This window comes from Komagataeibacter diospyri (assembly GCF_006538165.1).
Lineage (GTDB): Bacteria > Pseudomonadota > Alphaproteobacteria > Acetobacterales > Acetobacteraceae > Komagataeibacter > Komagataeibacter diospyri.
The window spans coordinates 1-52,367 of the sequence record NZ_BDLU01000049.1 but is presented as its reverse complement, the minus strand read 5'-3'; the positions used below and the strand labels follow the sequence as shown (position 1 = coordinate 52,367).

The 52,367-nt window shown below is 62.4% G+C and carries 45 protein-coding genes, 1 tRNA gene, 1 pseudogene and 2 riboswitches; of the genes and pseudogenes, 26 read left to right on the top strand and 21 right to left on the bottom strand.

The window, feature by feature from the left end; translation table 11 throughout:
• Positions 1-117: pseudogene (locus tag MSKU9_RS18110) on the top strand (IS5/IS1182 family transposase); the annotation flags it as partial.
• A gap of 83 nt (positions 118-200) precedes the next feature.
• Here MSKU9_RS18110 and MSKU9_RS10985 read toward each other — a convergent pair.
• The 3 genes from MSKU9_RS10985 to MSKU9_RS10975 all read right to left on the bottom strand — a co-directional run bounded on the left by MSKU9_RS10985 (position 201) and on the right by MSKU9_RS10975 (position 4,003).
• The gene (locus tag MSKU9_RS10985; RefSeq protein WP_141261493.1) at positions 201-1,289 is read right to left on the bottom strand and encodes an oxidoreductase; all 1,089 of its coding nucleotides are present in this window, start codon (positions 1,287-1,289) and stop codon (positions 201-203) included.
• A gap of 224 nt (positions 1,290-1,513) precedes the next feature.
• Positions 1,514-3,286, bottom strand: coding sequence for a porin family protein (locus MSKU9_RS10980; protein WP_193557688.1), 1,773 nt, complete (start codon positions 3,284-3,286; stop codon positions 1,514-1,516).
• 444 nt (positions 3,287-3,730) lie between these two features.
• Positions 3,731-4,003: a hypothetical protein gene (locus tag MSKU9_RS10975; RefSeq protein WP_141261492.1), complete on the bottom strand. Its 273-nt coding sequence runs from the start codon at positions 4,001-4,003 to the stop codon at positions 3,731-3,733.
• Positions 4,004-4,095: 92 nt separating this feature from the next.
• On the opposite strand from MSKU9_RS10975, the gene MSKU9_RS10970 reads away from it, so the two are divergent.
• Entirely contained in the window at positions 4,096-4,611 is a 516-nt protein-coding gene (locus tag MSKU9_RS10970) for a DUF2721 domain-containing protein (protein WP_141261491.1), read from the top strand.
• Positions 4,612-4,619: 8 nt separating this feature from the next.
• Here the strand turns inward: MSKU9_RS10970 and MSKU9_RS10965 are convergent, their stop codons facing one another.
• The 5 genes from MSKU9_RS10965 to MSKU9_RS10945 form a co-directional block, all read right to left on the bottom strand.
• Positions 4,620-5,585 (bottom strand): ABC transporter substrate-binding protein, encoded by a 966-nt coding sequence (locus MSKU9_RS10965; protein ID WP_141261490.1) that lies wholly within the window; start codon positions 5,583-5,585, stop codon positions 4,620-4,622.
• 65 nt (positions 5,586-5,650) lie between these two features.
• Positions 5,651-5,747: riboswitch (TPP riboswitch) on the bottom strand.
• 63 nt (positions 5,748-5,810) lie between these two features.
• Positions 5,811-7,025 carry a cytochrome b gene (locus MSKU9_RS10960; RefSeq protein WP_141261489.1) on the bottom strand — a complete coding sequence of 405 codons (1,215 nt, stop codon included), beginning with the start codon at positions 7,023-7,025 and terminating at the stop codon, positions 5,811-5,813.
• A 211-nt stretch (positions 7,026-7,236) separates the two neighbouring features.
• Positions 7,237-7,313, bottom strand: a tRNA-Arg gene (locus MSKU9_RS10955).
• 69 nt (positions 7,314-7,382) lie between these two features.
• Complete coding sequence (locus MSKU9_RS10950; RefSeq protein WP_141261488.1) at positions 7,383-10,676, bottom strand: efflux RND transporter permease subunit; 3,294 nt, start codon at positions 10,674-10,676, stop codon at positions 7,383-7,385.
• A gap of 27 nt (positions 10,677-10,703) precedes the next feature.
• Positions 10,704-11,546, bottom strand: coding sequence for an SDR family NAD(P)-dependent oxidoreductase (locus tag MSKU9_RS10945; RefSeq protein ID WP_193557687.1), 843 nt, complete (start codon positions 11,544-11,546; stop codon positions 10,704-10,706).
• Between the two features lie 90 nt (positions 11,547-11,636).
• On the opposite strand from MSKU9_RS10945, the gene gmk reads away from it, so the two are divergent.
• The 7 genes from gmk to MSKU9_RS10910 all read left to right on the top strand — a co-directional run bounded on the left by gmk (position 11,637) and on the right by MSKU9_RS10910 (position 17,900).
• Positions 11,637-12,299, top strand: a complete 663-nt coding sequence (gene gmk, locus MSKU9_RS10940) for a guanylate kinase (protein WP_141261486.1) — start codon at positions 11,637-11,639, stop codon at positions 12,297-12,299.
• A 141-nt stretch (positions 12,300-12,440) separates the two neighbouring features.
• Positions 12,441-13,679, top strand: a complete 1,239-nt coding sequence (locus MSKU9_RS10935; RefSeq protein WP_141261485.1) for a multidrug effflux MFS transporter — start codon at positions 12,441-12,443, stop codon at positions 13,677-13,679.
• Between the two features lie 127 nt (positions 13,680-13,806).
• On the top strand, positions 13,807-14,592 hold the full coding sequence (locus MSKU9_RS10930; RefSeq protein WP_141261484.1) for an MlaE family ABC transporter permease: 786 nt from the start codon (positions 13,807-13,809) through the stop codon (positions 14,590-14,592).
• Positions 14,589-15,383, top strand: a complete 795-nt coding sequence (locus MSKU9_RS10925; protein WP_141261483.1) for an ABC transporter ATP-binding protein — start codon at positions 14,589-14,591, stop codon at positions 15,381-15,383. The genes MSKU9_RS10930 and MSKU9_RS10925 overlap by 4 nt, the downstream gene beginning before the upstream one ends.
• A gap of 192 nt (positions 15,384-15,575) precedes the next feature.
• Positions 15,576-16,982, top strand: coding sequence for a DNA repair protein RadA (radA, locus tag MSKU9_RS10920; protein ID WP_141261482.1), 1,407 nt, complete (start codon positions 15,576-15,578; stop codon positions 16,980-16,982).
• The gene (locus tag MSKU9_RS10915; RefSeq protein WP_141261481.1) at positions 16,979-17,605 is read left to right on the top strand and encodes an IMPACT family protein; all 627 of its coding nucleotides are present in this window, start codon (positions 16,979-16,981) and stop codon (positions 17,603-17,605) included. The genes radA and MSKU9_RS10915 overlap by 4 nt, the downstream gene beginning before the upstream one ends.
• Positions 17,606-17,663: 58 nt before the next feature.
• The gene (locus tag MSKU9_RS10910; RefSeq protein WP_141261480.1) at positions 17,664-17,900 is read left to right on the top strand and encodes a DUF3297 family protein; all 237 of its coding nucleotides are present in this window, start codon (positions 17,664-17,666) and stop codon (positions 17,898-17,900) included.
• Positions 17,901-18,059: 159 nt separating this feature from the next.
• Here MSKU9_RS10910 and MSKU9_RS10905 read toward each other — a convergent pair whose 3' ends face one another.
• From MSKU9_RS10905 to MSKU9_RS10870, 8 genes are all read right to left on the bottom strand, one after another.
• Positions 18,060-20,654, bottom strand: a complete 2,595-nt coding sequence (locus MSKU9_RS10905) for an MMPL family transporter (RefSeq protein WP_141261479.1) — start codon at positions 20,652-20,654, stop codon at positions 18,060-18,062.
• A 140-nt stretch (positions 20,655-20,794) separates the two neighbouring features.
• Positions 20,795-21,805 (bottom strand): lysylphosphatidylglycerol synthase domain-containing protein, encoded by a 1,011-nt coding sequence (locus MSKU9_RS10900; protein ID WP_141261478.1) that lies wholly within the window; start codon positions 21,803-21,805, stop codon positions 20,795-20,797.
• A gap of 79 nt (positions 21,806-21,884) precedes the next feature.
• Positions 21,885-22,370, bottom strand: a complete 486-nt coding sequence (gene ribH / locus MSKU9_RS10895) for a 6,7-dimethyl-8-ribityllumazine synthase (RefSeq protein ID WP_141261477.1) — start codon at positions 22,368-22,370, stop codon at positions 21,885-21,887.
• 146 nt (positions 22,371-22,516) lie between these two features.
• Positions 22,517-23,767 (bottom strand): 3,4-dihydroxy-2-butanone-4-phosphate synthase, encoded by a 1,251-nt coding sequence (gene ribB, locus MSKU9_RS10890; RefSeq protein ID WP_141261495.1) that lies wholly within the window; start codon positions 23,765-23,767, stop codon positions 22,517-22,519.
• Complete coding sequence (locus tag MSKU9_RS10885) at positions 23,767-24,384, bottom strand: riboflavin synthase (RefSeq protein WP_141261476.1); 618 nt, start codon at positions 24,382-24,384, stop codon at positions 23,767-23,769. Before MSKU9_RS10885 ends, ribB begins: the two co-directional genes overlap by 1 nt.
• A gap of 2 nt (positions 24,385-24,386) precedes the next feature.
• Positions 24,387-25,391 (bottom strand): bifunctional diaminohydroxyphosphoribosylaminopyrimidine deaminase/5-amino-6-(5-phosphoribosylamino)uracil reductase RibD, encoded by a 1,005-nt coding sequence (gene ribD / locus MSKU9_RS10880; RefSeq protein WP_141261475.1) that lies wholly within the window; start codon positions 25,389-25,391, stop codon positions 24,387-24,389.
• Between the two features lie 129 nt (positions 25,392-25,520).
• Positions 25,521-25,683: riboswitch (FMN riboswitch) on the bottom strand.
• A 107-nt stretch (positions 25,684-25,790) separates the two neighbouring features.
• Positions 25,791-26,681, bottom strand: coding sequence for an MIP/aquaporin family protein (locus tag MSKU9_RS10875; RefSeq protein WP_141261474.1), 891 nt, complete (start codon positions 26,679-26,681; stop codon positions 25,791-25,793).
• Between the two features lie 7 nt (positions 26,682-26,688).
• The gene (locus tag MSKU9_RS10870; protein WP_141261473.1) at positions 26,689-27,015 is read right to left on the bottom strand and encodes a hypothetical protein; all 327 of its coding nucleotides are present in this window, start codon (positions 27,013-27,015) and stop codon (positions 26,689-26,691) included.
• A gap of 9 nt (positions 27,016-27,024) precedes the next feature.
• Between MSKU9_RS10870 and MSKU9_RS10865 the strand changes: the two genes are divergently transcribed.
• Positions 27,025-28,818 carry a hypothetical protein gene (locus tag MSKU9_RS10865; protein ID WP_141261472.1) on the top strand — a complete coding sequence of 598 codons (1,794 nt, stop codon included), beginning with the start codon at positions 27,025-27,027 and terminating at the stop codon, positions 28,816-28,818.
• Here MSKU9_RS10865 and MSKU9_RS10860 read toward each other — a convergent pair.
• A complete protein-coding gene (locus MSKU9_RS10860) occupies positions 28,790-29,323 on the bottom strand; it encodes a hypothetical protein (RefSeq protein ID WP_141261494.1) in 534 nt (177 codons plus the stop codon). The two genes, MSKU9_RS10865 and MSKU9_RS10860, sit on opposite strands and share 29 nt — an antisense overlap.
• Before the next feature lie 292 nt (positions 29,324-29,615).
• On the opposite strand from MSKU9_RS10860, the gene MSKU9_RS10855 reads away from it, so the two are divergent.
• A complete protein-coding gene (locus MSKU9_RS10855; RefSeq protein ID WP_010513711.1) occupies positions 29,616-29,843 on the top strand; it encodes a DUF3126 family protein in 228 nt (75 codons plus the stop codon).
• 53 nt (positions 29,844-29,896) lie between these two features.
• On the opposite strand, the gene MSKU9_RS10850 is transcribed toward MSKU9_RS10855, so the two are convergent.
• Positions 29,897-30,520 carry a DUF2939 domain-containing protein gene (locus MSKU9_RS10850; protein WP_141261471.1) on the bottom strand — a complete coding sequence of 208 codons (624 nt, stop codon included), beginning with the start codon at positions 30,518-30,520 and terminating at the stop codon, positions 29,897-29,899.
• 197 nt (positions 30,521-30,717) lie between these two features.
• Here MSKU9_RS10850 and MSKU9_RS10845 point away from each other — a divergent pair, with 197 nt between their 5' ends.
• Genes MSKU9_RS10845 through pyk form a run of 4 tightly spaced genes read left to right on the top strand, consistent with a single transcriptional unit; the run spans position 30,718 to position 34,377 of the window.
• Positions 30,718-31,542, top strand: coding sequence for a HesA/MoeB/ThiF family protein (locus tag MSKU9_RS10845; RefSeq protein WP_141261470.1), 825 nt, complete (start codon positions 30,718-30,720; stop codon positions 31,540-31,542).
• The gene (locus MSKU9_RS10840) at positions 31,539-31,925 is read left to right on the top strand and encodes a DsrE/DsrF/DrsH-like family protein (RefSeq protein ID WP_141261469.1); all 387 of its coding nucleotides are present in this window, start codon (positions 31,539-31,541) and stop codon (positions 31,923-31,925) included. The genes MSKU9_RS10845 and MSKU9_RS10840 overlap by 4 nt, the downstream gene beginning before the upstream one ends.
• Before the next feature lie 14 nt (positions 31,926-31,939).
• A complete protein-coding gene (locus tag MSKU9_RS10835; protein WP_141261468.1) occupies positions 31,940-32,908 on the top strand; it encodes an SH3 domain-containing protein in 969 nt (322 codons plus the stop codon).
• A gap of 29 nt (positions 32,909-32,937) precedes the next feature.
• Complete coding sequence (gene pyk, locus MSKU9_RS10830; protein WP_162853812.1) at positions 32,938-34,377, top strand: pyruvate kinase; 1,440 nt, start codon at positions 32,938-32,940, stop codon at positions 34,375-34,377.
• 105 nt (positions 34,378-34,482) lie between these two features.
• Here the strand turns inward: pyk and MSKU9_RS10825 are convergent, their stop codons facing one another.
• Both MSKU9_RS10825 and MSKU9_RS10820 read right to left on the bottom strand, forming a co-directional pair.
• On the bottom strand, positions 34,483-35,385 hold the full coding sequence (locus MSKU9_RS10825) for a prephenate dehydrogenase/arogenate dehydrogenase family protein (RefSeq protein ID WP_141261466.1): 903 nt from the start codon (positions 35,383-35,385) through the stop codon (positions 34,483-34,485).
• Positions 35,386-35,424: 39 nt separating this feature from the next.
• The gene (locus tag MSKU9_RS10820; RefSeq protein ID WP_141261465.1) at positions 35,425-36,501 is read right to left on the bottom strand and encodes a lysylphosphatidylglycerol synthase domain-containing protein; all 1,077 of its coding nucleotides are present in this window, start codon (positions 36,499-36,501) and stop codon (positions 35,425-35,427) included.
• 194 nt (positions 36,502-36,695) lie between these two features.
• Here MSKU9_RS10820 and hpnA point away from each other — a divergent pair, with 194 nt between their 5' ends.
• The 9 genes from hpnA to MSKU9_RS10775 all read left to right on the top strand — a co-directional run bounded on the left by hpnA (position 36,696) and on the right by MSKU9_RS10775 (position 48,811).
• Entirely contained in the window at positions 36,696-37,691 is a 996-nt protein-coding gene (hpnA, locus tag MSKU9_RS10815) for a hopanoid-associated sugar epimerase (protein WP_010511505.1), read from the top strand.
• Positions 37,692-37,701: 10 nt separating this feature from the next.
• On the top strand, positions 37,702-38,934 hold the full coding sequence (locus tag MSKU9_RS10810; protein WP_141261464.1) for a glycosyltransferase: 1,233 nt from the start codon (positions 37,702-37,704) through the stop codon (positions 38,932-38,934).
• Positions 38,931-39,794, top strand: coding sequence for a squalene synthase HpnC (gene hpnC, locus MSKU9_RS10805; RefSeq protein WP_141261463.1), 864 nt, complete (start codon positions 38,931-38,933; stop codon positions 39,792-39,794). Before MSKU9_RS10810 ends, hpnC begins: the two co-directional genes overlap by 4 nt.
• A gap of 83 nt (positions 39,795-39,877) precedes the next feature.
• Positions 39,878-40,759 carry a presqualene diphosphate synthase HpnD gene (gene hpnD, locus MSKU9_RS10800; protein ID WP_141261462.1) on the top strand — a complete coding sequence of 294 codons (882 nt, stop codon included), beginning with the start codon at positions 39,878-39,880 and terminating at the stop codon, positions 40,757-40,759.
• A gap of 3 nt (positions 40,760-40,762) precedes the next feature.
• Entirely contained in the window at positions 40,763-42,076 is a 1,314-nt protein-coding gene (gene hpnE, locus MSKU9_RS10795) for a hydroxysqualene dehydroxylase HpnE (RefSeq protein ID WP_141261461.1), read from the top strand.
• Between the two features lie 52 nt (positions 42,077-42,128).
• A complete protein-coding gene (gene shc, locus MSKU9_RS10790; RefSeq protein WP_227002466.1) occupies positions 42,129-44,165 on the top strand; it encodes a squalene--hopene cyclase in 2,037 nt (678 codons plus the stop codon).
• Positions 44,166-44,184: 19 nt separating this feature from the next.
• Entirely contained in the window at positions 44,185-44,865 is a 681-nt protein-coding gene (locus MSKU9_RS10785) for a phosphorylase family protein (RefSeq protein ID WP_141261459.1), read from the top strand.
• A gap of 322 nt (positions 44,866-45,187) precedes the next feature.
• Positions 45,188-46,399 (top strand): acetate/propionate family kinase, encoded by a 1,212-nt coding sequence (locus MSKU9_RS10780; protein ID WP_141261458.1) that lies wholly within the window; start codon positions 45,188-45,190, stop codon positions 46,397-46,399.
• 42 nt (positions 46,400-46,441) lie between these two features.
• A complete protein-coding gene (locus MSKU9_RS10775; RefSeq protein WP_141261457.1) occupies positions 46,442-48,811 on the top strand; it encodes a phosphoketolase family protein in 2,370 nt (789 codons plus the stop codon).
• Between the two features lie 190 nt (positions 48,812-49,001).
• Here MSKU9_RS10775 and MSKU9_RS10765 read toward each other — a convergent pair whose 3' ends face one another.
• Complete coding sequence (locus MSKU9_RS10765) at positions 49,002-50,057, bottom strand: L,D-transpeptidase (protein WP_162515735.1); 1,056 nt, start codon at positions 50,055-50,057, stop codon at positions 49,002-49,004.
• Between the two features lie 217 nt (positions 50,058-50,274).
• On the opposite strand from MSKU9_RS10765, the gene rfbB reads away from it, so the two are divergent.
• Complete coding sequence (gene rfbB / locus MSKU9_RS10760; protein ID WP_141261455.1) at positions 50,275-51,330, top strand: dTDP-glucose 4,6-dehydratase; 1,056 nt, start codon at positions 50,275-50,277, stop codon at positions 51,328-51,330.
• On the top strand, positions 51,327-52,220 hold the full coding sequence (gene rfbA / locus MSKU9_RS10755; RefSeq protein ID WP_141261454.1) for a glucose-1-phosphate thymidylyltransferase RfbA: 894 nt from the start codon (positions 51,327-51,329) through the stop codon (positions 52,218-52,220). The genes rfbB and rfbA overlap by 4 nt, the downstream gene beginning before the upstream one ends.
• Positions 52,221-52,367: the final 147 nt, after the last annotated feature.

The window sequence follows — 52,367 nt, the reverse complement described above, 5'->3', positions numbered from 1 at the left end:
GAGAACTTCTTCTGCAAGCTCAAGGAGTTCAAGCGCATCGCCATGCGCAGCGAAAAAACAGACAGATCATTCGAAGCCATGATCTATCTCGTTGGCGCAATCATCAATTCAAGATAATTCCCAACAGGCCCCAGAAAGGCGGCGTTTTTCGAAGCTTTTTGCAAAAAGCTTCACCAGAAACGTCTTTCTGGTTTATCGCATCAGTGCTGCCATGCCTGATGCCAGTCCTGTTTTTCCTGTTCCGTCAGGGGGAGGGGAAGCGCCATCTGGCGCTGGCTGGACAGGATGCAGGTTTCCATAACCGCCATCAATGCCACGGCCTGTATGGGGGGGACGGGATTATGCCCCCGGCCCATGATAGCGTCGCGCAGCATGGCATAATAGATCCGCTGGTCGCCTGGCGGGACAGGTAGCGTGCGCGGCGTATCGGTTCCGTCAAATACCAGCATGCCATCAGGGTCATCGCCCCAGCCCGGATCACCGGGGCGCATTCCGGCACGAAGCTGGTTTTCCTGCTGGTCGGCATGATGTTTCAGGATCGTGCCACGTGTCCCATGCACGACAAAGCGCGGACCGGCCCGTGCCGCGAGCAGACTGCAATGCAGGCTGACCCGTCTTTTCCCATATATCAGCAGGACCTGTGCCCAGTCATCGCCACAGGCATTGTCACGCAGGCATGCCAGACTGGCCTGCACATGATCCGGCAGACCAAACAGTTGCAGGGCCTGATCGGCGATGTGTGGCCCAAGGTCGAACCACAGGCCACTGCCCGCTGCATCCGTTTCACGCCAGCGGTCACGTACCTGCGGACGGAATCGGTCCATGCGCGATTCCAGTTCGGTTACCCGTCCGACCAGCCCGGTCGCGATCAGGTTGCGGATACCAAGGAAATCGCTGTCCCATCGCCGGTTCTGGAAAACGGACAGGAACCGTTCCCGTGAATGGGCCATCTGTGCCACTGCGCGCGCCTGTTCCAGCGTGATGGTGAACGGCTTGTCCACCACCACATGCAACCCGGCACGTAACGCTGCAATGGCAAGATCGGCATGGGTCGTGTTCGGGGTGGCGATCACCACCATGTCCAGATCAGGCAGGGCAAACAGGGCATCGGGCGTCGCCGTGACCGCCACCTGTGGGCAGTCACGTAAAACCGCATCGCGCTGTCCTGAACAGACGGCGACAAGTTCAAGCCCCGGTGTTGCATTGATCAGGGGGGCGTGAAAGGTGCGCCCGGCAAAGCCATAGCCGACAAGGCCGACCCGTAATGGCCAGCGTGGTGGTGTGGACATATGTCTCCCTTCCCTATGGTTTCCCATGATGACGGAAACCGGCACATGGAGGGAAGCGTATCAGAAGCTGTTTCAAAACCGCCTGCCGATAAAAGTTTTTGGGTGCCGCCCTTTTTCAAAAAGGCGGCGTTCCCTGAAGCGTGTTGAAGACAGCTTCACCAAAACTTTCCTGGAATCAGCCAGATGTTTTTATGGGCAGTTTTGGTCCCGTGCAGCCCGCAGCATCAGAACAGAAGGATCATACCGCCTGATGCACTGTTGTCGCTTTCCTTGTACGGGCCATGGGCGGCCGAACTGGTATGGGCGTATTCAGCCACAAGGTTCAGCCAGTCCGTCATTTTATAGTAGGCCGCGCCCACTTCGGATTCATTGCGGCGGACAAGGTCGGGATTGCTCTCACCCGGTGCAAGGTAAAGGTTACTGACACCATAGCTTCCGACCAGTTTGAACTTCTTGGTGAAGTTATACATCATCTGGACATAGTAGCCTTCCGATGCACGCTTGCGTCCGTTGCTGGCCACACCGTCAAAGAACAGGCCGGTCGTGCCCAGGCCGCTGCCACGGTAGTAGTAGCCCACGAACTGCGCCGGACCATAGGTCAGCTTCGTGCCGATTTCGCCCGCTTCCGCCGTGACACCATGCTTCTGGCCCGGAATGACGGCAACATCCGCAGTACTGCTGGTGGTCATGTTATAAATGCCACCGTTTTCCTCAAGCAGTTGGGTGGAAACCGTTGTCGTCTTGCTGACGGTCAGGTTCTGCTGGTGCTGCGTCAGGAAGCTGGCCCAGATGCGGGCGCTCAGTCCACCGATCTTGAAGTCATAGGTCACCTTGCCCTGGATCATGGGCGAACTGTGCTGGGTGGAGCCTGCCGAATAGGCATTGCCGCTGGCGTCATCGCCAGAGAAATCAAACTCATCCAGCGGCTGCAGGATGCCAATCGTGCCCTGGAACCCCTTGATCGTGGGTGACTGGTACGAAATCTGCGGGATCCAGTCGGCATACACGTAACCGACACCGATGCGGCCCAGCGAGGTATTGCCCGGAGCCGAGTTGCTGCCGGTGGAACCGACACTCAGCAGGGTTGCGTCATCAAGGATGGCATCCCCGCCGAAGATGCCAAGGTCACGACCGATCTTGAACGTGCCCCATTTCTTGTTGCCCGCCGTCACGTAAACCTGACGAAAATCGATGCCGGCGGTGCCCAGACCCACCGGGCTGCCGCCGGTATTGGCATTCATGGCGCCGTTCTTGGCATTGTCGATGCCGGGATACATGCCCATGACGGCGGCAAGGTCGATGCCGTTCTGCGTGGTCGAGAGTTTGAGGATCAGGCCCGCAGGCAGCAGGCCGTTACGCAGCGCCGAGGAATCGAACCCGCTTGCCCCCGTCGAGACGCCACCGGCAACCGGCATGCCACCCGCCGGGCTGTTATAGGTATAGAACCCGTTGATGAAGCCCGACAGATTGATGTCGACTGGTCCCGCCTTGAAGGTCAGGCCCTTGCCGGGCACATATTTTTCCATGCGCACGAACGACAGTCCGCCGCCAAGACCCATGGAATGCTGGGCGGCCAGCCAGGTGGATTCTGCTGACGCCGCGCTGGCCTGGGCGCTGGCTGCTGCCTGCTGGGCCTGCGCCAGCACATAGTCGGGGTCCATGCCACCACCGCCAATGCCGATCTGGCCGGGGGGCTGGATCGGGTGGCCCATGGCGGTGCGCACCTGCTCGTGGGTGGATGTGGGAACGGCCATATGGCGCTGTGCGGGCACATACTGTGTTGCACGGCTGGAGGTGGATGCCGCTTCGCGCACATGCTGCATGTGATGGGCCAGAAGCCCCTTGTACTCGCCCTGTGTCAGGCTGCCCTTTGCCTTCAGGATGTCGAGAAGTTCACTATAATCGTCAGCCCGCGCCTCTTCGGGGCAGGCAAGGGACGCGCCCCCGCTTGCCATGACAACTACCGCGCCAATACGCGCCAATTTTCCTGCCGACATAGTATTAAACTCCCTGCCAGCATTCCTGTTGTATAAAACCCTGCGGGTCAATGGCCCCCATCAGGCGCAACGGACACCATCCAGCCACATGACGTGTATGTAATAACGCAGGGATTCTTCCCCCCGTTCTGGCTGCAGGCAGGACATGCATGTCCATATCCAGATGGATTCGTTAGCAAATCTTCCTTCTTTTTCATACAATGTTCAAAATATGGTCAGCAGGGGACACATGTGCGTTTCCCGACCGGATGCGTACGATATCGCAGCACGGCAGGAACAGCGGGACGGGGAAAGAACCGGAATCGGAACGTTCTGAAGGATGCATCAAACAATCGTGTGCGCATGTTTTTCTGTCGGATGGTCAGTAAAAAACAACACAGGTACGTTATGTGCATTCAGGAATACAGAATATATCATCACGAAGCCGTGTTTGTATTCTATTGGTTAATTAGTGACCGTGCCCCGTATGGCCTGTCCCGCATTCAGGATCGCGCGGGCCTGCCGCCATGCGGTTTCCAGCGCATCCACCATCGTGTCGTGGGGCGCGGTCCATTCCTGGGCATCCTGTCCGGGTATGCACAGGCGCGCACGCCACTGTCCCGTGCCGGTGGATGTGGGCTGCCGGTCAAGGTTGAGCGTCCAGTCCGCCGGAATGCGCGCCAGCACGCGCGCCAGCCGTTTTTCCGGTGTCAGCGGTGTTGCGTAATTATGTGACATGGAATCTCCTTACGTCTGCGCAATATCGACTCTGTCCTTGACGCGGGCGGGGATAAGCCCAAGAAACACAGGCTTTGCCCGTAGCCAAGGATATGCCTTTCGTGTCTGCCTTCCCCGGTCTTGTTCCCGATGCATCCGTTGATGGTGTCGCCCACCTGATCCAGACCGCACTGACGCCGGTTTTCATGCTGTCGGGGATCGGCACGTTGCTTAACATGTTCAATACACGACTGGCCCGTGTCAGTGACCATATCGAGACGGTACGCGACAAGCTGGAAAATGCCGATGACAAGAGCAGCGCGGATGCTGCGCTGCTGTTACGCCGGCTGACGCATCTGCATTACCGCACCCTGCTGCTGGATGCGTCCATCCTGTTCGCGGGTGTGGGTGGGGCATCGGCCTGTGGTTCGGCTTTTGCGCTGTTCATGGGCAGCGTGCGCGATGCGTCCATTGCGTGGTGGCTGGTACTCATGTTCGGTAACGCACTGGTCTGCACCGTCGTCGCGCTGGCCATGTTCCTTGGTGACAGCCTTGTTGCGTGGCATGGCCTGCGGGTCACGACCTTTCTGCCGCACAAGCAGGACATGCTGAACAATATTATTGACTGAGGTACGGGTCAGGGTGTCGTAACCTGACTGAACGGATCGATCGCGTACTGCTCCAGCGGGATGTCATGTGTCATCATGCCATGGGCATGCAGGAACGTGGCAAAGGCTGTATAGCGGGGCACGTTCAGCAGCGCCGGCTGCTTGCATATGCGCGGCAGGGTAGCCTGCCACGCCGCCCGGTTCAGCGGCGTATCGAATTCCGGGTGGTCATGGATTGTCTGCGCCAGCATGGCGTCAGGGTGGTTGATCAGGGTATTCGCCCCTTCCGCCAGCGCATCCATGAACTGGCGTATCCATGCATCATGCGCATGATCGCGACCGGCCAGGAAGATCAGTTCATCTGATATCGGCACGCCATGTTCCTCAGGGAAAAACGCCGAGACCTTCATACCCTTCTGCTGCAGGTCGATCAGTTCATATGTCCGCACTGCCCCGATCACGCCATCCACGGCATGACTTATGATGGCCTGTTCCAGCTGAAAATTGACATTGACCTGATGCACGTCACCCATGGCCAGCCCGGCTGAATGCAGCATGGTGTCCAGTGCCGCGTCATCCACCCCCGGCATGGATACGCCAATGGTTTTGCCCTTCAGGTCGGCGATGGAATGAACCCCTTCCCCCGTAATCAGGACATTCAGCGGGGTATCGATCAGCGTGCCCACCCGTACCAGCGGGATATTCTGGTCCGCCAGCATGCCAAGCTGCGTCTGGTAAGATACGGCAAGGTCTGCCTGTCCCGCCGCGACCAGGCGTGCGGGCGATCCGGGATCCGCGGGGGCGATCAGCTTCACATCCAGCCCGTGGCGGATGAATGCGCCGCTGTACTGGGCGGCCAGAAGGGCGGCGTGATCGGCGTTGAGGAACCAGTCCAGCACGACCGTGACCTGCTGGCTGGCGGCATGGGCGGGCAGGGCCAGCATCGTGCAGGCCAGAAATCCTGCTGCCCCAAGGGCACGTGTGAGGGTTTGCATGGATGTGATAGGCTCCCTTTCCCTGACATCCGTAATCTACGGCAGGCAGGGAACGGGTGCATATGTCCCGGGCGGGACAGTCTCCCTTCGCTGGCATGACCCAGATCAGGTTCAACGGGTATGATCTCAGCCCACGGATCATGGGCACCCCGGTCAGACAGGAAGAGTGTGGGCATGGCCCCACATCCGTCAAGTCACGGATGAAGGACCATGCCCGGTCACATGTCAGGCGTCGGACTGCTGCCGTTCACGCCGCGCGCAGAGCGGAAGCAGCACAAGGAAATAACCGAAATAATATAGTGCCGCGACCCGGCCCGCGATCATCCAGCCGCCTTCGGCATGGTGGCGGCCCACCAGTCCCATCAGTACGAACGATATGACCAGTCCCACCATGCCGATCCGGCAGGCCGGGCGGAAACGTGCCGAACGGATGGGCGAACGGTCCAGCCACGGCACCGCGAACAGGATCAGGATCGACCCCGCCGCCGCCAGCAGGCCGCCAAACTTGGACGGTACGGACTGCAGCAGGCCATAAAAGGGCAGGAAATACCATTCCGGCTCGATATCGGCAGGCGTGTGCATGGGATTTGCGGGACGGTAGTTTTCCGGTTCGGACAGAAGATCGGGCCACAGGAATGCAAGCGCCACGAACACCAGCGCGAACAGCACAAGACCCGTCAGGTCCTTGGTGGTATAATAGGGGTGGAAGGGCACGGTCTGGCGTTCGGGTACCGGCCTGCCATCGGGATTGTTCGGCCCGCTGACATGCAGTGCTGCCACATGGAAGGCGACGACAGCCACGATGGCGAACGCCATGAGGAAATGCAGCACGAAAAAACGGTGGATGAAAATATCCCCCAACTGGTCGCTGCCTTCCATGATGTGTTCAAGTGTTCCGCCAATGACCGGCACGGCGCCCACCGCCTTGCCCGCGACATCGGCCCCCCAGTAAGACATCTGACCCCATGGCAGCACATAACCCGCGAACGCCGTGACCATGACCATCAGCAGCAGCCCCAGCCCGGTCAGCCACAGGATTTCGCGCGGCTGCTTGTATGAACCGTAATACAGCCCCCGGAACAGGTGGATGTACAGGGCGGCCATGAACAGGCTGGCCCCGGTCATGTGCATCGCGCGCAGCATCCAGCCACCCGGTAGCTGGCGTTCGATCATCTCCACCGACATGAAGGCCCCGGCGGAGGTGGGGGTGTAGTTCATGGCCAGGAAAATGCCCGTGGCCAGCATCAGCACCAGCACCGCCGTCAGGATCGCCCCGAAATTCCACAGGGCGTTCAGGTTCCGGGGCATGCGGAAGTCGATATATTCCTGCCGGAAACCGCTTACGATCGGAAGCCTGCGGTCAATCCAGGACAGGATGCCGCCAGAGCGTCCGGAATGCGCATGTGGGGGAATGTTTTCGGGGAGACTGGGCCCGCTCATTCTTGTTTCCTGAATTCAGACGAAAGAAAAATCAGGTAACGGTGTAGCAGCCAGATGGGCGGCAGGCACCTCATCTTTTTGAATCAGGAACGATTTCATACCATGGTGTAGCGGTACGGTGGCACGTACAGCATCCGCATGCGGCAGTACACGCCTGCAGGCACAGACCAAAGGGACCGTGCCACAGCAGTAATCCTGATTTTCAAGGAAGTGGCGCACCCGAAAGGACTCGAACCTCTAACCCCCAGATTCGTAGTCTGGTGCTCTATCCAGTTGAGCTACGGGTGCGCTGTGAGGCGGCTTTTAACTGACCCAGCCGGACCCCGCAACCCCTTTTTTCAATTATCGAATATTTTTTTATCCCTTCGTGCGCGCCAGCAGCCTGCCCGTGGTCCGCCGGGTCCACAGGCGGATATGTTCCATGTAAAGATAGATGACCGGCGTGGTATAAAGCGTGAGCAGCTGGCTCATCATAAGGCCACCCACCACCGTAATGCCCAGCGGGCGGCGCATTTCCACACCGTAACCGCTATTGGTGATCAGTGGCACGGCCCCAAGGGCTGCTGCCAGCGTGGTCATGAGGATGGGACGAAATCGCTGGATGCACGCATCGCGAATGGCATGGCGGGCGTCCAGCCCCCGATCGCGTTCGGCATGCAATGCGAAATCCACGATCAGGATGGCGTTTTTCTTCACGATCCCCACCAGCAGGATCATCCCGATCATGGTGATGAGCGAAAACTCCTGCCCCAGCGCCCACAGTGCCAGCACGGCCCCGACCCCGGCCGAAGGCAGGGTGGACATGATGGTCAGCGGGTGAATGTAGCTTTCATACAGGATGCCCAGCGTCACATAGATCGTGACAAGGGCTGCGATGAAGATCAGCACCTCGTTGATGATGGCGGACTGGAACTGTGCCGCCTGTCCGGTAAAGCCGCCATGGATGGACTGCGGCATATGCAGCCGGACCATGGTGTCGGCAATGGTGGCGGCGGCGTCACTCAGCGCCATGCCGGGGGCAAGGTTGAAGGAAATGGCGGCGGATACGAACCCGCCCTTATGCGATACGGTAATGGCGGTGGGATGGGGTTCAAGCCGCGCCACGTTGGAGAGGGGCAGCATGGTTTCGGTGCTGGATGACACGGCGGACCCGTTTGACGCGCCCGTCCCCCCCGCCAGCCTGTTGGCGATCTGGTTGCGGAAGGACTGCTGGCTCAGCTGCGTGCTGGTGCTGGACTGCGTGGTGGTCGCCATGCGGGCGCGGACCGTATTGGACACCGTGCCGCCGCCGGGACTGCCCCCGGCGGTGGAAATGCGGAATGACTGCAGGATGTCGGGGGACGTGCGGTACTGGTCCGCGACTTCCATCACCACATGGTAGGTCGCAAGCGATGTGGAGATGTTTGATGCGATGCGCTGGCCAAATGCATCATACAGCGTGTTGCTGACCAGCTGCGGCGTAATCAGGTACCGTGCCGCAAGATCGCGGATGATGTCGGCATGGATGGCAGCCCCGTTGTTCATCACGTCCGTCGTGACATCACGCAGGGCGGGCGCCGTGCGCAGCGCCGATGTCAGCATGGGCACCCAGGTATAGAGGGCATCCGCATCATCACTGGTCAGCAGGTAGCGGTATGCCCCTTCCTTCTGCCGGCCGCCGCCGCCGCTTATGTCACCTGCCGAGAACAGGGACACGTCAAGCCCCGGAATATCGGCCAGCCGCCTGTGGATGCGTTCGATCATCTCATCGGGGCCATCATTGCGCCGGGTGCGGTCGATCATCTGGGCGAAGGCCTGTCCCTCGATATTGGTATCACCGGAAAAGGCGATGACTTCCTGCGCATCCTTGTCGGCGGACAGGGCGTTGCTTATGGCGCGGATCTTTTCCGTCATGGCGGGAAACGACGTGGTCTGGTCCGCGCGGAAGAAGCTCATGACCATGGCCACGTCTTCCTTGGGCAGGATTCCCTTGGGCATGAGCACGATCACCCCGATCATGATCGCAAGGCTCAGCGGCAGGGTCACGGCAGTCAGCACATGATGGCGCAGCGCCACATCCAGCGTGCGTTCGTAAAACCGCAGCAGGCGCAGGTACCCCGCTTCCATCCAGTCGCCCGCAGCGTGCGGCCAGCGCCGCCACCACGGCGCACCGGGGGAAGGGGGGGCATTATGGCTGACGTCCAGCAGCAGGCTGCACATCATCGGCGTCAGGCTCAGGGCAAGCACCAGCGAGACGGTGACGGTAATGGCCAGCGTCATGGAAAATTCGAAAAAGACCTTCCCCGGCGTTCCCCCCAGCAGCAGCAGCGGCAGGAATACCGCCACCAGCGAGATGGTGATCGACATGACGGTGAACCCGATTTCACGCGATCCCTGTAGCGACGCCTCCATCCGCCCCATGCCCGCTTCCATATGGCGGGCGATGTTTTCCAGCACCACGATGGCGTCATCCACCACGAAGCCGGTCGCAATGGTCAGCGCCATGAGGGACAGGATATCGAGCGAGAAATGGAACAGCGACATGATCGCCAGCGTTCCCGCCAGCGAAATGGGTACCGTAATGGCCGGGATCAGCGTGGAACGCGGCGTGCGCAGGAACACCAGCACAACCCCCACCACCAGCAGTACCGATGCCAGCAGCGTCCACTGCGTATCGGCCAGTGACGCGCGGATGGTGATGGAACGGTCCATGGCGGGGGTCAGCGTCACCCCCGCAGGCAGGGCGGCGCGCAGGGCGGGGAGACGGGCCTTGATGTCATCGGTTACGCGAATGACGTTGGCGCCCGCGCGCGGCAGGATGATGGCCATGGCGGCCCTGCGCCCGTTCAGGAAGCCGACCTTGCGTTCGTTTTCCACCCCGTTATGGACATAGGCCACGTCCTGCAGCCGCACGGGCCGGCTGTCACGGTAGCCGATGACAAGGTCACGGTACTGGGCTGCACTGCGTGCCTGGTCATTGGTGGCGAGGGTGTAGCGTGTGGTGTCGTTCTCGATCACGCCCTTTGGGGTATTGGCGTTGGCCGATGCCAGGGCGGATCGGATATCCTCGAACCCCAGCCCGTATTTGAACAGCGGCCACGGATTGATTTCCACCCTTACCGCCGGCGCGGAACTGCCCATGAGTTCGACCCACCCTACGCCCTGCACCTGTGACAGCAGGGGCTGCAGGCGTGTCTTGGCGATATCATACAGTTCCGACATCGGCTGCGTGTCCGATGTCAGGGCAAGGATCATGATCGGATTTTCGGAGGGGTTGGCCTTCCAGTATTCCGGCTGTGATTCCAGCGTTGCGGGCATGTCGGCACGGGCTGCGCGCAGGGCCGCCTCCACGTCATTGGCGGCGGAATCTATATTGGTCGACTCATTGAAGGTCAGCAGGATGAAGGCGCTGTCCTGACTGGAATCGGATTCAATCTCGCTTATGCCCGCAATCTGTCCCAGCCTGCGTTCCAGCGGGGTGGTGACGGAACTGGCCATCTGCTGGGGTGATGCACCCGGCTGGCTGGCTACGACGTAAATGACGGGTACTGCGATATCTGGCAGGTCGCCCACCGGCAGGACCCGGTAGGCAAAAAGACCCGAAAGGACGATGGCTGCCGCCAGCAGGGTGGTCGCGACCGGGCGCAGGATGAAAAGACGGCACAGGTTCACTGCCTGTTTCCAGGTAATGGATACATGTTATTCCTGATTTCTACTCGCGGCGGGGTTGCCTGTTTCCAGCCCTGTTTCCGCCATGGTGCCCGCCTGTCCCGCAGGCTGGCGATAATAATAATATTCCGCGACCCGCAGCGGCAGCAGGTCCATGAACCGTGACCCCGCCACCAGCCACCGTGGGAACGAAATGCGTCGCCTGCCGGCCGCAACCCCCGACAGGATGGTGCGCACGGCATCGCCCGTCTGGGTCAGGCCGGGCATGGGAAAATTGTTCTGCGTGGTCATGGGGGTGGCGACAAAGCCGCAGCACACGCTGGACATGACAATGCCCGCACGCTTCATGTTCGCCCCTGTCGCTACCATGAAACGGTCCACCGCCGCCTTTGAAGCGCAATAGGACGGTGTGCCGGGGAAGGAGACAAGCCCCGCCACCGATGACATGGCGCAGATGCGTCCCCGGACCCCGTCATTCGCCCGGGGCTGGGCGCGCATCACACGGATGGCGGGCAGCACCGTATTCAGTACGCCATCCATGTTGGTCGCGAACATGCGGCGGACCTGAGCATCCGGCTCGGTCGGGGCTTCGTCCCCGCCCTTGGTGGATGCGGTAATCCCCGCGCAGGCAAAGACCAGGTCCAGCGGCCCCGCGGTCGTGATCCATTCTTCCATGCCCGCCTGTTCCCGTACGTCCTGCACCCGTATACGGGCATCCGCGCCACGTGCGATGCAGGCCGTCGCCACGGCGCGCAGGTTGTCAGCATTGCGTCCACCCAGATGCAGCGTACGTCCCGGCCGGGCAAGGGCAAGGGCAAGGCCACGTCCGATCCCTGACGAGGCACCTGTAATCAATATCGAATCCTGTTTCATATTCGCAGAATACATACACCCTGTTAGAACTGCGCTACCCCGTTTACGCACCCGGCGCGCATTTATACCGCCACTGTCAAGGAGAGCTGCATGACCCAGACATCCACCCCCACCTGCACGTCCCCAGTCGCCCCGGTCCGGCGGCGTGGGGTATGTCTGGTCATTTCAGCGCCATCCGGGGCAGGTAAGTCAACCATTGCCAATGCATTGCGCGCGTCGGAACCACAGCTGCTGCATTCCGTGTCCGTCACTACCCGCCAGCCCCGTCCGGGCGAAAGTGACGGGATCCATTATCATTTCCGCAGCATGGAAGAATTTACCCGCATGGCGGAAGCGGGGGAAATGCTGGAATGGGCCACCGTGTTCGGTCGTGGGTATGGCACCCCCCGCGCGCCGGTGGAGCAGGCCCTGGCGGAAGGCCGCGACATGGTGTTCGATATCGACTGGCAGGGGCACCGCCAGATCCGCGCCGCCCTGCCGGGGGACGTCATCAGCCTGTTCGTCCTGCCGCCTTCGATCGCGGAACTGGAACGCAGGCTGCATGGCCGCGCATCCGATGAGGCGGATGAGATCGCACGCCGCATGCAGGCCGCGCGTGACGAGATCTCGCACTGGAATGAATTCGATCACGTCATCATCAATTCCGACCTTGACCTCGCGATAGCGGAAGCCCGGGCCGTGCTGGTGGCGGCACGGCTGGAACGCCACCGTCAGGTGGGGCTGGCGGACCTGGTGGCCAGCTTCGGAGTCTGATTGCAAAAACATGTACCGGATACCCTACCGGGACGCGCATGTGTTTCATGCGCCATGGTCGATGGACAAGCTGGCCGGAATTCGTGGATATGCGGGTGTCGCGGCATCCGCCGCCCTGTTCTCCTGACCGTCCGGATTCCCATGCCCACGCGTAGTGTTCCCGCCCCCGTCATGCCGTTCTGGATGATTGCCCTGCTGGGGTTGCTTACGGCCATCGGCCCGCTGGCGACCGACATGTACCTGCCTGCCTTTCCCATCATGGATGCGGAACTGGCGGGGGGCCATGCGGGGGCCAGCCAGGTCACGCTGGCGGCATGGTTTGCTGGGCTGGCGGTAGGGCAGTTCAGCCTTGGTCCCATTTCCGACCGTCTGGGCCGCAGGCTGCCCCTGCTGGGGGGGCTGGTGCTGTTTACGGCGGGATCTGCCGGATGCGCCATGGCCACGGGCTTCGACCTGTTCTGCCTGTGTCGTTTTGTCTCGGCGCTGGGCGGGGCGGCATGCGCGGTCCTGCCGCGCGCCATCGTGCGTGACATGGCGACGGGGGCTGCGGGCGCGCGCATCATGTCACAGCTTATGCTGGTGTTCGGTGTCATGCCCATTCTTGCACCGTCACTGGGCAGTCTGGTGCTGATGATGGGGCACTGGCGGTGGATTTTCATGATCGCGGTCATCTATGGCGTGCTGGGGCTGCTGACGGTGCTGGCGACCTTGCCCGACACCATGGCGGTGGAAAAGCGCATTGCCTTTTCCCTGACCGGCACGATCGCCCGTTATGCCGGTCTGGTGCGTGAACCGGTGTTCATGTCCAGCGCGCTGATAAACAGTTTTTCCTCGTTCGTCATGTTCGCCTACATCACCTCCGCACCCATGGTGTTTGAACACCTGCTTGGGTTCACGCCCACCCAGTTCGGGGTGTTTTTCGGCATGAATGCGGGGATCTTCATTGCCTGCGCGCAGTTGAACGGCTGCCTGGTCCACCGGATCGCGCTGTCGCGGCTGCTGGATGGCGGGATTGCGTGCAGCATAATGGCCGCGGTGGCATGTCTGGTACTGTCGCTTGCGGGTGTTGCTGGCCCTGCGCACCCTGTTCTGGTGTGCGTGCTGATCAGCTGCATTACCGGCTGTCTGGGTTTTGTGGGTCCAAACGCCACGGTGCTGGCCTTTACCCACCATGGCCATCAGGCGGGCAGTGCATCGGCGCTGATGGGCACCATCCAGTTTTCTCTTGCGGCTGGCAGCGGCTTCATCCTTGGGCACGTGCCCTTCCATTCCCCCGTGCCGCTGGCGGTGGTGGTCATGGCGGGCGTGGGCTGCATGGTGGCGTGCAACATGTGGCGTCATGCCTGCGACCGGCGGATGGACGCGTCCCACGCGCCCTGATCGCGCAGCGGGCGGTGGAGTGAATGCGCTTTCGCTTTGACGTGGGGGACCTGCCGCGCTACGGCAGGAACATGTCTGCTGAACCTGTTGTCCGGTCTGGCGATCACCCACATGCGCGGGAGGCGTTGTGAACGGCATTCTCGATTTCATTGCCGGGCTGGGCAGGGCCGTTCTGGATATTGTCCGCATGGCGGGACGCGTGGCGCTGTTTGCGGCCGTCGCCCTGTCGCATGTGGTCCGGCCCCCCTTCTACTGGCGTACGCTGTGGGGCACGTTGGTGGAAATCGGCTATTTCTCCCTGCCGGTCGTGGCGCTGACGGCGCTGTTTTCCGGTGGCGTGATCGCGCTCCAGTCCTATACCGGTTTTGCCCAGTACCATGCCCAGAACGCCATTGCCGGAATTGTCATCCTTGCGGTCACGCGTGAACTGGGGCCGGTGCTGGCGGGACTGATGGTGGCGGGGCGGGTCGGGGCCGCCATGTCGGCCGAAATCGGGACCATGCGGGTGACCGACCAGATCGATGCGCTCAGCACCCTGTCCACCAATCCCATCAAGTACCTGGTCACGCCACGGCTGGTGGCGGGTACGCTGGCGCTGCCGTTCCTTGTGCTGGTGGCCGACATACTGGGTGTGCTGGGCGGGTTTACCGTGTGCGTGATGAAGCTGGATTTCTCGGCTTCCGCCTATATCACGGCCACGATCGCCTCGCTCAAGGTCATGGACGTGACGGTGGGGCTGGTGAAGGCGGCCATATTCGGGTTCCTGATCGCGCTTATGGGCTGCTATCATGGCTATCACAGCCGGGGCGGGGCCGAAGGCGTAGGGGCGGCGACGACGGCGGCCGTGGTTGCGGCCTCGATCCTGCTGCTGACGTTCGATTACCTCCTGACAGACGTGTTCTTTTCCCAATGACAGACACAATACCCAAGATCCGCATTCGCGGCCTGAAAAAGGCGTTTGGCCCCAAGGTGGTGCTGGACGGGGTGGATCTGGATGTCATGGGCGGTACGTCGTTCGTGGTCATCGGTGGCTCGGGCACCGGCAAGTCGGTGCTGCTGCGCTGCATTCTGGGTCTGATCACGCCCGATGCGGGATCCATCGAGATTGATGGCGTCGATGTCACGACGCTTTCGCCCCGTCAGCGTGAACCCTACATGGCCCGCATCGGCATGCTGTTTCAGAACGGCGCGCTGTTTGACAGTCTGAGCGTGTGGGAAAACGTGACATTCGGCCTGATTGCGGCAGCGCGCGCGGGACACGGGCCGCGCATTACCCGGGCGCAGGCCCGCGAACGTGCGGGGGCGCTGCTGGAACAGGTGGGCATGGACCCCGCCGTGGGCGCGCTGTCGCCATCCGAACTGTCGGGCGGCATGCAGAAACGCGTGGGACTGGCGCGCGCGATCGCGGCCCGTCCTGAAATCCTGTTCTTTGATGAACCGACAACCGGCCTTGATCCCATCATGGGTGCGGTGATTGACGGGTTGATTGTTGATTGCGTGCGCAGGCTGGGATCGACTGCCATCGCCATTACGCACGACATGGCGTCCGCCCAGCGGATCGGGGATCAGGTTGGCATGCTGTATGAAGGCAGGATGATCTGGCAGGGATCGCCCTCCACCCTGTTCGACAGTGGCAACCCGGTGGTGGATCAGTTTACCCATGGCCGCCGTGAAGGGCCGATCAAGGTAGACGTGCGTAGCTAACTGATAAATAAAGATAAAAGTTTTTGAGTGCCGCCTTTTTTCAAAAAGGCGGCGTTCTTTTGAAGCTTTTTGAAAAAGCTTCACCAAAAACTTTTTCCCGTTTGGCCAGGGGGGCTTTTCATCCCCTCTGACTTTCGCGGCCGGTCGTTCCATATATGATATACACGATCTGTTCTTGCCCAAGGAGCCATCATGGCGCGTCGGCCCGCTAACCGTTTTGTCTGCCAGTCCTGTGGGGCGGTCTTTTCCAAGTGGTCGGGCCGGTGCGACGCCTGTGGCGCATGGAACAGCATTGTCGAGGAAACGGTTGAACCGACCGCAACCGGCGGCACCAACGCCCGCAGGCGCGCCGGTAGCCGCATCAACCTTGTCGGCCTTGCGGGCGATACCCCGCCGCCACCGCGCATCGAAACCCGCATCGGTGAACTGGACCGCGTGCTGGGTGGCGGGCTGGTCCCGGCCTCCGTCGTGCTGGTGGGCGGTGATCCGGGTATCGGCAAATCAACCTTGCTGCTGCAGGGGGCATGCGCGCTGGCACGCGCCGGACGCAAGGTCATGTACATATCGGGCGAAGAAGCAGTGGACCAGATCCGGCTGCGCGCGCGCAGGCTGGGGCTGGAAGCGCCGACGCTGGAACTGGCCGCCGCCATCAACGTGGCCGATATCGCCGCAACGCTGGATGCGGAAAAGGATCTGGCGCTGGTCGTGATCGACTCGATCCAGACCATGTGGATGGAAACGGTGGAAAGCGCGCCCGGCACCGTAAGTCAGGTCCGCGCCTGCGCGTTTGAACTCATCCGCCTGGCCAAGCAACGTGGCTTCAGCCTGATCCTTGTGGGGCACGTAACCAAGGAAGGCGCGCTGGCAGGCCCCCGCGTGCTGGAACATATGGTCGATGCGGTCATGTATTTTGAAGGCGATCGCGGGCATCAGTTCCGTATCCTGCGCGCGGCCAAGAACCGCTTCGGCGCAACCGACGAAATCGGCGTGTTCGCCATGACCGATCAGGGGCTGGAGGAAGTGCCCAATCCCTCCGCCCTGTTCCTGGCGGAACGGCGGGGACATATTGCGGGCTCCGCCGTGTTCGCGGGCATGGAGGGCACGCGCCCCGTGCTGCTGGAAGTGCAGGCCCTGCTGTCGCCCAAGGCGGGTGACGGCGGTGCGCGGCGCGCGGTCGTCGGGTGGGATACGGGGCGGTTGAACATGTTGCTGGCGGTGCTGGAAGCGCGATGCGGCATCAAGCTCAACGCCATGGATGTCCATCTCAATATCGCAGGCGGCCTGCGGGTGGGGGAACCTGCGGCCGACATGGCGGTGGCTGCCGCGCTTGTTTCCGCCGCTACCGGGCAGCCCACCAGCGCTGGTTCGGTCTATTTTGGCGAAGTCGGGCTGTCGGGCGAGATCCGTCAGGTCTCGCAGCCCGATACACGGCTGAAGGAAGCCCACAAGCTGGGATTCGAGCAGGCATTCCTGCCGCGCCGTATCGCACGCGGCAACCGCAAGCCTACGGCCCCGGACGGGCTGGGCATACAGGAAATCGGCCATCTGGGCGATCTGGTCAGCCTGTTTACGGGAGCCATGGAGGAGGCGGAGGCGTGAGTGCGCCCGAACGCTTCATGCTGCGCGAACCCGCGATGCTGGAGCGGGAGGTGAAGAAAAGCATTTTCCTTGCACAGGCAGCCCCCGTCTCAACCCCTGCGGACGCCATGGAATTCATTGCATCTGTCAGCGATCCCGACGCCACCCATAACTGCTGGGCTTACCTGATCGGCCAGACCTATCGCAGTGATGATGCGGGCGAACCCGGCGGCACGGCGGGCCGTCCCATCCTGCAGGTGATCGAGGGACAGGGTTTCGACCGCACCGTGGTCGTGGTCACGCGGTGGTTTGGGGGCACCAAGCTTGGCGCGGGCGGTCTGGTGCGGGCCTATGGCGGGACAGCCGCGGAATGCCTGCGTACGGCAGAACGCATACCGATCGTGGATATGGTGTCCCTGACGTTTGGCTGCGGTTTTTCCGAACATGCCCTGCTGCGTGCCCGGCTGGAAAGCATGGACTGCCAGATCGTGACAGAGGAATTCGGCGCGGACGGCGTGGGCATGCAGATAACCCTGCCCGCGATACGCGAAGCACAGGTCCGCACCCGCATTACCGACATCACCCGTGGGCAGGCGCTGATCCGTGCGGTGGAGGAAGACGCCACGCCGGGTGTTGGAGACTAGCGGTATTGCCGCTATGTCAGACAGCGTTTCACGTTCATCATACGGAAAAAGACCAGATATGACCGATACCCCGCCGGACCGTCTGTCCGTCAATCCCGCCAGCCCCTTTTACAACGAGTCCCTGCTTGATCGCGGCATTGGCGTGCGTTTCAAGGGCATCGAGAAAACCAATGTCGAGGAATACTGCATAAGCGAAGGCTGGGTGCGTCTGGCCGTGGGCCGCGGCACCGACCGTTTCGGCAACCCGATGGCCATGAAGGTCAAGGGGCCGGTCGAGGTCTGGTTCAAGTCCTGAACCCTGTTTGATAAGGAACAGAAGTTTTTGGGTGAAGCTTTTTGAAAAAAGGCGGCGCCCGGAAAACTTTTATTATTATCTAATAACAGCCCCGATCCGGGCCAGCATTAAAAAAGGCCGCATCCTTTCGGGTGCGGCCTTTTCTGTTTCCCCGCAGGGTCATTCCTCGTCGATCGGGCGCTTGGGCAGCAGGGCCGGCACGAAGATCAGCGTCGCCACCAGCGTGCAGGCCAGTGACAGCAGCAGCAGCCGGCCCATGCTGGCCGTGCCCGGATGGTGGGACGCCGCAAGTGACCCGAAGGCCGTGCCCGTTGTCAGCGCGGAAAACAGCACCGCGCGCGCCGTCGGGCTGGACAGGGGCAGCTTGATCCCCGCCCGCCAGTTCATGACGAAATAGATGTTGAACGACACGCCAACCCCCAGCAGCAGGGGAAGCGCGATAATGTTGGCGAAGTTCAGCTGCTCCGGCACTACAATGATCAGGATGACCGTCATCAGCGCCGACAGCAGCAGCGGCGCCAGCACCAGCGCCGTATCCAGCAGCTTGCGCAGGGCGACGGCGAGGATGATGGCGATCATCACGATGGCGGCGCCAGCAGCCGTGACAAAGGCATGCACCATGGTCGCCGCACTCTGTACGATGTCGATGGCGGAACCTGCCGCCATCGGGGCGACCTTCTGGATTTCACCCACATAGGTATGTAGCGCCCGGTTGCCCTTCATCTCCCTGGTCGGATGGACCTCGACCAGTGCACGGCCGTCAGGCAGCAGGTAGTCATGCGCCAGCTGCGCGGGCACATCGGCAATCGCAACCGGCTTCACCTGCAGCATGTCGCGCAGCATGTTCAGCTGCATGGGCAGGAAGCGCACCAGTGCTTCGTTGGTGGCCAGCACGCGCTGGTCATCTGCCTGCGACAGGTGTGCCAGCGCCGACTGGATGCGGCGCAGCGGGTCATCGGCGGGCAGCCTGTCCATCACGCCGCCCAGTGCGGCCGCCGTCTTGGCCGCCGCCGTGCGCAGCGCGCCTGCATCCGGCGCCGGTTTCGGGTTGGGCACCAGCAGGGTCGGCAGCATGATGTTCGCGGCATCCTGAATCAGGGGCAGCTTGGTCTTCTGGTCCGTGGGCACGAGTGACCCAAGCCATAGCGCGTCATGCACCATCGGCAGGTCCGACAGCCTGTCGGACATGGCGGCGGCCTGATTCAGGTCGGGCATCAGCACATCCACCGTATAGGGCGAATACTGCGGTTCCGACATCAGCATGCCCAGCGTGACCATGCCTTCCGATCTGGGGTTCTTGGTATGCAGCGGGTCAGCGTCGAATGTCAGACGGGGGACAAGGGCCACGCCCACCAGCGCGATCACCACGAAGGCCCCCAGGATCGGCTTGCGATGATGGCGGATCGCAACGTCAATCGGGCGGGCGAAGACAAACCCGATCTTGCCATGGCCGGAAGTCGGGTGGAACAGCCGCAGCAGGGCCGGCAGCAGCGTCAGCGTGCAGATGAAGGCGAACAGCATGCCGAAACCGGCAATCAGCCCAAGCTGGGCCACGCCGACAAAGGCAGTGGGGGTAAAGGCAAGGAACCCGGCCGATGTCGCCATGGCGGCGACAAGGATCTGGTGCCCGGTTTCATTGCCGGTCTGCTCAAGCGCGTCCAGCAGCCCCGGTGAGGAGCCATCGGGCAGCGCCTGTGCGCGGAACCGGACCGAGAACTGGATGGCGAAATCCACCGCAATGCCTACGAACAGGATGGCGAACGCGACCGAAATCAGGTTCAGCTTGCCCACCACGATTGCCGCGAACCCGGTGGTCAGCAGCAGCCCGGACACCAGTGTTATGATGATCGGCACGATGATGCGCCACGTATGCACCGCCAGGATCAGCCACAGCGTGACCAGCACAAGCGATCCCAGCAGGCCTGCCACCATGCCTTCGGCCACGGTTGCGAATTCCTCGTCCGCGATCTGGGTGTCGCCGGTAATGTGGACATGCGCCCGGCCGCTCTGGACAAACGGCAGGCTGCTGGCAGCGGCACGGATGGCGTCCGACGCGGCGCCGCCGGGCTGGAAGGAATCATAATCCAGCTTGGGCTGGGTTACGACAAACTGGTACTTGCCGCCAAGGTCGGCCAGATCGCCCGCCAGCAGTCGTTCCCATGACAGCGGTTCCGGCGTCCCTGATACCGAACGCTGCAATGTCGTGGCGAAACCGTCCAGCGCCGCATGGAAAGGGCCGAGGTCGGCCTGCCCCTGGCTTATGCCCATCGCAATCAGGTTCAGCGCGTTGAACAGCCCGCGCCCCGACGGGTCGGCGGCCAGTTCGCTCAGGAACGGCTGTGCGGTGATGGTGGTGTTGAGCACCCGTTCCAGCGCCCTGGGGTCAAGGAACATGAGGCCGTTGCGCACCAGATAGGGATCGGTCTGCGGCGTGGTGACGTAATTGAAATGGGCATGGTCGTCGCGCAGCCTTGCCGCCAGCGCCAGCGCGGTCTGCTGTGCCTCTTCCGGCAGGGCTGCGTCAATCACGGCGACAAGCTGGTCCTGTTTCTGTGGAAACAGCCGTCCCATCTCATCCGAGCGCTTTTTCCAGTCCAGCGAGGACGAGAACATTGTTCCCGTATCCGTGGTCACGCCCAGCAGCGCATAGCTGGCATAGGTCGCCCCCGCGATCAGGCAGGCGAATGCCAGTACCACCGCAATGGCACGACGGGAACAGAAAGCGACAAGGCGCCCAAGCGGTACCGATAGCATGACGAGTATTCAGCCCTTCAGAAACCTACGTCGTGCCGCATGAAGCGCGGCAGTCGGTGAAGAGGCCCGGTTTGGCCCATGATGCGGTCCCGATGCAAGGTGGTTCTTTGTCACACGATGTACCGCGCCGCACCCGGACATCATGACTGGCCGGGCTGGTGCATTTCCCGGCCAGTAGTCGGGGCGTCGCGGATCCAGCGTATTTCCATCACCTGCCATGCCACGAGCGAGGGCAGGCCCCACGCGATTTCCCTCAGACGCTTGATGAGCGACAGCGCAATGCCCACCTGCGGCGACAGCCCGAACAGGCCGCCGATGATGATATATCCCCCTTCCGACACGCCCAGCGCGCCGGGTACGGCAAAGCCCGCCGACTTCGCCGCCTGTCCTACGCTTTCGATCACAAAACTGTCAGCAAGCGAAAGCGGATGCCCCATGGCGGTCAGGACCAGGAAAACTTCGAACGTGCCAAGCGACCAGCCAAGCAGTTGCAGCCCCCCCGCGCGGAACGCGTTTTCATGCGTGCGGTACAGGGCGATGATTTCGCCGTGCAGGCCACGGATGTCATCCACCCCGTCCCATCCCAGATGGGCGGCGATGCGCACCAGCAGCTTTTCCACAAGAGAGATGGCACCCAGGTACTGGCTGCCAAAGAACACCGCCCCCAGCGCGACGGCAGCCCCCGCACTTTCCATCAGTTCGTCCGTCACATGCGAACGGTTGACCAGGCAGAACAGTACCCCAAGCCCGACCAGCGTGAAGGTGACCTGGCTGAGCAGTTCAATGGTCAGGTCACAGATCGTGGCGGCAGCGGCGCGCTTGATGCCGAGCTTTTCACGCCGGGCCATGAGGCGGGTGGTAATGACTTCTCCCCCAACCTGGGCCACTGGCAGCAGGTTGTTGATCCCTTCACGCGCGCAGCGCAGGGCGAAAAAGTCGGTAAAGGACAGGCGGGGACGTCCACACTGGGCCAGCAGGCGCCATGCCTGCGCCGAAACACAGACCTGGCTTGCATGGAAAACGATGATGGCAGGAATGCTCCACCCCCCGGCCGCGATCAGCCGGAGGATGTCATGCAGGCCAAAACGCCCCAGCATCCATATCGTCAGACCGATACCGAATGCCCCGGCAATGAAGGTAAGCTGCCGCATTCGCCATCCCTGTCCATATTCCCCCAAACAGGACCATTAAAAGGCTGTTTTCAGCCATTTAGTGGACTGTCAGCGTATCTTAGCAGCCTCTGATTTTCTGAAGCAATGCGATACTTTCGACACAGGCGGCCACGGCCTCGCGGCCCTTGTTGTGCACATCGTCACGCGAACGGACCACCGCCTGTTCGTCGGTGTAGGTGGTCAGTACGCCAAACGCGATCGGCACTTCGGTGTTCAGCGCTGCCTGCTGCAGGCCCACTGCGGTGCCCAGGCTTATGAATTCGAAATGCGCGGTATCGCCCTTGATCACGCAGCCAAGGCATACCACACCGTCGTACCGCCCGGTGCGCGCCAGCGCCTGTGCCAGCAACGGCAGTTCATACGCACCCGGCGCATACATGACATCATCCGCGCGCATTGAGATGTCGTGTTCCCCCAGCCATGCCAGTGCGCCATCACGCAGGCCATGGGTCACGTTTTCATTGAAGCGGCTGACCACGATGGCGATGCGCGGTGCGTGGGTGAATTCAAGCTGTACTGCAGTGGAGGGGATGTTGGTGCTCATATCCAGCGTTTTCCGTTTTTAGGTGCAGAGGGGTTTGAAAATAAAGTACTGATAAAAAACGATAAAAGTTTCCATCTGCCGCCTTTTTGAAAAAAGGCGGCAGCCTTTGAAGTTTTTTTGGGGAAAAGCCTCACCAAAAACTTTTTTCAGTGGGCGTCCGCTGTCGCGGGTTCACACAGGGCATGCCCCATCCGGGTGCGCTTGGCCTCCAGATAGGCCCGGTTGAAGGGATTGGGTTCCACTGCAAGGGAGATGCGTTCACGCACGTCAAAGCCATGCTTCTGCAGCGCGCGCACCTTGTCGGGATTGTTGGTCAGCAGGTCGAGCCGGTTGACCCCGAGCGCGCGCAGGATGTCGGATGCTGCCTGCCAGTCACGCGCATCGGTCTGGAAACCCAGCCGGTGGTTGGCGTCCACCGTATCCAGTCCATCATCCTGCAGCGCATAGGCGCGGATCTTGTTGGCCAGGCCGATGCCACGCCCTTCATGCCCGCGTACATAGACCAGTACACCGGATTCCGCGCGTCCGATCTGTTCCAGTGCGCCCTGCAACTGCGCGCCGCAATCGCACCGCAGCGATCCCAGCGCGTCGCCCGTCACGCATTCCGAATGCAGGCGCACCAGTGGCACGGCGCCAGCACGGTCTGGCTGGCCCTTGACCATGGCGACATGTTCGGTGCCATCGGGCGCGCGAAAGGCATGGATCATCATGTCCGGACCGCCAAAGCGGCCGGGCAGGTGGGCGCGGGCGACCTGTTCGATCGCGGGTTTGGCCTCTGCCGTGGTGTCAATCGGGTTGGCTTCCAGCCATTTCGCCAGTTCGGCGATGGACAGGATCTGCAACCCGTGGCGTTTGGCATACGGGCGCAGATCGTCCATGCGGGCCATGGTGCCGTCTTCGTTCATGATTTCGCAGATCACGGCTGCCGGGATCAGCCCGGCCATGCGGGCCAGGTCGACCGAGGCTTCGGTATGGCCGGGGCGTGCGACCGTGCCGCCGGGCACAGCGCGTAGCGGGAAGATATGACCGGGGGAGACCAGGTCCTCGGGCTTCGCATCGGGTGCTGCCGCCACAAGTACGGTTTCGGCGCGGTCGGCGGCCGAAATGCCGGTGGTGACACCTTCACGCGCCTCGATGGACACGGTGAAGGCCGTTCCGCGCGGACAGGTGTTGACCTGTGTCATCATGGGCAGGTTGAGCTGCGCGATGCGGTCGGGCGACATCGGCATGCATACCAGCCCGCGCGCATGGGTGACCATGAAGTTCATGGCCTGCGGCGTGACCAGTTCGGCGGCCATCACCAGATCGCCTTCGTTCTCGCGGTCCTCGTCATCCACAAGGATGATCATCCCGCCCCGGCGGATTGTGGCAACGGCCTGTGCCAGTGCCGGGGGCATCAACGATACTGACATACGCTCTCCACATATTTTGCGATGACATCGACTTCGATATTCACGGGATCCCCGGCGTTCAGGGTGCCAAGGGTCGTATGGTCCCATGTGTGGGGAATGATCATCAGCGCGATGCGGAACTCATCCGCGCGACAGCCATCTTCTCCCGGCGCGCCGACTTCGTTCAGCGTCAGGCTGATGCCGTCTATCGTGATCGATCCCTTTTCCACCAGATAGCGGCGCAGGCGCGCGGGCATGGTGAAGGTGATGTGGCGGGCTTCCCCCGTCTGTTTCACCGCGGCAAGCCGTCCCGTCCCATCCACATGGCCCTGCACGATATGGCCCGACAGGCGGGTGGTTGGTGTGACCGCGCGTTCAAGGTTGACGGTGTGTCCCGCCGCGATCCGGCCCAGCGCCGTGCGGTCCAGCGTTTCGGAGCTGATGAAGAACGTGGCCGTTCCCGCCGCGTCAAACGACGTGACCGTCAGGCACACGCCATTAACGGCAATGCTTTCACCCAATGTCAGGTCCGCAATGCCCGTGGCCACGGTTATGTCCAGATCCCGGTCCAGCCGACGCGCGGCGGTGATGCGGCCCTGATGTTCGATAATGCCGGAAAACATGCTTACTCCTTCACGGCGGCCAGTTCGGGAAACAGGCGCAGCGGTGTCACGTCGCCTTCCCGTATGCGTATGCTGTATTGGTCCGTGCCATCGGTGCAGGCGGTAATGGCCAGCCAGTCATGCCACAGGTCACGGGCCTCGATTTCCGCCAGCAGCCGGGGGCCTGCTTCCACCATCGCCCATGTCACGCCCGCCATGCCCAGCATGTCGGGCAGTGCGGCAATGTCGGTGCACACCTGCACCGCAAAACCACGTACGCGCGCGGCCTGAAGGTAAGCCTCGTCCACTTCCCCCGTCCGGGTGCAGATGGCAAGGACACGCGGTGCGCGGTCGGGGTGATCGGCCACCCGGCGTACGTTCAGGCCGGGGTTGTCGGCGCGGATGGTGCCCCCGGTGGTAATCACCGCATCCGTTGCGCGGCGCAGGCGGTGCGCAAGGTCAAGGGACGCGGCGGAAGTAAAGGTGGTGCGGCCTGCGGGTGGCAGCATGGACCCCGTGGCGTCCAGCGCCTGCTTGACCGTGATCCACGGCTGGCCCGTGCGCATGAAATGGGCGAACGGGGCCAGAAGGCTGCGACATATGGCCTGTATTTCAGCCTGTGGCCCGGTGGAGCGGAGGACATGCACCTGGCGGTCATGCTGGCGCAGGTAGTCCGCCCCACCGCCTTCAACATGGGGATTGGGGTCGCGCACACCGATCCAGACATCACGCACCGGCGTCGCCAGCAGTGCCTGTGAACACGGGCCGGTGCGACCGGTATGGTTGCATGGTTCCAGTGTCACGACCGCCGTACGGGTACGATCCAGCAGCCCGCGTTCGCGGCACAGGTTTATGGCCTGTATTTCAGCATGGGGGGTGCCGGCGCGGTGGTGGCCGCCAACGGCAAGGATCGTGCCCGCATCATCCAGCAGGGCGCAGCCCACCGGCGGGTTGGGGGCGGTTGCACCCACGTGACGCGCGGCTTCATCTACCGCTGCGCGGAAGGCATGCGCGACGGCGGCTGGCATGTCTGGGCCTGAGTGGGGTGTGAAACCCTGTGGCAACGCGTCCAAAACACAGTACTCCATCCATCCGGACGGACCCAGGGCGCGTAAAACCATCTGCCTGCCTTCACGGATGGAAGGCAGGACCATAGTTTCCGTTCTCTCTCATCCGGACTGTAACCGTCGGTTCCGGAATTGCACCGGATCTGCTTGACCCCGTCCGCATGTCCTGCGGCCGGGCGCTCGCGGACTTATGCCCCCCGTTTAGGGAACAAACACCGCCGGTGGGGAATTTCGCCCCGCCCTGAGAACGCCTGCGAACCGGGCTGACTGCCCGATTCGTCATTCAGTGGAATGATCTTGGGAATGATTTTAACGAATTGCAAGTGCCACGTTGTATAACCACTATAATTTACCGTGATTTCAGGACTTCTCCCCGGCATGGCGCCCCGGGTGCAGCAGGGAGGGAATGCGGCCATGATGGCCGAAATTGACCAGCCGTGCCTCATCCACCTCGATCCGGCCCAGCAGGCGGGAGCGGATCAGCCATATCGCCAGCGCAGCCCCCATGAACGGCCCCAGCGCATAGATCCAGAACGACTCCCACTGTCCGGCGACCATGGCCGGGCCAAAGCTGCGGGCCAGGTTGGAACTGTTGCCCGACAGCCATGCGGAAACCGGGTTGCAGACAAGGAAGAACAGGCCACCCGCCCATGGCGTCACCCATTTCAGGACGGGATGACCCGCAAGGTAGCACAGCATCAGCACCAGCAGCGCCGTCAGCATCACTTCGGTCACCAGCGGCCACACGATGGCGACGCCTGAAAAGGGTATGGTGGCGGCATAGGCGGAAGCCTGCACCATCTGCCCCCATATGGGCAGCACATGCCCAAGGGCGGCAAGGAGCAGGGTCGCGATCCACGCCCCCGTCATCTGGGCTGCCACATATCCGCACAGGTCCACGATCCCCAATCGTCCCGCAAGGCTGAACGCCAGGGAAACGGAGGGACTGACATGCGCCCCGCTGACCCGTCCGAACGGGGTGAACGCCGCAACCGTGCCCGACAACCCGAAAAACAGGCCACACAACGCCGTCTGTATGATTGGATGGGGGGCAAGCATCCGGCCAATGGCGGTATAGGGTGTGGTCAGGACCGTGACGGATACGATCCCGCAGATCATCAGCGCCACTGTCGCCACCAGTTCGCAACCGTACAGTTTCCAGTGGAAGGGATGATCGGGGTGCGGCGCCCCGGCGAGTGGCCGGTCCTCAATGGGGCGCGAACCGGGCAGCCGGGTGGCGGTCATGACCATTACTCCTTCATTCAGGCATGTAGAGGTCTTGAGTTAAAGGAAGGAATGGTGTGAAATAAACGAAATCATGCGAATATATGCCGTGCATGAGAATAGTTAATGCATAGCAGTTGAACGTTTTTTCTATATAGGGTGTCGATCCATTCTCTATTCCATCCGGCAGGCGGCGGATAAGGAAGGGATCGGTTTTTATCTGTCGTGTCCGTTTGTTACTGTATTCATCATCAGTACATGCAGCGGGTGCGTGCAGGAGTTTTTTATTAACCGCATGTTCAGGGGCAGACGCGCCAGGCTGATGGATTACTGTTGGAAAGTAGATCGTTTTTCCTGTCATCCTGACGGAATGCGGCGGCCGGGCCTGCTGCTGGGCGGGCTGGCGGTCATGCTGGGTGGCATGATCGTATCCAGCAGCGCGCATGCGGATGACATGGCGGAAATCCGTGCCCTTCATGCCGAAATGCGGCGGCTGGAAGCCAAGGTCGAACAACTGGAATCCCGTCATGGCATGACGCATGACAGTCCGCATGTCCTGGCCGGGCGCACGCTGCGTTCGGGCGGCCGTCCGTCGGGTGGAGGGACGTCCGGCAGCAGCACGATGGGGCAGATTACGGCCATGCCCGACCTGTCGCGCCTGACCATTGGTGGTCCGACCCTGTCGGATGACGCGCAGGCCGCGGCAGCGGCTGAAAACACCATGACGGAATCCATCGTCCCCACGCAGCCCAGGCTTGATCTTGATTCTTCCAGCCCGCTGGCCATTACCCAGACGGGCGTGGACAGCCTGCCGCCCATCTTCCGCATTGGCGGGGTGTCGGTGCGGCTGGGTGGTTTCATTGATTTTTCGAACATTTACCGCAGCAAGAACCTGACCAGCGGTCCGGCCACAAGCTGGGGCAGCTTTCCCTACGCCAACAGCCCCAATGCGCATACGGGGGAATACCGCCCCTCCGCGCAGCTGACACGCCTGAGCGTGCTTCTGCAGGGTTCCCCTACCAAGGACGAGACCCTGTCGGGTTATATCGAAACCGATTTCGGCGGTGCCGCCGGCACGGCCAACAGCTACCAGACCAACAGCTACACGCCACGCATCCGTCAGGCGTACATGACCTACAGCAACACGAAATGGGGTTTCCATGTGCTGGCGGGACAGGCATGGAGCCTGACGACCGGCTATACGCAGGGCCTGCTGTCACGTCATGAACAGCTGCCGCCGGTGGTCGATAACAACCAGATACCGGGTATCGTATTCACCCGTGTGCCGCAGATCCGCTTCATCAAGGATTTCGGGCGCAAATGGTGGCTGGGGCTGTCGCTGGAGGCGCCGCAGGTGGCCTATGCCGCCAATGGTGGCAGCCACGCCATGCTGACGGGGTCAAGCGATGATACGATCGCGTCATCCGGCACGACCCTGCTGTACAGCAACGCAGGCTCCGGCATGCTCAACCCCAATGCCAAATACAGTATGGATGTCGCCCCCGACATCGTTCTGAAAGGTGCGCTGGACACCAAGCCCGCCCATTACGAAATCTACGGCCTTGCGCGGTGGTTCAAGGCCATGGCGCAGGCCCCTAATGGTCCCATCCGCGAACGGGTGTCCTTTGCCGGTGGCGTTGGTGGCGATGTGACGGTGCATGTCATCCCTCGTTACCTGCAGTTTACAGGCAACGTGCTGGCGGGTGAGGGGATCGGTCGCTATGGACCCGGCATGCTGCCCGATGCCACGTTCAAGGCCAATGGCACGCCCGCGCCAATTCCTGAAATCATCGGCAGCATGGGGCTGATCGGCCATCCGACCCCCAACCTGCTGGTCTATCTGTATGGTGGTGTGGAAAGCGCCGGACGGCGCACCTATACCGCGAATGGCTACCAGTATGGCTATGGGGTAAATGACCTCGCGCTGAGCAGCTGCAATGTGGAACAGATCAGTGGCGGCAGCTGTGATGCGCAGACCCACACCCTGGCCGACCTGACGGTGGGTGGCTGGTGGCATGTGCTGCAGGGTGGTTATGGCGCGGTGATGAGTGGCGTGCAGTACACCTACCTGCGCAAGCTGGCCTACAAGGGTGGGGATGGGGCTTCGCCCACCACCGGGGGCAATACCATTTACGTCACGTTCCGCTATTTGCCCTTCCAGTAGCCGCCGTACTGGCTGATAGCGCCGCAAGGCAGTCATTGACCTGATGGGTGAGGTGAATGTCATGTTCGGCGCTGATGGCGCGCATGCTGTCATGTGCCCAGCGTGCGGGCATGCCATGGGACGTGCACAGCGCTCCTGCCCCCAGCAGTGGCCCGTTTCCGGGGTCCAGCACCGACAGGACGGCATGCGGATTACGTGGCAGCGCCTGCCGCAGGGCGGTGCGCAGCTGACGGGCCGTCGCGTCATCCGTATGGGCGATCAGGTCGGGCACCAGTTCGATCCATCCATCCCATCCGGCCGCCACGGCCCGGCGCAGGCGGGGCCATGCCCGGTGCGTGTCCAGTGTCCTGACCGTGGCTTCCGCGCCATCTTCATGGATCTGGCGTGACAGGGTGCGCGCGTTCAGGTCCATGCCGGTCTCGGTTGCGGCGGGGCCGGACTGCGGCAGGCTGGCTGCAAGCGCTGTCAGCCCGATGGGGGGAGCAAGCAGGGCCACAAGCAGCATCAGCCGGGGAAAAGATCGTAGGCACATGGTCTTTGTTCTCCCTTCTTACTGGTGTTGCGCTATGGTCAGGGAACAGGGGAATCGTGGCGGTGACGCGGCGATGACGGGGAAAATCATGGGCATGCGGTTGCAGGGGCGAACACATGTGCCTATAGCCTGCGGCGATGCCCGCACATGTTACGGGGCAGCCGCGCGATCCTGACCGGACCTGCCACGCGCGTTGACCACCGGACCATAACCGGTCCTGATCCTATTTCTGGCGGGTCCTGCCATTTTGGAGAACATACGTTTCATGGCTGCCATGTCCTCTTCCGAAATTTCGCGTCTTCAGGTCTGCCTGCGTCGTCTGCTGGGTTCACCGGGCCTGACGGTCAATGCACCGCCGCGTGCCGGTCTGTCTGTTGAACTGGCGGTAAATGGTGAAGTGGTGGGTACGGTCCACCGTGACGAGGACGAAGGCGAGGTGTCCTATGCCGTCCACATGACCGTGCTGGAAGAAGACCTGCCCGCCCCGAAGTAATTCCCCTTGCCCCCCACATGGCGGGCGGGAACGCCCGTCATGTGGGGGGTGCGTCAGGGCTGGGTGACGGGCTGGGGTACCGGCCCGGCCGAGGCCTCGACCAGTGGCGCGTGCCGGGGTGCCGGCAGGTCTATGTGATGGATCTTCCACTGGAAGGCATGAATGCGCATCTGCAGGCGCAGTGGCGTTTCATTTTCATGACCGGGCATGAGGACGCTTGCCTCGAACACGCCCGGATGGGTGAAATGCATATGCACATGCCGCATCAGACCAAACAGCGTCTGCGGCGCATTGGGCTGTTCCTGTGGCATCAGGTGGTCCACCAGCATGCCCAGCCTGTCGGGGCGCACTTCCTCATCAATGGCGTTCGATACGGCGGAGGACGCGAAGGATGCGCCGAATTCCGGCAATTCGTCATCCGCATGCGGGGGACCAAGCAGGGAATCGACCGCCTGCGTCTTCAGCCCGGCGCGCACCGATTCCCATTTCATGCAGGTGTTCAGGCTGCCCATGTCATGCGTGCGGATGGCCGAGGTAATGGACCACAGTGTGAAAAATGGGGATGCGGCGTATAGCGAGGTCGCGGCCGCCAGCGTGCCCGCGCATACCCACCGCGCCTGCTGGCGGCGCAGGCTGGACATGCTGCCGGGAATTTCCATGCGGGAAAGATAAGACATTGATTTATACTCTCCCCAGATGGTTTCACGGCTCTTCTAGACTATACTGGAAACATATCCGGCATGCATTGGTTTCATGATTGGCTGAAGAAATTATCACGTAATCGTGATCGTGTGTCTTTCGCTTCCGGCTGCATCACGCAACAGGCGCGGTGTATCCGCCATGGATGTGTGACAGGTCGGGGCAGGAGGCAGGGATGAATTTTTCCGAGGACGAGATCCGGCGCTATGCACGCCACATCCTGCTGCCCGAAGTTGGTGGAACGGGACAGGACGCCTTGAAAAAGGCCAGCGTCCTGATCATTGGCGCGGGCGGGCTGGGCTCGCCCGTCGCCCTCTACCTTGCTGCGGCGGGGGTAGGACGGATCGGTCTGGTTGATGATGATGTGGTCGAACTGTCCAACCTGCAGCGTCAGATCGCCCATGTGACCGACCGGATCGGTCAGCCGAAAGTCGAGTCGGCTGCACGGGCCATGCATGCGATCAATCCGGGAACACGGGTCGATTGTCATAACGTCCGCCTGACCGCCGACAACGCGCGTGCCCTGGTGCGTGACTATGATCTTGTATGTGATGGCTGCGACAATTTCGCCACCCGCTATCTGGTGGCCGATGCCTGTGCGCTGGAGGGACGGACCCTGATTTCCGCCGCCGTGCTGCGATTCGAGGGGCAGTTGTCCACCTTCCGCCCCGGTGGCCCGTGCTATCGCTGCCTCTATCCCGAAGCTCCGCCTGCGGGGACGGTGCCATCCTGCGCGGAAGCAGGCGTGTTCGGCGCGGTGACGGGTGTGATGGGCACCTTGCAGGCGACCGAGGCGCTGAAGGAAATCCTGTGCATAGGCGAAAGCCTTGCCGGGCGGCTGCTGGTATGGGACGCGCTGGCCATGCGCTTCCATACCATTACCCTGCCCGCTGATCCCGACTGCGCGCTATGTGGCGCGCATCCCACCATCCATGACCTGTCCGCGCACCGGGACGCGGCCCCCGTGGCCTGCGGGGTATCCGAAGGGGTCGCATCATGATGGGGGACGACGGCGCGCTGGCCATCCTGTTATATGATGGCGCGTATGCCCGTGCGCATTATGCCTTCGTGCTGGCGGCAGGCGCACTGGCCATTGGCCGTCCCGTCATCATGTTTGCGGCGGGACGTGGGGTGCATGCGCTGGCGCGTGACTGGAACGGGCTGCATGATGCGGGTGACGATGCATTGGTGCGTGCGAAAGGGGTCGCGGGCATGGATACGTTGCGCGATGCGGCGGTTGAACTGGATGCGAAACTTATGGCCTGTGAAGCGGCGCTGAAACTGTGCGATCTTCCGGTGGACCGTCTGCTGCCTGGCGTACAGGTGGCGGGTGTACCCACTTTTCTTGAAGCCGCCCGGGGGCGGCAGATCATAACCCTGTAAGGACAGAGAACACGATGGCGCAGTGCGTGCGGCATGAATTCCTTGCGCGACCGGCCCGTGTGCCGTTCCGTGCCCCAGTGCGGTGGGGGGCTCTGGCAGCCTGTGCGGCAGTGCTGTTCATGGGTGGGGGGCATATTGATGGTGCCGCCGCACAGGCTACGGCGCATCATCACGCCCATCATGCCAAGGCGGCGGCAGGTGCGGCGGTCCAGGCCAAATCCGCCCATGCGGGCAAGGAAAAGAAAGCCCACGCGGCAGGGACGCATCATCACCACCATGCCGCAGCGGCTGCCGGTGCCGCCGTGACGACCGGGGCCGTGGGGGCTGCCGCCGTTGCCGGTAGCGCCCCGCCGCCCGCCGCGCATGCGGCGGCCCCGGTGCCGGATGCGCCTGCCGCGCTGGCCCCGGTGGACAATACGAAGGGCAGTGTGACCGGCCTGCCGCTGCCACGTTTTGCGGCCTTCCGCGCGGATGAAGTCAATCTGCGTACCGGGCCGGGGCAGCGCTATCCCATCGACTGGGTGTACCATCGCCGCGGCCTGCCGGTTAAGATCGAGCGCGAATTCGATGTCTGGCGTCTGGTGGAAGATTCGGATGGCCAGAAGGGCTGGGTCCATCAGGCAACCCTGGTGGGAACCCGCACGTTTGTCATTCCGGGACTGCCGCCACAGGGTGATGCCCAGCAGGCGGGACAGCCAACCGCAAAGGAAACTGACGTGATTGGCCGGGCGGATACCCGTATTGTCGGCCATGTGGCGGATGTGGCTGATGCAGCGGATATCAGGGGGGCTGTCATGCTGCGTTCGGACGCCAGCACGACATCACCCGTCGTGGCCGTACTGCGCCCCGGCGTGGTGGGTACGCTACGGCAGTGCCAGGCGGGCACGTCGTGGTGCAAGGTATCGGTCAAGCAGTACAGCGGATGGCTGGAACGCAGCGCGATGTGGGGGCTGTTACCGCAGGAGGTCATATCCCCCTCCTGATGACTGACGGAAACAGGCTGGAGAAGAAAATGCCGGATACACCATACCGTGCCATGCGCCGGACCAAGATTGTCTCGACACTGGGTCCGGCTACGACAGACCACGCGACCATTCGGGCGCTGGCCGTGGCGGGAGTGGATGTGTTCCGGCTTAATTTTTCCCATGGCACCCATGCCGATCATGCCGCCCGTCATGCCGTGATCCGTAATGTGGAAGCCGAGCTGGGGCGTCCCATTGGCATACTGGCCGATGTGCAGGGGCCAAAGCTGCGCGTGGGCAATTTTGCCAATGGCAGGGTGCAGCTTAGCACGGGTGCGCGCTTCCGGCTGGATCTTGACCCCACACCGGGGAACGAAACACGGGTCAGCCTGCCGCACCCTGAAATCATTGCCGCCGCCGCCGTGGACAGCACCCTATTGCTGGATGACGGCAGGCTGGCCCTGCGGGTATGCGAACGCGGCGATGACTTCCTTGTCACCGAGGTGGTGCTTGGCGGCCCGCTATCGGATCACAAGGGGGTCAATGTGCCTGATGTAGTCCTGCCAATTCCTGCGCTGACGGACAAGGACCGGGCAGACATGGCCTTCGCGCTGGGCCTTGGCATCGAATATGTCGGGCTGTCCTTCGTGCAGCGCCCCGAGGACGTGCGCGAGGCCCGGAAACTGGCTGCCGGCCAGGCCTGGATCATGACCAAGCTGGAAAAGCCGCAGGCGATGGACAACCTGCACGAAATCGTCGCCCTGTCGGACGCGGTCATGGTCGCCCGTGGTGACCTGGGTGTGGAACTGCCGCCTGAACGTGTGCCGCTGGCGCAGAAACGCATCATCCGCATTGCCCGGCAGCTTGGCCGCCCGGTTGTGGTGGCGACCCAGATGCTGGAAAGCATGGTCCATGCCCCTACGCCGACCCGGGCCGAGGCATCGGACGTGGCGACGGCGGTGTTTGACGGGGCGGATGCCGTCATGCTGTCGGCCGAAACGGCGGTGGGGTCATACCCGCGTGAAACCGTCGCAATCATGGACCGGATCGTGCGGCGGGTGGAAGAAGACGAGGTCTGGCGCCGCCAGATGGAAACATCCAGCCCGGAACCCGAACATGACGTAACTGGCGCCATCGCCGCCGCCGCGCGCCAGATTTCAGCCACCCTTGATGCCGCAGCCGTCGTGGCCTTCACCCTGTCGGGGCGCACCGCGCTGCGTATCGCGCGCGAACGGCCCAACTGCACCATCCTTGGCCTGACCCCGACCGATGACATTGCCCGCAGGCTGGCGGTGGCATGGGGGGTGCAGGCGGTATCCGTGGGGCAGGAAACGCCGGTCCATAATATCGAAAGCGTGGTGGATCAGGCGCTGACGGTTACCAGGGGGGATGGTTATGGCGCGGTGGGGGACGCTGTGGTGATCGTCGCCGGCCTGCCGTTCGGGGTGGCGGGCAGCACCAATACGCTGCGGATCGCCACGATTACCTGATCAGATATTATCGGAAGTTTTTTGGGCGCCGCCTTTTTTCAAAAAAAGCGGCGTTTCCCGAAGCTTGTATTCTTATAGGTAACATACTTAAAATAAATGATTTATTCAGGCCTGACGGTTTTCGATCAGGCTGCGCCGGATAGCGCGGCCACGCTGGATGCGGCTTACGATCACGTCCTCATTCCCTGTGCGGATGGCATTCCCCATCTCCTGCGCATCCGCGATGAAGCGGTCGAGCATATCCAGCAGCGCCTCGCGGTTGTTCAGGAAAATGTCGCGCCACATGGTCGGGTCGGACGCCGCGATACGCGTGAAGTCGCGAAAGCCGGACGCCGCGAAATCCAGCACTTCCGACCGGGTTTCATCTGCCAGGTCATCCGCCGTACCACATATGGTGAAGGCCAGCAGGTGCGGCAGGTGGCTGACAATGGCGCAGACACGGTCATGATGGTCAACGCTCATGCAGCGCACGCGGGCCCCCATCATTTTCCATAACGCCGTGATGCGGGTGATGGCCGGTTCCGGTGTGTGTTCGGGCGGGGTCAGCAGGCACCACCGGTCCTCGAACAGGGTGGCGAAACCGGCGTCCGGACCTGAAAACTCGGTGCCCGCCATGGGGTGCGCGGGCACGAAGGCAATATCGGGATACCGGGCCAGAAGCGGCTGCATGGCCTCCATGACCGTGACCTTGACCGACCCCACCTCGCTCAGGATCGCGCCCTTCTTCATGACCGGCATGACCTGGGCTGCAACCATGGCGATCGCGCCCACCGGCACGCATATGATCACGCAGTCCGCATCCCGCGCGGCCGTGGCCGGGTCGGTCTCTACAACATCGGCAATACCCAGTTCAGCCACGCGGGCACGGACTTCGGGGCTTATGTCACAGGCTACCAGCCTGCGCGCGATGCGTCGGTCATCCATCCCCCGGCGCAGGATGGATGACCCGATCAGGCCGGGGCCGATAATGACCAGCGTATCGAACAGGGGTACGGTTTGGTCGGTCATGCGGGGTCTGTCTGGCTGAAGGTTGACAGGCACGCGGGATCAATCCCGCGTGATATCCGTGGGCGGGGCGGAATCGTGGATGGATACGGGGGCGGTCGCCGGTGCCGCGCCCCCCTGTGCGGAGCGGCGGCGCAGGGCGCGCATTTCCATCGCCTGCCACAGCAGCAGCATGGGAATGCCGATCACCAGTTCACGCCCGCGCCGTAGCAGCGACAGCCCCAGCGATACGGAAGGGGCAATGCCAAAGGCCGAGCCGAGGGCCATGTAGGCGGCTTCCTGCACCCCAAGCCCGGCAGGCACCAGGAACGAGACGGACATGATGCCGCAGGCCACGCCCTCGATCGCGATGGCGCCGCTGAAGCCAAGATGAGCGCCAAGGAAGTAATAAGCCACCCAGATCGTGGCTGCACTGCCCAGCCAGCCCACGTAATGAAGCAGCGCGCCCTGCACGATGCGGCTGGGGTGGGACCAGATGGCGTCAAAACGTTCCTGTATGCTGTCAGCGCTGCTCAGCATCGCGTCCTGCCACTGGGCGGCCATGTTGTGGCCCAGCATCCTGCCCGCGCGCTTGAGCAGGTCACCACCCCGGCGCTGGGTATAGATGAAGCCCGCGATGCCCATGCTCAGTAGTACAAGGCCGATCATGACCGGGCGGGCGAAGGGGCTGGACTGCTGGTGGGCCACCAGGCACACCACGGCAGTCAGGATGAACAGGATCTGGCCCATGACCTCGGTGGTGATGTCCACCAGATTGGCGCAGGCGGCCTCGCTCCCATCCACATGGCGGCCCTTCGCCCCGGCGAACAGGTCGCTCGAACACGTGGCCCGGATACCCAGCACCATCCCGCCCAGCTGCGAAAACGGCAGACAGGATGCGGCGGCGTCACGGATCATGCGCGAAACCAGCAGCTGCACGAACGGAATGTCCCGGCAAGCTGCGTGCCACGCAAGACCCAGTATTGCATCAACTGCAAGCTGGGCCATGACGGTCGCCATGAAGCCGATGAACCCGATGGAGACGATGGCCTTCATGACCGAACCCGCGCCAAGCCACGCGGTGCAGCCTGTAAGCAGGGCCAGGCCAAGGATGGCCAGCAGGATGGTGAGCTTTCTCAAAAAAGATCCGTCTTGGTCTGTTGGCGTGGGAACACCGGGTAAAATTCGTGCCGCACGGGCCGGTTGTGCCTGACTTACACTACAGCAGGGTCTGGCGCCACCGGGAGGTGTCGGGATAAATGGAACGCCCGCTGGTTGCGAGTCCGTAATCGCAATCGTGAATTCTGTCCCCTGACGGAGCGATCGTTCAGACCATGACTGCCCCAACCCTTGTAACCGGTGCGACCGGTTTTGTCGGCTCCGCCGTTGCCCGTAATCTGGTGGAGCGTGGCCATACACTCCGGCTCATGGTGCGCAAGGGAAGCGACCTGACCAACCTGCGTGACCTTCCCGCCGAACTGGTGGAAGGGGACCTGTCCACCCCCGACAGCTTCGACGCGGCGGTAAAGGGCTGCCGCTACGTGTTCCATGTGGCGGCGGATTACCGGTTGTGGGTTCCCGACCCGGTGCCGATGATGATCGCCAACGTGGAGGGCACGCGCGCGCTCATGCTGGCGGCGCAGAAGGCCGGGGTGGAGCGGATCGTGTACTGCTCGTCCGTCGCGGCCCTTGGCCTGATCGGGGACGGCACGATTTCCGATGAGGAAACGCCGGTTCATGAACATGGCGTGATCGGTATCTACAAGCGTTCCAAATATCGTGCCGAGCAGGAAGTCCTGCGTCTGGTGCATGAACGCGCGCTGCCTGCCGTGATCGTGAACCCGTCCACCCCCGTCGGCCCCCGTGACATCAAGCCCACGCCCACGGGGCAGATGATCCTGGACTGCGCGGCAGGCCGCATGCCGGCCTATGTCGATACCGGCGTGAACATCGTGCATGTGGATGACGTGGCCGAAGGACACGCGCTGGCGCTGGAACGCGGGCGGATCGGGGAAAAATACATTCTTGGCGGCCAGAATTACCTGCTGCGCGACCTGTTTGCCATGACGGCGGAAATCGCGGGTGTGGCCCCGCCCCGGATAAGCCTGCCGCAGGCCGTGATCTGGCCGGTGGCCGTAGCCAGCGAATGGCTGTCGCGCGCCTTTGGCATCGCGCCACGGGTCACGACCGAGATGCTGGCCATGTCGCACAAGAAGATGTTCTTCTCTTCTGACAAGGCGATCCGCGAACTGGGCTATGCTCCCCGCCCCGCGCGTGAGGCGGTAAAGGATGCCATCGACTGGTTCCGACAGCATGGGATGCTGGATTGAGGACCCTGTCATGCTGCTGCTTCCCCTATCCATTCTGGTGTTCGTTATCTGGGTCGGGCTGATTTTCTGTCACGGCTGGTTCTGGCAGGCCGGGCCGATTCTTTCCCCCGTGCGCGGCGCGCAGCTTGAACGCGCGGACTGCCCCGAAGTCTGCATCGTGGTGCCCGCGCGGGATGAGGCCCCGTCGGTCAGGCAGTGCATAGGCTCGCTGCTGGCGCAGGATTACCCCGGCCTGCTGCATGTCATTTTAGTGGATGACAACAGCACCGATGGTACGGGCCGGCTGGCGCGATCCGTGCCGGACCCCCGGCGCCGGCTGACGGTGGTCACCGGAAAGGTCCGACCAGCAGGCTGGAGCGGCAAGCTGTGGGCTGTGGCGCAGGGGGTTGCCCGGGCACGCGAGATGGTGCCCGATTCCAGTGGTTTCGTGCTGCTGACCGATGCGGACATTACCCATGACCCGCGCCATGTCTCGACACTGGTGGCCAAGGCGCAGGCAGGGAAGCTGGATCAGGTCTCGGAAATGGTGGAACTGAACTGCGCAAGCCCCGCCGAGCGCATGCTGGTCCCCGCCTTCGTATTCTTTTTCGCGCTGCTCTATCCCTTCGCCAGCGTGAACAACCCGCGCAGCAGGGTGGCAGGTGCCGCGGGCGGCACGGTGCTGGTGCGCTGGAGTGCCCTTGCGCGCATTGGCGGGATCGAAAGCCTGCGCGGCGCGCTGATCGATGATTGCACGCTGGCCGCCCACGTCAAGCACAGTGGCGGCCGGATCTATCTGGGGCATAGCTGTCTTGCGCGTTCCATCCGGCCCTATCCCCACCCGTCGGATATCTGGCGCATGGTGGCGCGCACGGCTTATGTGCAGCTTGGGTATTCGCCGCTCATGCTGGTGGGGACCGTGATCGGCATGGTGCTGGTATGGATCGTGCCGCTGCAGCTTGCGCTGTTCAGCCATGGCCTGCCATGCCTGCTGGGGGCGGGGGCATGGGTCATGTCCATGGCGTCGTACACCCCGACCCTGAGGCGTTTCAACCTGTCACCGTCATGGGCGCTGTTGCTGCCGGTCATTGCCGGGTTCTATACGCTGGCGACGGTCGGTTCGGCGCTGGACCACCATCGGGGCCGGGGTACGGTATGGAAAAACCGCGCCTATACCGAACCCGATGGCGCGATTTCGACACATATGCGCGGTGAGGGCACCGCAGCCGTAATGAACCGCAGCATGGGGGATGATGTAGGGTGAACACTGATGAGCGGAACGTGTGGGGCAGCGAGGATGTCTCGTCGGGCAAGGACGCCGGGGACGAGAACTTTCCCGTAGGCTCCCTGCTGATCAGCCGCAGGCTGCGTCCGCATGTCCATGCGTATTATGATTTTGCCCGCGTGATCGACGACATTGTCGATACCGACCGGCTGGATGCGGATGCCAAGATCACCCGCCTCAACGCCATGGAGGACGTGGTGCTGGGCAAACGCACCGCACCGCAGCGGCCGGATGCGCAGACGGCGGTGCGCGTGGGCCGCACGCTGGCGCAGACTGGGGTGCCTACCGATACCGCCACCGACCTGATCGTGGCCTTCCGGCAGGATGCGGTGAAGAACCGTTACGACACGTGGGAGGAGCTGGAGGAATACTGCCGTTATTCCGCCAATCCCGTCGGGCGTTTCCTGCTGGAACTGCATGGGGAAAGTGCTGGCACCTTTGCCGCGTCCGATGCGCTGTGCACCGCGTTGCAGGTCATCAACCACCTGCAGGACTGTGCCGGTGACCTGCGCGACCTTGACCGCTGCTACCTGCCGCAGCCGTGGCTGGCGCGCGAAGGGGTCACGGTGGATGACCTGCGCCATGGTTATACGCTTCCTGGCATGCGCCGGGTGTTCAATGCGCTGCTGGACCGGGTGGATGAACTCAACCGGCATGCATCGCTTCTGCCCGGTCTGATCCGTGACCGGCGCATGCGTATGGAGGCGGCGGTGATCGTGAACCTGTCGAAGCGTCTGGCACAGCGGCTGCGGGTGGAAGATCCCATCGCGGGCCGGGTCAAGCTGTCGCGCATGGATGTGGCGCGCGCGGTGGCGGGGGCCGTGCGTACGCTGGTCTGAGGGCGCGGGATTTTGTCCTTGGCCGTGATTGCCGCTAAGAACAGGCGGAACTGAAATTCGTAAAGTGAACGGAACACGCGGGAATGGGTTTTTTGCGCGCGCGGCATGAAGAGGCCCCGGTACTGGGCTGCGATCCCGCCGATCTGGCCGAGGTGGAGCAGATCGTGGTGCGGTCGGGCACGTCATTTGGCAAGGGAATGCGTATCCTGCCGCCTGACCGGCGGTATGGCATGTATGCGGTCTATGCCTTCTGCCGCCTTGTCGATGACGTGGCTGATGATGAAGGCGAGCAGGACGACAAGTGCCGCAGGCTGGAAGAATGGCGCGCGCGCATTGCACGGCTGTATGCGGGCGAGGCGCGTGACGGCATCGATCGCGTGCTGCTGGCGACCATCCGCCATTTCGACCTGCGCCAGCAGGATTTCAATGATGTGATCGACGGGATGGAAATGGACGCCCGAGGTCCCATCGTGGCGCCGGATGAGGCGACATTCGACCTGTACTGCGATCGCGTGGCCTCTGCCGTGGGGCGGCTGTCGGTGCGGGTGTTCGGTGATTCTTCGGCCCATGCGGACCAGGTGGCCTATCATCTGGGGCGCGCGCTGCAGATCACCAACATCCTGCGTGACGTGGCGGAGGATGCACGGCTGGGCCGGCTGTACCTGCCGCGCGAACTGCTGGAACGCTTTGGCATCCCGCCCGAACCCGATGCCGTGGTGCGCGCCCCCCGGCTGGAACAGGTGGGGCGTATCCTCGCCGGTCGGGCGCATGACCATTTCCGGGCGGCTTCCCGCGCCATGCAGCAGTGTGATCGCACGGCCATGCGGCCCGCACGCGTCATGGGCGTGACCTATGCCGCCATTCTTGCCGTACAGGAACGGCAGGGATGGGGCACGCCGGAAAAGCGTGTCTCCCTGTCCCGCCCGCGCAAGGTGCTGGTCGCGCTGCGCGCACTGGTGGCCTGATCCATGTCGGGACATGTCCATATTGTTGGTGGCGGGCTGGCCGGGCTGTCGGCGGCGGTAGAACTGGCGGGCGGCAGCGAGCGGGTCAGCGTGTACGAGGCCGGTCCCGCCTGTGGCGGTCGGGCACGGTCTTACCTTGACCGGCATCTGGGCTGCCGGATCGATAATGGCAATCATCTGCTGCTGTCGGGTAATCCGGCGGTCTACCGCTATCTTGGCCTGATCGGCGCACAGGATACGCTGGTGGGGCCGGGGCGGCCGGTTTTCCCGTTCGTGGACCTTGCCGACCGGCTGCGCTGGACGCTGGATCTGTCACGGGGGCGGGTGCCGCTGTGGGTGCTGTCGAAGCGCAGGCGCGTGCCGGGCATGCGGCTGGCGGAACTGCGCGGCCTGCTGGCGCTGATGGAGGCGACGCCGGACATGGTGGTGTCGGACTGCCTGCAGCCCGGCAGCCTTGCACGCAGGCTGCTTGAACCCTTTGCCATATCTGTCCTCAATACCATGCCCGATACCGGCAGCGCCGCCCTGCTGGGTGCCGTGGTGAAGGAAAGCCTTGCGCGTGGGGGACGCAACTGCCTGCCCCGTTTCCCGGCAGTCGGCCTGTCTGAAAGCTTCGTGGATCCCGCACTTGACCATCTTTCGGTGCTGAAGGCTGAAGTGCGGACCGGCAGCCGTGTCAGTGCGGTTGAAATGACTGATGGGAGTGTTACGGCCCTGCGTCTGGGCGAGGAACGTATTGTCATGGGGCCGAATGACACGGTCATCATGGCGGTGCCTGCACCCGTGGCGGCCAGCCTGCTGGCGGCCGACCTGCCGGGATTCAGCGCGCCGGACGAATTCGAAGCCATCCTGAACGTGCATTTCCTGCTGTCTCAGGTCCCGGTGCTGACCGGCGGGCTGGCGCAGGCCCGCTTTATCGGGGTTGTGGGTGGTATCAGCGAATGGGTGTTTGCCAAGGACCAAATCCTGTCGGTCACGGTCAGTGCCGCCAATCGCTATGCCACGCGTGATCTTGATGAACTGGCGGCCATCATCTGGAACGAAGTCCGTGCCGCGATTGATCCGGCCGCGACGGCGCCCCTGCCGGTCGCCATGCCGCCGCTGCGTATCGTGCGTGAAAAGCGCGCGACCTTTGCCGCGACCGTGCAGCAGGACCGCCTGCGGCCCGGCACGCGGACCATGGCGCCCAACCTGCTGCTGGCTGGTGACTGGACGGCAACGGGATTGCCCGCCACAATCGAGGGCGCGATCAGGTCAGGCCATGCTGCGGCACAGGCTGTCCATGCCCGCCGGGGTACGTCCGGCCGACCGAAATGATGATGTACGGATCTGCAACAGGTCCCCGTGACCGCACGGGAAACATGGAATAATGGCAAAGAGAACCGAGACCGCGACCGCGACCGTTACCCGTCCCCGCAGGACGACCACAGCCACCCGCAGGGCAGCCACGCCCAAGGTGGCGCTGGATGCTCCGCTGGACCCCGCCGAACTGGATCAGGCCGTGACCCGTGGGCATACCGCACTGGGCAGGCGGCAGGTGGATGACGGGCATTGGGTCTTTGACCTTGAGGCCGATGCCACCATTCCGGCGGAATACGTGCTGCTGGAACATTATCTGGACCGGATCGACCCGGACCTGGAACAGCGGATCGGGGTGTACCTGAGGCGTATCCAGGGCACGCATGGCGGGTGGCCGCTGTATCAGGATGGCACGTTCGACCTGTCGGCTTCGGTCAAGGCGTATTTTGCCCTCAAGGCGATTGGCGACAGCGTGCATGCGCCACACATGGTGCGCGCGCGTCAGGCCATCCTTGACCATGGCGGGGCGGAACGGACCAATGTGTTCACCCGCATCCAGCTTGCCCTGTTTGGCGACGTGCCGTGGGACGCGGCCCCCGCCATGCCGGTCGAGATCATGCTGCTGCCGCGCCGGGCGCTGTTCTCGGTGTGGAACATGTCATACTGGTCTCGTACCGTGATCGCACCACTGCTGGTGCTGGCGGCCCTGCGCCCCACCGCGATCAATCCGCGCCGGGTGCATGTGCCCGAACTGTTCGTGACATCGCCCGGAAAGGTACGCGACTGGATTCGCGGGCCATACCGCTCTGTCTGGGGGCATGTGTTCCGGTATGCGGATGCGGTGCTGCGTCCCGCTGAACGGCTGATCCCCGAAAAGACGCGTCGCAGGGCCATAAAGGCGGCGGTCGATTTCATCGAACCCCGCCTGAACGGGTTGGACGGGCTTGGGGCCATCTATCCCGCCATGGCCAACACGGTCATGATGTTCCGCGCGCTGGGCATATCCGATGAAGACCCGCGCGCGAAGACCGCGTGGGAAGCGGTCAGGCGCCTGCTGGTCAGTCAGGGCAGGGAAACCTACTGCCAGCCCTGCGTCTCCCCCATATGGGATACCGGCCTTGCCGGTCATGCCATGATCGAAGCCGCATCCGGCCCCAGTGGAATCGCACCGGAGGAGACGAAGCAGAAGCTGGCCATGGCCGCCAAATGGCTGCGTGAACGCCAGATCCTGAACGTCAGGGGCGACTGGGCCATCAACCGTCCCGATGTCCGGCCCGGCGGGTGGGCATTCCAGTATGCCAATGACTATTACCCCGATGTGGATGACACCGCCGTTGTCGGCATGCTGCTGCATCGCGATGGCGATCCCGCCAATGCGGAGGCGATTGCGCGCGCGCGGGAATGGATCATCGGCATGCAGAGCGGCAATGGCGGCTGGGGGGCGTTCGATGTTGATAACAACTTCGACGTGCTCAATCATATTCCCTTTGCCGACCATGGCGCACTGCTTGATCCGCCTACGGCGGATGTGACGGCGCGCTGCATTTCCTTCCTCGCGCAACTGCGTCAGGTCGAAGATCACGCCGCGATCGAACGCGGTATCGCCTATCTGCGCAGGGAGCAGGAAAAGGACGGGTCATGGTTCGGGCGCTGGGGCACCAACTACATCTATGGCACGTGGTCCGTGCTGTGCGCGCTCAATGCCGCCGGGATGCCGCATGATGACCCCATGATCATCCGCGCGACCGACTGGCTGCGCCGCCACCAGCGTGCCGATGGCGGCTGGGGCGAAGGCTGCGACAGTTACGAAGGCGGGATGCATGGCGACTATAAACAGAGCCTGCCGTCACAGACTGCATGGGCCGTTCTGGGCCTGCTGGCGGCGGGTCAGCGTGATGATCCGGCCGTAGCGCGCGGCATTGCCTGGCTGGGCCGCATGCAGGGCAAAAAGGGTGAATGGAAGGAAGAACCGTATAACGCCGTAGGCTTCCCCAGGGTGTTCTACCTGCGGTACCATGGTTACCGTCAGTTCTTCCCGCTTCTGGCCCTGTCGCGTTACCGCAACATGCAGATTAGCAATTCCGGCCGTGTTGGCTACGGTTTCTGATAACGGGGGAACGTCCACAATGTCCAATCGTGTATCTGCGTTCCCATTTTCCCGGCTGGGTATCGTGGTGGGGATGGAGGCGGAAGCGTCCCTGATCCGTCCCTTCCTGCCGACGGCCCGTTTCGGGTTGAGCGGGGCGACCCTGTCCGGTGCGCGGCAGGCCGTGCTTGACCTGCTGGCAGGCGGGGTGGATGCGCTGCTGTCCTTCGGGCTGGCGGCGGGGTTGGACCCGGCGCTGCAGCCCGGGGCGGTAGTCATGCCGCGTCATGTCGTGGTCAATGGGGAACGTCTGGCCGCAGCCCCCGCCCTGCTGGACTGGCTGGGCGCGGACCGGGCGGATGTCATTGATGGCGACCTGCTGCATAGCGATGTGATCGTCACCGCGGCGGCCCGCAAGATGGCGCTGTTCAGACAGACGGGCTGCGTTGCGCTGGATATGGAAAGTGGCGTGGTGGCTGAAATGGCTGCTGCCCGGCAGGTACCCTTTGCGGGCATGCGCGTCGTGTGCGATCCGGCGGACCGGACCCTGCCGCCTGCTGCGGTCGTGGCGCTGCGGCCCGATGGCAGTCTTGCGGTGGGGGCGCTTGCGCGCAGCATTGTCTGCAACCCGTTCCAGATTCCGGCGCTGATCCGGGTGGGGCGTGATGCGGGGCAGGCGCGTGCGGCGGCAAAGGCTGCGCTGGAACGACGTTTTTTCTGATGGATGTCATCGCCATGCGGCGGTGACGCCCATCAGGGTCCGGGCGTTCGACACGCGGATGTGATATGCGTTGACGTGACGAAAGGCCGCGCCAGTTTGATGCAGGGTGTGGAGTATTCAGAATAACACACTGATTTAAAATAAACTTTTTTGGAAGCGCGGCGATAGGGTCCTGTCTGGCATGGACATGGCATGCAGGTCATTGCCTGTTATTGCGCGTCCTTGATGCTATCTGTGATGCAACCAATTGATTCGCATCAATGTCAGGCACGGCAGATCAGCGTGACATACTGCCGGTTGTAAAAAACAGGGGGAGACAGGCATGACACGCGCTGTGCTGGCACTGAACGCAGGATCATCCAGCCTGAAGTTCGCCCTGTTTGCCATTGAACCGGGGGAAACCGCTGCGTCCCCCAGCCATCGCATCGCATCGGGGGAGCTGGAGGGAATCGGCATCCATCCCCATTTCGTCGCCCATGATGCATCGGGGCGCGTGCTGGTTGATGAAAAATGGACCCCCGTGGCGGATGGCGCGGGTGATACGGCGCATCACGGTCCCATGGCGACCCTTATGGAATGGGTTGGCAAGCAGTTGGGCAGCGTGGATCTTATGGCGGTTGGTCACCGTGTGGTGCATGGCGGGCCGGAATTCATTGCCCCCGTGCGGGTGACGCCCGATGTGCTGGCCCGGCTCGCGGCCCTGACCCCCTTTGCCCCCCTGCACCAGCCCGGCAGCCTTGCCCCCATCCGCGCATTGCTGGCCCAGCATCCCGATCTGCCGCAGGTCGCGTGTTTCGATACCGGTTTCCACCATACCTTGCCACCGGTTGCGCAGGCGCAGGCCCTGCCACGGGAATATGCCGCCCGTGGCGTGCGCCGCTACGGGTTCCATGGGCTGTCGTATGAATACATCGCCTCCGTCCTGCATGATCGCGTGCCACATCTGGCGCAGGGGCGTACCATTGTCGCCCATATCGGCAGCGGGGGCAGCCTGTGTGCCCTGAAAGACGGACGCAGCATTGACACCACAATGGGATTTTCGGTGCTTGATGGTCTGGTGATGGGAACACGGTGCGGGCATCTGGACCCTGGCGTAATCCTGTACATGCTCAAGGAAGAAGGGCTGGGAGCGGCCGAGATCGAGAATATCCTCTATCACCGCTCCGGTCTGCTGGGGGTGTCGGGGGTTTCGGCCGACATGCGCGACCTGCATGCACGTGCGGGGATCAGCCCGGAAGTGACGCAGGCGCTTGACCTGTTCATCTATCGTCTTGCCCAGCAGGCGGGGGCCATGATGGCAGCCCTGCAGGGGCTGGACGGGCTGGTGTTTACTGCCGGTATCGGGGAACATGACGCCCTGATCCGCGCAGCCATCTGCAGGCAGCTGGAATGGGCGGGTGTCCGTCTGGATGCGCAGGCGAATGCCGCGCATCGCGAAATCATAAGCATGCCGGATAGTACCGTGGAGGTGCGTGTCATCCCCACCGATGAGGAAACGACAATCCGTCGGCATGTGCTGATGTGTCTGTCCTGAATGCAGGCCGGATAGGGATAGAATGTCTCGGAAGGAACGGAAATGAGTGAAACTGCATCCGCAACACCGCTGTCTGCAGCGGATGTCGCGCTGTTCAACAGGTGGTGGCATGCAGCAAACTATCTGTCGATTGCCCAGATCTACCTGCTGGCGAACCCGCTGCTGCGTGAACCGCTGAAGCTGGAACACACCAAGCCGCGGCTGCTGGGCCACTGGGGTACCACGCCTGGCCTGAACTTCCTGTACCTGCACCTCAACCGCATCATCCGTGAACAGGACCGCAGCATCCTGTTCGTGGCGGGGCCGGGGCATGGGGCGCCGGGGGTGGTTGCCAGTACCTATCTGGAAGGCACATACAGCGAATATTTCCCGGAAGTGTCGCAGGATGCGGACGGGCTGGCCAAACTGGTCAAGCAGTTCTCCTTTCCCGGCGGCATTCCCAGCCATGCGGCGCCGACCACGCCGGGTTCCATCAACGAAGGTGGTGAACTGGGTTATTCGCTTTCGCATTCCTATGGTGCGGTGTTCGACAACCCTGACCTGGTCGTGGCCTGCGTCGTGGGGGATGGCGAGGCCGAGACCGGCCCGCTGGCGACATCGTGGCACAGCAACAAATTCCTGGATCCGAAAACCGATGGCGCGGTCCTGCCGATCCTGCACCTGAACGGCTACAAGATCGCGAACCCGACCGTGCTTGCCCGTATTTCGCCCGAGGAATTGCTGAGCCTGTTCCGCGGCTACGGCTACGACCCGATCGTGGTGGAAGGGGACGACCCGGACACCATGCACCAGAAAATGGCCGTGGCGATGGATACGGCCTTTGCCGCGATCTCGAAAATCCAGAAGGCTGCGCGCGAGGACAATGACACCACGCGTCCCACGTGGCCGATGATCATCATGCGCACGCCCAAGGGCTGGACCTGTCCCAAGACGGTCGATGGCCTGCGCACGGAAGGCTACTGGCGCGCCCATCAGGTGCCGATTACAGACCTGACCAGGCCCGAACATCTCAAGCTGCTGGATACATGGCTGCACAGCTACAAACCCGAGGAACTGTTTGACGAAAACGGCACCCTGATGCCGGAAATCGCGGCACTCGCGCCGAAGGGCGACCGCCGGATGAGCGCCAATCCGCACGCCAATGGTGGCCTGCTGCGCCGTGACCTGCGCCTGCCGGACGTGACGGAATATGCCGTGCCCGTCTCATCCCCGGGCCATGAACTGGGTGAAGCCACGCGCGTGCTGGGGTCGTGGCTGCGTGATGTGATGAAGGCCAACCTTGCCGCGCGCAATTTCCGTGTGCTGGCCCCGGACGAGAATAATTCCAACCGCCTGAACGCGGTACTGGATGTGACCAACCGGGCATGGAATGCCGAGACGTTCGATTACGATGACCATCTGGCAGTCGATGGCCATGTGATGGAAATCCTGAGCGAGCACACCTGTCAGGGCTGGCTGGAAGGTTACCTGCTGACCGGTCGGCATGGCTTCATGTCGTGCTATGAAGCGTTCATCCACATTGTGGATTCGATGGTCAACCAGCATGCCAAATGGATCAAGCAGGCGGATGAGGTCTCATGGCGCGCGCCGATTGCATCGCTGAACTACCTGCTGACATCGCATGTGTGGCGTCAGGACCATAACGGGTTCAGCCATCAGGATCCCGGCTTCATTGACCATGTGCTGAACAAGAAGGCCAAGACGGTGCGGGTGTACCTGCCGGCTGATGCCAACACCCTGCTGTGCACGGCGAAGACCTGCCTTGAAAGCCGTGACCGTGTGAACGTGATCGTGGCGGGCAAGCAGCCCGAACCGCAGTGGCTGGACATGGAGTCCGCCATCGCACATTGCGCCAAGGGCATCGGCATCTGGGAATGGGCCAGCAATGACAAGGGTGGCGAGCCTGACGTGGTCATGGCCTGCGCCGGTGACGTGCCGACCATGGAAACGCTGGCGGCGGTGCAGTTGCTGAACAGACACCTGCCGGATCTGAAAATCCGCGTCATCAACGTGGTGGACCTGCTGACCCTGGAATCAAGGTCCCAGCATCCGGACGGGCTGGAGGATTATGTATTCGACAGCCTGTTCACCATCGACAAGCCGGTGATCTTCGCATTCCATGGCTATCCCGCGCTGATCCACAAGCTGGTCTACAAGCGGACCAACTGCCGCAACTTCCATGTGCATGGCTATCGGGAGGAAGGGTCCACCACCACGCCGTTCGACATGACGGTGCGCAACCATCTTGACCGCTTCCATCTGGTGCAGAACGTCATCCGTCACGTGCCGGGACTGGCGAGCAAGGCGGCCTACGCCAATCAGGCCATTGCCGACAAACTGGTCGAACATACGCATTACGTGGCCAGGTATGGCAGGGACCTGCCGGAAATCGAGAACTGGCGCTGGTCATAAGACGTCGGAACCCACGGGGGTCATGAAAGGGGGGGGAGCGGTCATGCTTCCCCCCTTTCTTTATGTCGGAATGGAAGCCTGGGTCGTCCGAGACGGCATATGAATGGGGTTCAGAGCGCAATATAATAAACACAAAGTATTAATTAATAAAATATTGTAGGACTGAAATTTTTCATTTGTACAAATGAAATCAGTTGGGCCAGTCGTCAGGAGCAGGAGCAGGAGCAGGAGCAGGAGCAGGAGCAGGAGCAGGAGCAGGAGCAGGAGCAGGAGCAGGAGCAGGAGCAGCCGGTGGTGTTGCGGCGGTGGCAATTGTAGCTGATGCGGATGGACCGGATGCCTGCGCAGGGCCAGCGGGCTGCGGAGTGGTTGCGGCAAGGAATTGCGCGAAGCTGTCCTGCATTTTCTGTGCCATCGTCGGATCGGACAGTTGGGCTCCGGGGTTGGATGAATCCACCACGATGACCCGGTCGCCTTCCAGCGGGGTGGGCATGTGACTGGCCCCCAGCAGTGCGCGTATGGCGCGTGCCTTCTGTGGGTCATTCTGCTGGACGATCAGGTCAAGCTGCCGGTCCAGCAGGCCATGGCGGTCAATGAAACTGTTGACGCGCGCGGGAATGCGGATGCAGCCTTCGGAATCCGCCCGTCCCAGCCGGGATTCAAGAAACGTGGGATCGGTTGCGTGCATTTCCAGCCGGACCACCGCCACGGCGCCACGGCGGCGCCAGTCCTCGGTCGTCTGCCAGCCAAAATCCCATACCCGCATGCCCTTTTCACCGTTGCCACGGATGCCATGCTCGTTTTTCGTGCCCAGGGCGCGATAACCGTAAATCTGCCCGTCATTGAGGAATATGCCTGCAGGCGTGCGGAAATGTTCCTTGCGTCCCGGCAGGCCCGTGCTGACAGCCACCATGCCCAGTGGCGTCAGCCGCTGTGCGGCAGGTGTGGCCAGTACGATCCACATCATCTGGACCATGGGGGCGCGGTCCACGATCAGCATGACCTCCTCATCCTGTGGCCATGCGCTGGCGTGATCCAGCATGTCATGCGCCAGTGCCATGGCGCGCTGGGTCTGTTTCGGGCGGGTCAGGGCGGACTGCGCGCCCAGTTCCTGCTGCATGTCGTGCTGCAGCAGGATCGCGGCATCGGACAGGGGGGTGGCATGGGCCTGTATGGCGGCATCTGTCATGAACACGGTGACCAGGGGCAGGGCGCGTAACCAGATCAGGCGTATGGGAAGCATCATGCAGGCGGCGTACCTCTGTCGGAAAAATACAGGCGTACCCTATATACCGTATTTGGATATGCCTGCGCAGGGTAGCGGCAGTTCGCTCATGGCATATCGCCCCTGCAGATCATACCGGCAACCTGACGGGGCATTAAAGGGAGGGAACGGGCTGGGAGCGTTGGCTGGATATTAACATTTTTCCTGTCTGTTACTCTTTTTGGTGTGACGGATTATCATGCGCATTCTGGTAACCGGCGGGTGTGGATTTATCGGGTCGGCGGTCATACGTCACCTGATCGCACAGACCAGCCACGAGATCCTGAATCTTGACTGCCTGACCTATGCGGCCAGTCCTCATGCGGTGGGTGTTGCGGCAGCCAGTGACCGCTATACGTTCAGGCAGGTCAATATCTGCGAGACTGCGGCCGTGGGGGCTGAGTTGGCGGCCTTCCGTCCCGATGCGGTGATGCATCTGGCGGCCGAAAGCCATGTCGACCGTTCCATCGACCATGCCGGTGCCTTCGTGCAGGCCAACGTGACCGGCACGTTTTCCATGCTGGAGGCGGCGCGCATATACTGGCAGGCGCTGCCTGCGACCCGGCGCGCGGCCTTCCGCTTCCACCATGTCTCGACCGATGAAGTATTCGGGACACTTGGGCCGCATGATCCCCCCTTTACCGAAGCCACGCCCTACGATCCCCGCAGCCCCTATTCCGCCAGCAAGGCCGCATCCGACCATCTGGTGCGGGCATGGTGGCATACCTATGGCCTGCCAACCTTCGTTACGAATACGACCAACAATTACGGGATCTGGCATTTTCCTGAAAAGCTGGTGCCGCTCATGATCATCAATGCGATCGAGGGACGTGAGTTGCCGGTCTATGGCACGGGTAAGAATATCCGCGACTGGCTGTTTGTCAGTGACCATGCCGAAGCCCTGGTCCGTGCAGTGGAACACGGCCAGCCGGGCGAGACATACGCCATTGGCGCCCGGCAGCCGCGTACCAATCTGGAAGTGGTCCATGCCATCTGTGACGTGCTGGACCGGCTGCACCCCGATCCCGCCGGGCCACATGCGCGGCTGATCCGGCACGTGGCCGACAGGCCGGGCCATGATTTCCGTTATGAAATCGATCCCTCCCGTGCCGAACAGGCACTGGGGTGGAAAGCACGACATGATTTTGAAAGTGGCATGGACATGACCGTTCGCTGGTACCTTGAGCATGCACGGTGGTGGCAGGCCATACGGGCACGGCGCTATGCCGGACAACGGCTGGGGCAGATGGCATGACCGGCGCGTCGGGACTGAAGGGGATCGTGCTGGCGGGCGGGTCTGGCACACGGCTGTACCCCATGACACTGGCGGCCAGCAAACAGCTGTTGCCGGTCTATGACAAACCGATGATCTATTACCCGATCTCGACGCTGATGATGGCGGGTATCCGTGACATCATGATCATTGCAACGCCGCAGGACATGCCCCAGTTCCAGCGCCTGCTGGGGGACGGGTCACCGCTGGGCGTGACCTTTACCTACCGTATCCAGCCCGCCCCCGAAGGGATTGCGCAGGCGTTCCAGATCGCGGGTGACTGGCTGGCGGGTGCACCATGTGCGCTGATACTGGGTGATAACCTGATCTTTGCCGACCATCTGCCCGCCATGCTGCGTGCGGCGGCGGGGCGGCCCCATGGCGCCACGATCTTTGCCTATCAGGTACGTGACCCTGAACGTTATGGCGTGGTGACGTTCGATGCAGAGGGGAAGGCGCTGGATATTCTGGAAAAGCCTGAGCATGCGCCGTCAAACTGGGCGGTGACGGGACTGTATTTCTATGACGGGCGTGTTGGCGAACTGGCGGCCGGATTGCAGCCGTCCCCACGGGGCGAACTGGAGATAACCGATCTCAACCGGATATATCTTGAGGAAGGCAGCCTGAATGTCGAACGTCTTGGGCGTGGCTGCGCATGGCTGGATGCCGGCCTGCCCGACAGCCTGATGCTGGCGTCATCATTCGTGCAGACGGTGCAGTCACGACAGGGGATGCTGGTTGGTTCCCCCGAAGAAGCAGCTTTCCGCATGGGTTATATTGACGTAACCCAGCTACGTGCTCTGGCCCGCCGCATGATAAAGACCGAACTGGGGCGTACCCTTATGGCCATTGCCGGGCGGGCATTAGCGTAAGCCGTAAAATCATAAAGAAGTTTTTGATAAAGCTTTTTTCAAAAAGCTTCAGGGAACGTCGTCTTTTTTGGGGGCTGTTGGGAATTGAGTTTTCTAAAGGGCCATGATGTGTTTCAAAGACCATATGGATCGCTTCATACTGACGGA

Excerpts from the sequence above, each read along its gene's own strand:
- MSKU9_RS10850 (WP_141261471.1), bottom strand. The coding sequence starts at position 30,520 with ATGTCTTATCTTTCCCGCATGGAAATTCCCGGCAGCATGTCCAGCCTG.
- hpnA (WP_010511505.1), top strand. The coding sequence starts at position 36,696 with ATGACTGCCCCAACCCTTGTAACCGGTGCGACCGGTTTTGTCGGCTCC.
- pyk (WP_162853812.1), top strand. The coding sequence starts at position 32,938 with ATGCCGGATACACCATACCGTGCCATGCGCCGGACCAAGATTGTCTCG.
- MSKU9_RS10965 (WP_141261490.1), bottom strand. The coding sequence starts at position 5,585 with ATGCAAACCCTCACACGTGCCCTTGGGGCAGCAGGATTTCTGGCCTGC.
- radA (WP_141261482.1), top strand. The coding sequence starts at position 15,576 with ATGGCGCGTCGGCCCGCTAACCGTTTTGTCTGCCAGTCCTGTGGGGCG.
- MSKU9_RS10810 (WP_141261464.1), top strand. The coding sequence starts at position 37,702 with ATGCTGCTGCTTCCCCTATCCATTCTGGTGTTCGTTATCTGGGTCGGG.
- MSKU9_RS10860 (WP_141261494.1), bottom strand. The coding sequence starts at position 29,323 with ATGCTGCTTGTGGCCCTGCTTGCTCCCCCCATCGGGCTGACAGCGCTT.
- MSKU9_RS10970 (WP_141261491.1), top strand. The coding sequence starts at position 4,096 with ATGCCTTTCGTGTCTGCCTTCCCCGGTCTTGTTCCCGATGCATCCGTT.
- MSKU9_RS10935 (WP_141261485.1), top strand. The coding sequence starts at position 12,441 with ATGCCCACGCGTAGTGTTCCCGCCCCCGTCATGCCGTTCTGGATGATT.
- MSKU9_RS10925 (WP_141261483.1), top strand. The coding sequence starts at position 14,589 with ATGACAGACACAATACCCAAGATCCGCATTCGCGGCCTGAAAAAGGCG.
- MSKU9_RS10825 (WP_141261466.1), bottom strand. The coding sequence starts at position 35,385 with ATGACCGACCAAACCGTACCCCTGTTCGATACGCTGGTCATTATCGGC.
- MSKU9_RS10875 (WP_141261474.1), bottom strand. The coding sequence starts at position 26,681 with ATGGTCATGACCGCCACCCGGCTGCCCGGTTCGCGCCCCATTGAGGAC.
- rfbA (WP_141261454.1), top strand. The coding sequence starts at position 51,327 with ATGACCGGCGCGTCGGGACTGAAGGGGATCGTGCTGGCGGGCGGGTCT.
- MSKU9_RS10885 (WP_141261476.1), bottom strand. The coding sequence starts at position 24,384 with ATGTTTTCCGGCATTATCGAACATCAGGGCCGCATCACCGCCGCGCGT.
- MSKU9_RS10900 (WP_141261478.1), bottom strand. The coding sequence starts at position 21,805 with ATGCGGCAGCTTACCTTCATTGCCGGGGCATTCGGTATCGGTCTGACG.
- MSKU9_RS10980 (WP_193557688.1), bottom strand. The coding sequence starts at position 3,286 with ATGTCGGCAGGAAAATTGGCGCGTATTGGCGCGGTAGTTGTCATGGCA.
- gmk (WP_141261486.1), top strand. The coding sequence starts at position 11,637 with ATGACCCAGACATCCACCCCCACCTGCACGTCCCCAGTCGCCCCGGTC.
- MSKU9_RS10775 (WP_141261457.1), top strand. The coding sequence starts at position 46,442 with ATGAGTGAAACTGCATCCGCAACACCGCTGTCTGCAGCGGATGTCGCG.
- shc (WP_227002466.1), top strand. The coding sequence starts at position 42,129 with ATGGCAAAGAGAACCGAGACCGCGACCGCGACCGTTACCCGTCCCCGC.
- MSKU9_RS10870 (WP_141261473.1), bottom strand. The coding sequence starts at position 27,015 with ATGACAGGAAAAACGATCTACTTTCCAACAGTAATCCATCAGCCTGGC.
- MSKU9_RS10840 (WP_141261469.1), top strand. The coding sequence starts at position 31,539 with ATGATGGGGGACGACGGCGCGCTGGCCATCCTGTTATATGATGGCGCG.
- rfbB (WP_141261455.1), top strand. The coding sequence starts at position 50,275 with ATGCGCATTCTGGTAACCGGCGGGTGTGGATTTATCGGGTCGGCGGTC.
- MSKU9_RS10865 (WP_141261472.1), top strand. The coding sequence starts at position 27,025 with ATGCGGCGGCCGGGCCTGCTGCTGGGCGGGCTGGCGGTCATGCTGGGT.
- MSKU9_RS10985 (WP_141261493.1), bottom strand. The coding sequence starts at position 1,289 with ATGTCCACACCACCACGCTGGCCATTACGGGTCGGCCTTGTCGGCTAT.
- MSKU9_RS10765 (WP_162515735.1), bottom strand. The coding sequence starts at position 50,057 with ATGATGCTTCCCATACGCCTGATCTGGTTACGCGCCCTGCCCCTGGTC.
- hpnD (WP_141261462.1), top strand. The coding sequence starts at position 39,878 with ATGGGTTTTTTGCGCGCGCGGCATGAAGAGGCCCCGGTACTGGGCTGC.
- ribD (WP_141261475.1), bottom strand. The coding sequence starts at position 25,391 with ATGCCAGCCGCCGTCGCGCATGCCTTCCGCGCAGCGGTAGATGAAGCC.
- MSKU9_RS10910 (WP_141261480.1), top strand. The coding sequence starts at position 17,664 with ATGACCGATACCCCGCCGGACCGTCTGTCCGTCAATCCCGCCAGCCCC.
- MSKU9_RS10945 (WP_193557687.1), bottom strand. The coding sequence starts at position 11,546 with ATGAAACAGGATTCGATATTGATTACAGGTGCCTCGTCAGGGATCGGA.
- ribB (WP_141261495.1), bottom strand. The coding sequence starts at position 23,767 with ATGCCCCCGGCACTGGCACAGGCCGTTGCCACAATCCGCCGGGGCGGG.
- MSKU9_RS10905 (WP_141261479.1), bottom strand. The coding sequence starts at position 20,654 with ATGCTATCGGTACCGCTTGGGCGCCTTGTCGCTTTCTGTTCCCGTCGT.
- MSKU9_RS10960 (WP_141261489.1), bottom strand. The coding sequence starts at position 7,025 with ATGAGCGGGCCCAGTCTCCCCGAAAACATTCCCCCACATGCGCATTCC.
- MSKU9_RS10835 (WP_141261468.1), top strand. The coding sequence starts at position 31,940 with ATGGCGCAGTGCGTGCGGCATGAATTCCTTGCGCGACCGGCCCGTGTG.
- MSKU9_RS10855 (WP_010513711.1), top strand. The coding sequence starts at position 29,616 with ATGGCTGCCATGTCCTCTTCCGAAATTTCGCGTCTTCAGGTCTGCCTG.
- MSKU9_RS10845 (WP_141261470.1), top strand. The coding sequence starts at position 30,718 with ATGAATTTTTCCGAGGACGAGATCCGGCGCTATGCACGCCACATCCTG.
- ribH (WP_141261477.1), bottom strand. The coding sequence starts at position 22,370 with ATGAGCACCAACATCCCCTCCACTGCAGTACAGCTTGAATTCACCCAC.
- MSKU9_RS10975 (WP_141261492.1), bottom strand. The coding sequence starts at position 4,003 with ATGTCACATAATTACGCAACACCGCTGACACCGGAAAAACGGCTGGCG.
- hpnE (WP_141261461.1), top strand. The coding sequence starts at position 40,763 with ATGTCGGGACATGTCCATATTGTTGGTGGCGGGCTGGCCGGGCTGTCG.
- MSKU9_RS10780 (WP_141261458.1), top strand. The coding sequence starts at position 45,188 with ATGACACGCGCTGTGCTGGCACTGAACGCAGGATCATCCAGCCTGAAG.
- MSKU9_RS10785 (WP_141261459.1), top strand. The coding sequence starts at position 44,185 with ATGTCCAATCGTGTATCTGCGTTCCCATTTTCCCGGCTGGGTATCGTG.